40 protein-coding genes and 1 riboswitch (1 of these 41 running past the window's edge) are annotated in these 57,671 nt (G+C 71.1%); of the genes, 16 read left to right on the top strand and 24 right to left on the bottom strand.

The annotated features are described in order from the left end of the window. The 14 genes from galK to BLW47_RS23335 form a co-directional block, all read right to left on the bottom strand. Nucleotides 1-427: the start of a galactokinase gene (gene galK, locus BLW47_RS23400; RefSeq protein ID WP_091562434.1), read on the bottom strand. Its footprint begins 722 nt before the window's first position; only the first 427 of its 1,149 coding nucleotides appear in the window; its start codon is at nt 425-427; its stop codon lies beyond the left edge, outside the window. Then, a complete protein-coding gene (gene galT / locus BLW47_RS23395; protein ID WP_091562430.1) occupies nt 424-1,515 on the bottom strand; it encodes a galactose-1-phosphate uridylyltransferase in 1,092 nt (363 codons plus the stop codon). Before galT ends, galK begins: the two co-directional genes overlap by 4 nt. Then, nucleotides 1,512-2,228, bottom strand: a complete 717-nt coding sequence (locus tag BLW47_RS23390; RefSeq protein WP_091562467.1) for an SDR family oxidoreductase — start codon at nt 2,226-2,228, stop codon at nt 1,512-1,514. Before BLW47_RS23390 ends, galT begins: the two co-directional genes overlap by 4 nt. After that, nucleotides 2,225-3,319 carry a Gfo/Idh/MocA family protein gene (locus tag BLW47_RS23385; RefSeq protein WP_091562428.1) on the bottom strand — a complete coding sequence of 365 codons (1,095 nt, stop codon included), beginning with the start codon at nt 3,317-3,319 and terminating at the stop codon, nt 2,225-2,227. The genes BLW47_RS23390 and BLW47_RS23385 overlap by 4 nt, the downstream gene beginning before the upstream one ends. Before the next feature lie 48 nt (nt 3,320-3,367). After that, the gene (locus tag BLW47_RS23380; protein WP_091562424.1) at nt 3,368-4,372 is read right to left on the bottom strand and encodes an alcohol dehydrogenase catalytic domain-containing protein; all 1,005 of its coding nucleotides are present in this window, start codon (nt 4,370-4,372) and stop codon (nt 3,368-3,370) included. Between the two features lie 118 nt (nt 4,373-4,490). Next, nucleotides 4,491-5,576, bottom strand: a complete 1,086-nt coding sequence (locus tag BLW47_RS23375) for a nitrilase-related carbon-nitrogen hydrolase (protein ID WP_091562421.1) — start codon at nt 5,574-5,576, stop codon at nt 4,491-4,493. Between the two features lie 457 nt (nt 5,577-6,033). Next, on the bottom strand, nt 6,034-7,119 hold the full coding sequence (locus tag BLW47_RS23370; RefSeq protein ID WP_175543775.1) for a LacI family DNA-binding transcriptional regulator: 1,086 nt from the start codon (nt 7,117-7,119) through the stop codon (nt 6,034-6,036). 234 nt (nt 7,120-7,353) lie between these two features. Further along, entirely contained in the window at nt 7,354-8,055 is a 702-nt protein-coding gene (locus tag BLW47_RS23365) for a gluconate 2-dehydrogenase subunit 3 family protein (RefSeq protein ID WP_245737014.1), read from the bottom strand. A 19-nt stretch (nt 8,056-8,074) separates the two neighbouring features. Further along, nucleotides 8,075-9,760 carry a GMC family oxidoreductase gene (locus BLW47_RS23360; RefSeq protein ID WP_091562412.1) on the bottom strand — a complete coding sequence of 562 codons (1,686 nt, stop codon included), beginning with the start codon at nt 9,758-9,760 and terminating at the stop codon, nt 8,075-8,077. A 57-nt stretch (nt 9,761-9,817) separates the two neighbouring features. After that, nucleotides 9,818-10,894, bottom strand: a complete 1,077-nt coding sequence (locus tag BLW47_RS23355; protein ID WP_091562409.1) for an ABC transporter permease — start codon at nt 10,892-10,894, stop codon at nt 9,818-9,820. Nucleotides 10,895-10,944: 50 nt separating this feature from the next. After that, complete coding sequence (locus BLW47_RS23350; RefSeq protein WP_217634927.1) at nt 10,945-11,979, bottom strand: ABC transporter permease; 1,035 nt, start codon at nt 11,977-11,979, stop codon at nt 10,945-10,947. After that, entirely contained in the window at nt 11,976-13,514 is a 1,539-nt protein-coding gene (locus BLW47_RS23345; protein WP_217634926.1) for a sugar ABC transporter ATP-binding protein, read from the bottom strand. The genes BLW47_RS23350 and BLW47_RS23345 overlap by 4 nt, the downstream gene beginning before the upstream one ends. A 162-nt stretch (nt 13,515-13,676) precedes the next feature. After that, the gene (locus BLW47_RS23340) at nt 13,677-14,717 is read right to left on the bottom strand and encodes a substrate-binding domain-containing protein (RefSeq protein WP_091562402.1); all 1,041 of its coding nucleotides are present in this window, start codon (nt 14,715-14,717) and stop codon (nt 13,677-13,679) included. Nucleotides 14,718-15,409: 692 nt separating this feature from the next. Beyond that, entirely contained in the window at nt 15,410-16,273 is an 864-nt protein-coding gene (locus BLW47_RS23335; RefSeq protein WP_091562399.1) for a class II fructose-bisphosphate aldolase, read from the bottom strand. Between the two features lie 167 nt (nt 16,274-16,440). Between BLW47_RS23335 and BLW47_RS23330 the strand changes: the two genes are divergently transcribed. The 5 genes from BLW47_RS23330 (at nt 16,441) to BLW47_RS23310 (ending at nt 22,728) form a co-directional block, all read left to right on the top strand. After that, entirely contained in the window at nt 16,441-17,775 is a 1,335-nt protein-coding gene (locus BLW47_RS23330) for an FGGY-family carbohydrate kinase (protein WP_091562395.1), read from the top strand. Nucleotides 17,776-17,980: 205 nt separating this feature from the next. Beyond that, entirely contained in the window at nt 17,981-18,790 is an 810-nt protein-coding gene (locus BLW47_RS23325) for a DeoR/GlpR family DNA-binding transcription regulator (protein WP_245737012.1), read from the top strand. Beyond that, nucleotides 18,787-19,734: a 1-phosphofructokinase gene (gene pfkB, locus BLW47_RS23320; RefSeq protein ID WP_091562392.1), complete on the top strand. Its 948-nt coding sequence runs from the start codon at nt 18,787-18,789 to the stop codon at nt 19,732-19,734. The genes BLW47_RS23325 and pfkB overlap by 4 nt, the downstream gene beginning before the upstream one ends. Nucleotides 19,735-19,880: 146 nt before the next feature. After that, nucleotides 19,881-21,257 (top strand): transaminase, encoded by a 1,377-nt coding sequence (locus tag BLW47_RS23315; RefSeq protein ID WP_091562389.1) that lies wholly within the window; start codon nt 19,881-19,883, stop codon nt 21,255-21,257. A 31-nt stretch (nt 21,258-21,288) separates the two neighbouring features. After that, entirely contained in the window at nt 21,289-22,728 is a 1,440-nt protein-coding gene (locus BLW47_RS23310) for a nitroreductase family protein (RefSeq protein ID WP_091562385.1), read from the top strand. 109 nt (nt 22,729-22,837) lie between these two features. Here BLW47_RS23310 and BLW47_RS23305 read toward each other — a convergent pair whose 3' ends face one another. Beyond that, entirely contained in the window at nt 22,838-23,464 is a 627-nt protein-coding gene (locus BLW47_RS23305; protein WP_091562382.1) for a TetR/AcrR family transcriptional regulator, read from the bottom strand. Between the two features lie 111 nt (nt 23,465-23,575). Between BLW47_RS23305 and BLW47_RS23300 the strand changes: the two genes are divergently transcribed. From BLW47_RS23300 to BLW47_RS25440, 6 genes are all read left to right on the top strand, one after another. Then, on the top strand, nt 23,576-24,922 hold the full coding sequence (locus BLW47_RS23300) for a cytochrome P450 (RefSeq protein ID WP_091562379.1): 1,347 nt from the start codon (nt 23,576-23,578) through the stop codon (nt 24,920-24,922). Next, nucleotides 24,919-25,830: an alpha/beta fold hydrolase gene (locus tag BLW47_RS23295; protein ID WP_091562375.1), complete on the top strand. Its 912-nt coding sequence runs from the start codon at nt 24,919-24,921 to the stop codon at nt 25,828-25,830. The genes BLW47_RS23300 and BLW47_RS23295 overlap by 4 nt, the downstream gene beginning before the upstream one ends. Further along, a complete protein-coding gene (locus tag BLW47_RS23290) occupies nt 25,811-26,665 on the top strand; it encodes an SDR family NAD(P)-dependent oxidoreductase (RefSeq protein WP_091562372.1) in 855 nt (284 codons plus the stop codon). The genes BLW47_RS23295 and BLW47_RS23290 overlap by 20 nt, the downstream gene beginning before the upstream one ends. Further along, a complete protein-coding gene (locus tag BLW47_RS23285) occupies nt 26,662-28,140 on the top strand; it encodes a flavin-containing monooxygenase (protein ID WP_091562369.1) in 1,479 nt (492 codons plus the stop codon). The genes BLW47_RS23290 and BLW47_RS23285 overlap by 4 nt, the downstream gene beginning before the upstream one ends. A 111-nt stretch (nt 28,141-28,251) precedes the next feature. Next, nucleotides 28,252-30,513 (top strand): catalase, encoded by a 2,262-nt coding sequence (locus tag BLW47_RS23280; RefSeq protein WP_091562366.1) that lies wholly within the window; start codon nt 28,252-28,254, stop codon nt 30,511-30,513. Nucleotides 30,514-31,064: 551 nt separating this feature from the next. Further along, nucleotides 31,065-31,316: a LuxR C-terminal-related transcriptional regulator gene (locus BLW47_RS25440; RefSeq protein ID WP_217634925.1), complete on the top strand. Its 252-nt coding sequence runs from the start codon at nt 31,065-31,067 to the stop codon at nt 31,314-31,316. 83 nt (nt 31,317-31,399) lie between these two features. Here the strand turns inward: BLW47_RS25440 and BLW47_RS23270 are convergent, their stop codons facing one another. Continuing rightward, nucleotides 31,400-35,320 carry a ThuA domain-containing protein gene (locus tag BLW47_RS23270; protein WP_245737011.1) on the bottom strand — a complete coding sequence of 1,307 codons (3,921 nt, stop codon included), beginning with the start codon at nt 35,318-35,320 and terminating at the stop codon, nt 31,400-31,402. Between the two features lie 644 nt (nt 35,321-35,964). On the opposite strand from BLW47_RS23270, the gene BLW47_RS25275 reads away from it, so the two are divergent. Beyond that, the gene (locus BLW47_RS25275) at nt 35,965-36,132 is read left to right on the top strand and encodes a hypothetical protein (protein WP_175543774.1); all 168 of its coding nucleotides are present in this window, start codon (nt 35,965-35,967) and stop codon (nt 36,130-36,132) included. 319 nt (nt 36,133-36,451) lie between these two features. Then, nucleotides 36,452-36,592: riboswitch (cyclic di-AMP (ydaO/yuaA leader) on the top strand. Nucleotides 36,593-36,916: 324 nt separating this feature from the next. Further along, nucleotides 36,917-37,660: a C39 family peptidase gene (locus BLW47_RS23265; protein WP_175543773.1), complete on the top strand. Its 744-nt coding sequence runs from the start codon at nt 36,917-36,919 to the stop codon at nt 37,658-37,660. 149 nt (nt 37,661-37,809) lie between these two features. On the opposite strand, the gene BLW47_RS23260 is transcribed toward BLW47_RS23265, so the two are convergent. The 4 genes from BLW47_RS23260 to BLW47_RS23240 form a co-directional block, all read right to left on the bottom strand. After that, nucleotides 37,810-38,634, bottom strand: a complete 825-nt coding sequence (locus BLW47_RS23260) for a YihY/virulence factor BrkB family protein (protein WP_175543772.1) — start codon at nt 38,632-38,634, stop codon at nt 37,810-37,812. A gap of 280 nt (nt 38,635-38,914) precedes the next feature. After that, a complete protein-coding gene (locus tag BLW47_RS23250) occupies nt 38,915-40,591 on the bottom strand; it encodes a peroxidase family protein (protein ID WP_091562452.1) in 1,677 nt (558 codons plus the stop codon). Nucleotides 40,592-40,946: 355 nt separating this feature from the next. Beyond that, complete coding sequence (locus tag BLW47_RS23245; RefSeq protein ID WP_139307424.1) at nt 40,947-44,825, bottom strand: S8 family serine peptidase; 3,879 nt, start codon at nt 44,823-44,825, stop codon at nt 40,947-40,949. A gap of 166 nt (nt 44,826-44,991) precedes the next feature. Then, nucleotides 44,992-45,276: a DUF2277 domain-containing protein gene (locus BLW47_RS23240; RefSeq protein WP_091562349.1), complete on the bottom strand. Its 285-nt coding sequence runs from the start codon at nt 45,274-45,276 to the stop codon at nt 44,992-44,994. 267 nt (nt 45,277-45,543) lie between these two features. Between BLW47_RS23240 and BLW47_RS23235 the strand changes: the two genes are divergently transcribed. Beyond that, complete coding sequence (locus BLW47_RS23235; RefSeq protein ID WP_245737009.1) at nt 45,544-47,997, top strand: PA14 domain-containing protein; 2,454 nt, start codon at nt 45,544-45,546, stop codon at nt 47,995-47,997. Nucleotides 47,998-48,122: 125 nt separating this feature from the next. On the opposite strand, the gene BLW47_RS23230 is transcribed toward BLW47_RS23235, so the two are convergent. Next, nucleotides 48,123-49,595, bottom strand: coding sequence for an MDR family MFS transporter (locus tag BLW47_RS23230; protein WP_245737007.1), 1,473 nt, complete (start codon nt 49,593-49,595; stop codon nt 48,123-48,125). 320 nt (nt 49,596-49,915) lie between these two features. Here BLW47_RS23230 and BLW47_RS23225 point away from each other — a divergent pair, with 320 nt between their 5' ends. Continuing rightward, nucleotides 49,916-51,859 carry a glycoside hydrolase family 9 protein gene (locus tag BLW47_RS23225; RefSeq protein ID WP_175543771.1) on the top strand — a complete coding sequence of 648 codons (1,944 nt, stop codon included), beginning with the start codon at nt 49,916-49,918 and terminating at the stop codon, nt 51,857-51,859. Between the two features lie 10 nt (nt 51,860-51,869). Here BLW47_RS23225 and mmsB read toward each other — a convergent pair whose 3' ends face one another. The 3 genes from mmsB to chvE form a co-directional block, all read right to left on the bottom strand. Beyond that, entirely contained in the window at nt 51,870-53,120 is a 1,251-nt protein-coding gene (gene mmsB, locus BLW47_RS23220; RefSeq protein WP_091562339.1) for a multiple monosaccharide ABC transporter permease, read from the bottom strand. Next, nucleotides 53,117-54,655, bottom strand: a complete 1,539-nt coding sequence (gene mmsA / locus BLW47_RS23215; protein ID WP_091562336.1) for a multiple monosaccharide ABC transporter ATP-binding protein — start codon at nt 54,653-54,655, stop codon at nt 53,117-53,119. Before mmsA ends, mmsB begins: the two co-directional genes overlap by 4 nt. Before the next feature lie 102 nt (nt 54,656-54,757). After that, nucleotides 54,758-55,903 carry a multiple monosaccharide ABC transporter substrate-binding protein gene (chvE, locus tag BLW47_RS23210; protein ID WP_425435440.1) on the bottom strand — a complete coding sequence of 382 codons (1,146 nt, stop codon included), beginning with the start codon at nt 55,901-55,903 and terminating at the stop codon, nt 54,758-54,760. A 355-nt stretch (nt 55,904-56,258) separates the two neighbouring features. On the opposite strand from chvE, the gene BLW47_RS23205 reads away from it, so the two are divergent. Continuing rightward, nucleotides 56,259-57,440, top strand: a complete 1,182-nt coding sequence (locus tag BLW47_RS23205; protein WP_091562333.1) for an RNA ligase RtcB family protein — start codon at nt 56,259-56,261, stop codon at nt 57,438-57,440. Nucleotides 57,441-57,671: the final 231 nt, after the last annotated feature.

Genomic DNA, 57,671 nt, shown 5'->3' with positions numbered 1-57,671 from the left:
CCAGCTCGACCAGGGCGGCCAACACCGCGCACTCCAACGCCGCCGACGAGGACAGCCCGGCGCCCAGCGGCACGTCGGAGGTGAGCGCGATCCGGGCCGGCGGTGGCGTCACCCCCGCCTCGCGCAGCGCCCACAGCACCCCGACGACGTAGCCGGCCCAGCCGGTCACCCGGCCGGGCGTCAGGTCGTCGACGCCGATCACGACCGTCTCGTCGGCCTCTCGCGAATGGATCGTCCACCCGGGGCCGGCAGCGGGTGCGGCGGCCACGGCCGTGCGCAGCGGGACCGCGAACGGCAGCACGAAGCCGTCGTTGTAGTCGGTGTGCTCCCCGATCAGGTTCACCCGCCCCGGCGCGCTCCACACCCCGGCGGGCGCGGTCCCGTACCGCTCGGTGAACAGTGCGGCGGCCCGGTCGGCGACGCTCACAGCGCCACCTCGCGCAGCAGCGCCGCGGCCTGCTCGGGGCGCACGTCGTTGATGAACACCCCCATCGCGGCCTCCGAGCCGGCCAGGTACTTCAACTTGCCCGGCGCCCGCCGGGCGCTGAACAGCTGCAGATGCAGATAGGCAAGGTCGCGATCGACGCGCACGGGCGCCTGCTGCCACGCCGACACGTACGGCATCGCCACCCCGAACACCCCGTCGAGGCGGCGTAGCACCTCCAGGTAGACCGGCCCGAAGGCGGCACGCTCGGCGTCGGAGAGCGCCGCGAGATCCGGCACCTGCCGGTGCGGATACACGTGCACCTCGAACGGCCACCGCGCGAACGCCGGCACGAACGCCGTCCAGTGCTCGTTGGCGGCCACCACGCGCTCACCCGACTGCTCGGCGGCCAGCACCGCGGCGAACAGGTTGGCGCCGTCATGGCGCTCCGCGTGGGCGCGCGCCGAGGCCAGCATCCGCCGCGTGCGCGGCGTCACGAACGGGTAGGCGTAGATCTGCCCGTGCGGATGGTGCAGCGTCACACCGATCTCCACACCCCGGTTCTCGAAGCAGAACACCTGCTCCACCCCCGGCAGCGCGGACAGCTCGGCGGTCCGGTCCGCCCACGCCTCCACGACGGTCCGCACCCGCTCCGGGCTCAGCCGCGCGAACGACGAGTCGTGCGCCGACGTGAAGCACACCACCTCGCAGCGGCCGGTGCCGGGCCGCAGCGGGACCAGCTCCGACGGAGCCACCGAGGCCGGCGCCGCCCGATGGCTGAACGAGGGGAAACGGTTCTCGAAGACCACGACGTCGTAATCGGCGGCCGGGATCTCGCCACGGTGGTCGCCGGCGGCCGGGCAGAGCGGGCACTCGGTGGCCGGCGGCAGGTGGGTGCGGCCCTGCCGGTGCGCCGCGACCGCGACCCATTCGTCGAGCAGCGGGTCGTAGCGCAGCTCGGACGCGCCGGGCGGGGGTGGCAGCGCCCGATCGTCGGAGCCGCTGCGGTCGGCGCGGTCGGTCTCGTCGAAGTAGATCAGTTCCCGACCGTCGGCCAACGTGGTGACCGTCCGTGTGATGCGACCCGTCATCCCCACGACTGCTCCGTCATGGAGCGGAAGGCGACCTCGAGCATCCGGTAGCGGCGCGGTCGGGTCAGCGCGAAGAGCACCATCTCCGCGACGTCCTCGGACGTCATCATGTCGGCCAGCTCCGGCATGTCCGGAGTACGCAGCCCGCGGCCCATCCCGAAGTTGGTCGCGACCCCGCCGGGGCAGATGTTGGTGCAGCGGATGCCGAGGCCGCGCAGCTCGTGATCCAGTGACCGGGTGAAACCGACGGAGGCGAACTTGGTCGCCACGTACGCGGCCTCGTCGGGCAGCCCGCGCCGGCCGGCCTCGGACGCCACCGTGATGAGGTCGCCCGCACCGCGGGCCGTCAGGTGCGGCAACGCGGCGCGGACGGTGTGGAACAGGCCCCGGACGTTGACGTCGACCATCTCGTCGAGGTCGGCCAGCGGCGTCTCGGCGAACGGGCCCCACGACCCGACGCCGGCGTTCGCGACGACGATGTCCAGGCCACCGAAGCGCTCGACGGTCGCGGCGACCGCCGCCTCCACCTGCGCGGCGTCCCGTACGTCGCACGGCACGGTGATGCACTCGGGCAACCCTGGGTCCGGGGCGGAGCGCGAGGCGAGGCCGAGCTTGACGCCCGCCCCGGCGAGCGCGTGCGCGACCGCCTGGCCGATGCCGCTGCTGGCCCCGGTGACGAAGGCGACCTTTCCGGCGAGCACGTCCGTCGTCATCGGACGGCCCCCGCCCACGGCTCGACGTCCGTGGTGACCGGCGCCCCCGCCTCGGCGGCGGCGTGGATCGCCAGCGCCAGCAGGTGGTCCTGGCACGCGTCCGCCAACGGGTACGGCGGGGGCACCTCGCCGCGCCGCCACCGGCCGGTGTGCTCCAGGCAGGTGGCGATCGCGATCTCCTCGTCGGACAACCGGCTGCCGGGGTACGGGTTGCGGTAGAGCACCCGACCCGACCAGCTCAGCGTGTCGAGGTCGGCGCCTTCGAGGTTGCCGTCGAAGCCGGTGTGCCGGCGCACGATCGGGGCGCTGACCGGGGCGCCGTCCGCGGTGCTCCAGGTGACGTCGCTGTCCACGATCTCGCCGTGGCTGCCCCGCACGATGACGTGCCGGCGGCGCCACGGGTTGAACCACTGGGTCTCGGTGAAGTCGTACACCCCGGTGCGGCCGGCGATCTCCAGCAGCCCGATGGTGTGGTCGGCCGGGCGGACCTCCTGCGTCGCCGGCCACCCGCCCCGGTCCGGGCCGTCCAGCAGCGGGTTGACGGTCGAGACCGCGCTCACCCGGGCCGCCTGCGCGCCGACGCCGAGCAGGCAGCGCAGCAGCGCGGTGGCGTGGTAGTCGTGCGTCCAGGACACCTGCGCCGAGCTCACCTGCCCGAGCACGCCGTCGGCGATCAGCGTCCGCAGCGCGACGATGACCGGCAGGTAGGGGTGCTGCTCGGCGACCTGGACCAGGTCGCGGTCGCCGACGGCGGCCCAGAGCGCGCGCAGCCCGTCGGCGTCGGGCGCGGGCGGCGTCTCGGAGAGCACCGCCGTGTCGAGGTCGACCAGGGTGCGGACCACATCGGGGTTCGCCTCCCGCGGCACCGAGGTGACGACGACCTCGGGGGCCGCGGCGGCGACGAGCTCCTCGATCCGCCGGTACGTGGGAATGCCCCACTGTTGTTCCAGTCGGGCGCCGACGTCGGCGCGGCGGGTCACCGCGCCGACGCACTGGAAGCGCTCGGGTGCCTGGCGGGCCAGGCGGAGGTAGAAGTCAGCACGCCAACCGTGGCCGACGATGCCGTAGCGGATGGGACCTCCGGCGGACATGCTGACCTCTCCCCTCGCAGTCGATCGGATCCGTCGCAGTCGATCAGATCAGGGAACCAGGACGGCGCGCGCCCGCACCTTCCCGGCCTTCAGCAGCGCGAGCGCCTCGTTCGCCTCGGCGAGCGGGAAGTCGGCGTGGACCGAGCGGAGCTTGCCGGCGGCGGCGAGGTTGAGGACCTCGCGCATCTGCTGGCGGTTGCCGAGCACGGAGCCGACGACGGTGCGCTCGTCGCCGATGTCCAGCAGGCCGACGTTCTGGGCGACGCCCAGGACGATCCGGCCGCCGGGCTTGACGATCCGCATCGCCTCCGCCACCGAGGCGTCGGAGGGCGCGAAGACGATGGCCGCGTCCATGGCGTTGTCGGAGACGTTGCTGCCACCGGAGCCCTGGGGGTTGAAGGACTTGACCGCGCCGAGTTCCTCGGCCACCGCCTGGTGCTCGGCGCTGCGGGTGACGGCGTAGACGTCGGCGCCGGTGAGGGCGGCCATCTGGATGACCATGTGGCCCACGCCGCCGACGCCGAGGACGGCGACCTTCTGGCCGGGCGTCAGGTGAGCCTTGGAGACCGAGCCGTACGCGGTGATGCCGGGGCAGAACAGCGGCGCGGCCTCCTCGAAGGAGAGGTTGTCCGGCAGCGGGTAGGCGTACGCCGACTCGGCCAGCATGTACTCGGCGTAGCCGCCGTCCAGCGTCTCGCCGGTGATCTGCCGCTGGCGGCACAGCTGCTCGCGTCCGGAGAAGCAGTACTCGCAGACGCCGCAGGTCTTCCAGATCGGCTGCACGCCGACCCGGTCGCCGACGGCGAGGTGCGTGACGGCCGAGCCGACCGCCGAGACGGTGCCGACGACCTCGTGGCCCGGGATGATCGGGAACGAGGCGGGCGTGTTGGGCAGCCAGTCGCCCTCGACCATGTGCAGGTTGGAACGGCAGACACCGCAGGCGCCCACCTTGATGACGATCTGGGTCGCCGAGGGGGTGGGGTCGGCCACCTCGCGCAGCTGGAGCGGCTTGGTCTCGATCGGCCCGGCTTGTACGAGTAGCGCTGCCTTCATTACCTGCTTCTTCTTCCTGAACGGATGGTCATCGGGCGGGGCCCGAAGGATTGATCATGGGTGCCGACCCGGCCCTTGAGCGGACGCGCCGCCCAAGGGCCGGGGTTGGAGACAGACGTCAGGCCGACGGCGGGGTGATGATGCCCCGCTCGATGAGCTTGTCGATGTTGCCCCGGCGACGCACGTCCTCGCGGGCGAGCCAGCCCTCCTGCGGCAGCTCCTCGACGTACTGGTGCTTCTCGTAGATCGGCTGCTCGTAGATCGCCGCGTACTGCTCGGTGCGCAGGTCCTTGAACCAGTTCATGACACCGTTCTGCGCACGGGCCCGGCGCAGCGCCTCGATGTCGATGACGTAGCTGACGAACGAGTCACCCGGGAGCAGACCCTCCTGGCGAGCGACGACCTGGCCCTTGCTGTTCACGATCATCGACCGGCCGCCGAACAGGTCGAACATGGTCCCGTCGTCGTAGCACTGCGGGCCCAGGTTCGGCGAGATCACGTAGCACTGGTTGAACATGGCGTGAGCGCGGTTCTGCAGCTCCCACATGCCCTGCGCGACCTGCGGGTCGATCAGGGTGGCGCGGATGATGATCTCCGCGCCGTTCATCGCCAGGCCACGGGAGGTCTCCGGGTAGGCGCCCTCGTGGCAGATGATGTAGCCGATGTTGCCGATCTCGGTCTTGGCGACCGGGAAGATGGCGTCGAGGACGTTGCCGTTCCCCTTCTTGGCCACCCACTCGTCGTAGATGTCGTGCGGGTTGGTGGTGCCCAGCGCGCCACCCTCGTAGGCGTCGCTGGTGGACTTGGCCCGCTTGTAGATGACCTCACCCTCGGGGTTGATGATGAACGCCACGTTGAACAGGTGACCCGGGAAGTCCTCGTCGGTGACGAAGAGCAGCTCGGCCGCGATGTAGGTGTTCAGCTCGCGGGCCTTGGCCGCCAGGACGTCGGTCTCCGGGCCGGGGACGGTCGTGGCGAACGCCGCGTGCGCCTCCCGGTTGCCGGCCTTGAAGTCCTCCGGCATGCCCTGGATGGCCATCTCGGGCAGCACGACCAGCTTGACCGGCGCGCCCTCGGTGGCGGCGGTCCGGACCGCCATGTCCATGAAGTTGCAGATGCGCTTCGCGCTCTCGACCGCGTCCTCACGCTTCTTCATCGTGACTACGCGCGGGGAGATCGCCACCACGCCGTACGGGTCAACCACAGTCAGACTCCTTTTGACTCATGCGCTGGACGGGTGGCCGCCCGGCTGGTCGTTTTGCTGATGACCGGTGCCGCGATCGGAATGCGGTGCACAGGTCGGGGCCTAAGACGAGCTATCGGTGGCTCCCCTGGACGTCGTCGTCGGGTCCATCCGAGAACTAGGTAATCGATGTCACGACCGAGACAACCGTAAGCAGTCCCTTTGTGACTGTCAAGCGCGGAAACGGGGCCAGTTATGGCAATGAGTACGGAAAAAAGAGTATGTGATCCCGGTCGCAAAGCCCCACGCTCATGGGGGCTCCGCGATCGGTCACAAACGGACAGTCGCGCCGTCGTCAACCGTTTCCACAATGTGGTCGGCCGACGGGTGGGACGCTACGTGGTGGCGAATCTTCCTTCCTCTCCCATGCCGATCCGGACATGGCCCGGCTAGCGGCCACCGTCCACGTCCGGTGCGGTCAACGCCGCAAGTTGGGCACGCGCGGGGTCGCCGGCAACGCGAACGGATAGTCGGCGGGCGGAACCGTGTCCACCGGCGCCGGCTTGCCGGGCGCGACGATCTCCCCCGACCCACGGGGCACCAGACGCAGCGGAATCACCGTGTTCACCGGATCGCCGCAGGTCCCATCGAGCCGGTCGAAGAGCCGCTCCACGGCCAGCCGGCCGAGCAGCTCGGGCGAGTGCTCCAGCACGGTGATCGCCGGCGACAGGACGTCGGCCAGCGCGAAGTCCCCGAAGGACACCACCGCGATGTCGGTGCGGCCCCGGTCGTGCAACACCTTCACCACCCCCAGCGACGTCTCGGAACGGGCGCTGAAGATGGCGGTCGGCGGCTCGCGGAGATCGAGGAACTGGCTGGTGCGCGCCCGCGCGGCGGGGGCCTCGGCGCAGTCCGTGGCGACGATCTCGGGCCTCACCGGGAGCCCGACCTCGGTGAGCGCGTCCACGTAACCGGCGTACCGGTTGCGCGAGGTCTCTATCTCCAGATCGTCGCTGACGAACGCGATCCGCTCGTGGCCGTGGCGGATCAGGTGCCGCACCGCGGTGCGCGCGCCGCCGCGGTCGTCGAAGACCACGACGTCCGCCGGGAAGTTCTTCGGGTGCCGGTCGACGAAGACGACCGGCGTGCTGGTGGTCGCCAGGTACGACAGGTCGGCGGTGTGCGGCGTGACTATCAACCCGGCGACGCGTCGCTGCTGGAGGGTGTCGACGATCGTCGCCTCGCGGTTGGGCAGCCGCCGGTTGCTCGCGACGATCACGTTCAGGCCACGGCGGAGCGCGGCGAGCTCGATCTCGCTGATGACGGCGGCGAAGAACGGGTCGGCGATCGACTCGACGATGACGCCGATCGTGTCGTCCACGCCGCGCCGCAGCGACCGGGCGAGCAGGTCGACCCGGTAGCCCAGCCGCTCCACCGCCTCTTCGACGCGCTGGCGGGTCTCCACGGAGACCCGCGGATCCCCGTTGATCACGCGAGAGGCCGTCTTCGCGCTGGTGCCGGCGGCCAGGGCGACGTCGCTGAGCCGCACGACCTTCTTCGTCATGACGGCCCGTCGCATTCACGTCGCCGCGCCCACGTGGCCACGGCCCTCCCGTCGCCGGCAATAGCTCTGATCAACCGGCTCGCCGTCCTCTCATTGCCATGAGGCGGGTATGTGCTCCCTCCGAGCAGCCCCGGCCCGGTGCGGACGGAGATAATGCCCCTCACGAGGCCGCTGTCCAAAATCTTAGGGTGCCGCGGGCAGCCGCGGAACGCCGAACGACATCAGGCACCGACGTCACGCGGCACCGTCGCCCGTCTGCCGCAGGTGCGGGATGAGCTCCGCCCAGTCGTATTCCTGCAGGTAGTAATCCCGCACGCTGTACGTGCCGTCCATGGTGTCCTTCAGCGACGCCGGACCGGGGAATCCGATCACGTCCCAGCCCACCCGACCGCGGTTGCCGCCGTAGACCGGATCGCCGTAGAAACCCTGTCGGGTGTGCGCCACCAGGGCGTCGAAGAACGACAATCCGTCGTCGAAGGCGTACACCTGGATCGTCGGAGCCGCGGCGTCGGCCTCGCGCACCACCGGAACGGGCTTCGGCGCGCCGGAGATCCGCTCCAGGACGAAGTCCTGCTGCTCGTCGGTGAGCGACACGAAGTCGGCGCCGAAGCTCTGTCCGGCGATCGCGTCGAGTTCGCGCACGCCCCGCCGGTAGGTCTCCTGCAGGTCCGCGATCCGGGCCCGCCAGGCGTCGGCGAGCTTCCCGCTCATCCGGAGGAACCCGCTGCCGTCCGCGGCGGCGTACACGTGGTCGGTGCCCGACAGGAACCGGTCGATGAACCGGACGGCACACGCCTCGCGCGCCCCCGGATCGTGGTCCGTCGGGATGATCCGCGCGGTCGCCGCCTCGACCGTGTCCCATTCGTGATCGGTGAAGAAGAGCCGGTCCGTCGCGTCGGGATCCACGGGCGCGAGGACGACCGGCCACTCTGCCATCGATGTCATCGTCTCCTCCTCAGATCGCCGTCGTCGGCCGGTCCTGCGGCAACCGCTCCTCGCGGCCCTTAGCGTGCACCCGGGCGATGTAGTCGGCGCACCGCCACGCGTTCGCCATGATGGTCAGCGTCGGGTTGACCCCGGTGGCCGTCGGGAAGCTCGCGCCGTCGAGGACATAGAGGTTGTCCACGTCGTGCGCCTGGCACCACTCGTTGAGCACGCTCTTGGCCGGATCCGTGCCCATCCGCACCGTGCCGTGCTGGTGACAGGTGTTTCCGCTGGCACGGCCGCGCTCGAGGTACACCGGGATCGTCTTCCAGGCGCCGGCCGCCTCGAGGATCTCGACATTCTTGTCGACCTGCCACTTCGCCAGCGCGATGTCGTTGGGGTGCGCCTTGTGGGTGATCCGGGCCGCCGGCAGCCCCCACGCGTCCTTCACCTCGGGGTCGAGGTCCACCCGGTTCGTCTCGACCGGCATGTCGTGCAGGGTGTGGCCGATCTTCATCGCGTGGTTGTAGAAGTCGCGGTCCGCGTCCTTGGCGGCGCCGCCCCACGCCGGCCTGCCCGGGAAGTTCCAGTTGACCGGCTGGCCGACGTGCGATGCGCCGATCAGCGCGCCGCCGATGTGGCCACGGTCGTAGTCGGTCTCGTAGAACTGGAACGAGCCGCCGCTGATGTAGTTGCCGGGGAAGCCGTACAGCGGCTGCTCGTCGTCGAAGAGGCCGACGGCGAACAGGTACTCGTGGAAGGTGGCGTTGCGCCCGACCTGTCCGCTGGTGTTGGCGAGACCGTCGGGGAACTGCCGGGACTTCGACATGAGCATCAGACGCGCCGACTCGACCGCGCCGAGGCACAGCAGGACCAGCTTCGCCTCCTGCTCCACCTCCCGGCCGTCGGCGTCGATGTACACCACGCCACGGGCGCGACCGTCCGGCCCGACCGTCACCTCGCGCACGTAGCACTCCGACCGCAGGTCGAGGTTGCCGGTCGCGAGCGCCTCGGGCACGAACGTGTCCAGCGTCGACGAGCGCATCCCGCTCGGGTCGCCGTACCCGTTCCAGAAGCTCGTCCAGTTGGACGGGGTCCGTCCCCGGAAGGGCCTGGTGATCAGCGCCTGCGGGATCGGCATCGCGTTGATGCCCAACTTCTCGCAGGCCTCGTAGAAGCGCTTGGCGGCCCGGGTCGGCGGCGCGGGCGGCGTCGGGTACCGCGTGCTGCGGTGCGGCTCGTGCGCGTCCGCGCCGTCCAGGCCCGCGCAGCCGAAGGCCCACTCCACCTTCGACAGGTACGGTTCGAGGTCGTCGTAGGTGATCGGCCAGTCGGCGAGGCTGGCCCCCTCGATGTCGCCGTGCAGGGTGCGCATCCGGAAGTCCGACGGGCGGGGGCGCGGCAGCCAGCCCGCCCAGTGCACCGTCCCGCCGCCCACCATCTGCGGCACCATCGAGAACGGCGTCGGCACCGCGGTCTCGCTGTCGTCCATCCGCACCGTGCGGGGGTTGACGCGCGGATCCGACCACAGGTACGTGCGGTTGAGGAACTTGATCTCGTCGCCCGAGAAGTGCTCGCGCGGCCGCAGCCACGGCCCGCGCTCCAGGCCGACCACCGTCAGGCCCGCCTCGCACAGCACCTTCGCGGCGGTGGCCCCGGACGCGCCCATGCCGACGATGAGAACGTCGACCGGGTCCGGCTTCCTCGCGTACTCCATGCAGCTCACCCCTCAACCGCGGCGGGCCGGGGCTTCCACCCCGGCCCGCTGGCCATCTCACGCGCTCTGCTGAACCAACTTCCGGGAACTACGGGCCTGGTAGGCCTTGTCGAGGACGACCGCCACGACGAGGATCGTGCCCTTGACCAGGTACTGGTAGAACGAATCCACGTTCATCATGTCCAGACCCGTGTCGATCTCGCTGACCAGGATCGCCGCCAGCACGGTGCCGAGGATCGAGCCGCGGCCGCCGGCCAGGCTCGTGCCGCCGATGACGGCGACCATGATGACCTCGAGCTCGTACCCGGTCGCCGCCAGCGGTGACGCGGACGACAGCCGGCCGGTCAGGATCAGACCGCCGAGGCCGGCCAGCAGCCCGCTGAGCGCGAACACGATGATGATCGTCCGGCGGACGTTGATGCCCGCGAGCCGCGCGTTCTCGGCGTTGCCGCCGAGCACGAACAGGCTGCGGCCGAAGGTGGTCGCCTTGAGCACGAACGCGATCAGCGCGGCGAGCACGAGGAACAGCACCGTGATGGTCGGGATCGGCCCGACCATGCCGAGCCCGAACACGTCGAACAGCGGATCGGAGAACGTGACGCCCGCGGTGTTCGAGCTGCCGATGGCCCAGGCGATCACCAGGTAGGTGAGGCCGCGCGCCACGCTCATCATGCCCAGCGTGACCGCGAAGGGCGCGAGCTTGAGAAGCGAGATCAGCAGGCCGCTGAGGGCGCCGAGCGCCGCCGTGACCACCAGGGCGATCAGCATCGAGAGGGCGGCCGGGAGCTGCACCGGGTTGGCCGCGCCGAACGCGGTGCCGAGCAGCCCGGCGCCGATCGCCCCACCGAGCGCCATCATCGACCCGACCGACAGGTCGATGCCGCCGATGGAGCCGGTGCTGATGACGACGATCGTCAGGCCGAGGCCGACGATGCCGAACATCGACGCGCTGCGCAGCAGGTTCTCGATGCTGGCAACGGAGAGGAATTCCGGGGACTGGGTGGTGAACACGGCCGCCAGCAGGGCGATCAACACCACGAGCGCCAGTTGCTGGCCCTGGATGGGCAGGCGGCGGGTCCGGGACGCCTTCGCTTCGCGCTGGCGCCCTGGGTTCTGTGCTAGCAACGTCGACATCTACCTGTTCCTGCTCTCTGCGCGGGGGAACCGAAGCGAGCTGGCCGTGGTCATGTCCGCCTCCGGCGCCGCGCGATCCCGTCGAGGCTGATCGCGAGCAGCAGCACCAGTCCGGTGACGACGTACTGGATCTGCGTCGAGGCCCCGAACAGGTTGAGTGCGTTCTGGATCACGCCGACGATGAAGACACCGATGAGGCTGCCGATGACGGAGCCGCGGCCACCGGTGAGGCTGGTCCCACCGATCACGACCCCGGAGATCGCGATCAGCTCGAACCCCGTGCCGATGACGGTGTCGGCGCTGGCCTGCCGCGAGGTCAGGATGATCCCGGCCAGACCGGCGAGCAGGCCCAGCAGCGTGTAGACGAAGACCTTCGTCCGGTCGACCTTCAGGCCGGACAGCCGGGCCGCCTCCGGGTTGCCGCCGATGGCGTAGATGGCGCGGCCGACCGACATCCGCCGGGACAGCCACCAGAGCACGGCGACCGCGACCGCGAAGAACACGACCGGCGTCGGGACCCCGAACATCGCGCCCTGACCGAGGAATGCGTAGCCGTGCGGCATCGGGTCGAAGGTGATCGGGTACCCGCCGGTGTACAGGTACAGCAGGCCCTTCACGAAGATCATCGTGCCCAGGGTGGCCATGAACGGCTCGATCTTCGTCCTGGTGATGATCAGACCGTTGATGAGGCCGATCAGGGCGCCGACGGCGAGCCCGACGAGCACCGCGAGCGGCACCGGCAGTTTCACGCCGGAGACGAGCGCGTTGTCGCTCACGGACCCGGCGACCAGCGACGCGGTGACCGCCCCGACCAGGCCGACGGTGGAGCCGACCGACAGGTCGATGCCGCCGGTGATGATGACCAGGGTCATGCCCACGGCGATGATGCCCGTGATGGCCACGACCCGGGCGATGTCGAGGAAGTTGGAGAACGACAGGAACGCCGGCGAGACGGCGCCGAGGACGATCACGAGCAGCACCAGCACGATGCCGCTGGCGATGTTCTCGAGCTGAATGTTCAGTCGAGCCAGGCCACGCTTCGGCGCCTCGACGACCTGGCGGTCCAGCTGCGCGGTGGAGCTCACGCGTTCGACCCTTCTCTAGTTGGCTCAAGTCCCGCGACGGCCGGCTCGGGGCCGGAGGTGGTCGGCTCGAGACCGGAGGCGTACATCACGATCGCCTCCTCGCTGAAGTCCTTCCGGGCAAGCTCACCGGCGACCCGCCCCTCGTGCATGACGAGGATCCGGTCGCTCATGCCCATGACCTCGGGCAGATCGGACGAGATCATGATGATCGTGGCGCCCTGGCCGGCCAGGTCGTTGATCAGGCCGTGGATGGCGGCCCGCGCGCCGACGTCGACGCCGCGAGTGGGCTCGTCCACGATGAGGATCTTCGAACCGGCGAAGAGCCACTTCGCCAGCACCACCTTCTGCTGATTGCCGCCGCTCAGCCGCCCGGTCTCCTGCTCGGCGCGCGGCGGGTAGACCTGCAGGTCCTGGATGAGCCGTCGCGCCTCCTGCCGCTCGGCGCCCCGGTTGAGCTGGCCCAACCGGCTCACCTTCGACATGCAGGCGAGGCTGATGTTCTGCGCGTTGCTCATCGACAGGACCGCGCCCTGATGCTTGCGGTCCTCCGGCACCAGGCCGATGCCATGCCGGATGGCGGCGCCCGGCGAGTCGATGGTTACCTTCTCGCCCTCGACGAAGATTTCGCCGGAGGTGATCGGATCGGCGCCGAAGATCGCCCTGGCCAGCTCGGTGCGGCCGGAGCCGACCAGCCCGGCGAGGCCGAGGATCTCGCCGCGGTGGGCGGTGAGGCTGACGTTCTTGAGCTTCGGGGTCGAGAGATCCGACACCCGCAGCGTCTCGGGACCGCGCTCGTGCTCGGTCTTCGGGAAGAGCTCCGACAGCTCCCGACCCACCATCATCGTCGCCAGGGCGTGCGACCCGGTCGTCTTGGCGTCGACGGTGGTCACGATCTTCCCGTCGCGCAGGATCGTCGCCCGGTCGCAGATCTCACCGACCTCGTCGAGCCGGTGCGACACGTACAGCACGGAGACCCCGTCGGCCTTGAGCTGGCGCATCAGCGTGAAGAGGCGTTCGATCTCCGCCTCGGTCAGCGACGCAGTCGGCTCGTCCATGGTGATGATGCGGGCGTTCATCGACAGCGCCTTGGCGATCTCGACGAGCTCCTGTTCGGCGGTGCCGAGCCGGCCGACCATCGTCCGGGGATCGATCCTCACCCCGAGGCGCTCGAGGATCTCCCCCGCGCGCCGGTAACAGCTCGCCCAGTCGACCAGCCAGGGCATCCCTTTGCGCCGGGGCAGCCGGCCGATGAAGATGTTCTCCGCGACACTGAGGTACGGCAGCACGCTCAGTTCCTGGTGGATGAAGGCCAGGCCGGCCTCCTGCGCCTGCTTCGGGCCGGCGAACTCCACCGGCTGCCCGTCGATCAGGACCGAGCCGCCCTCTCTGCCGATGACGCCGTTGAGGACGTTCAGCAGCGTCGACTTACCGGCGCCGTTCTCGCCGAGCAGTCCCAGCACCTCGCCGCGCCCGACCTCGAGGTCGACGCCGTGGAGCACCTGGACGTTCCCGTACGACTTGGTTATGCCCTCCATGCGCAGGAGGGGCTGTGGAGTCGATGAAGCGACCATGGGCACGCTCCCTTTCTCGTGCTCCCGTTGGCGGTCGGTCGGTAAAGGGCCCTTTCCGCTCGCCGCCGACGACGGCGAGCGGAAAGGGCGGCCGCGGATCGCGATCCGCGATGCAGAACGGGTGGCTTACCAGCCGACGAACTGCGGGTCGTTCATGTTGCTGGGGTCGACGCCGAAGAAGTCCGGCTTGACCCAGACCATGCCCTCGTGCTCCTCGAGCGCGGCCTTGCGGCCCTCGTGCTCCTGGTTGGCGAAGTCCGGCTTCTCGCCCTTGAGTAGCTGGGTCATCAGGCGGGTGCCGATGACGCCCTCGTCCTGCGGGAAGAAGATGCCGTCGTAGTCGATCTCGCCCTTGCGCAGCATGTCGAGGGCGTTCTTGTCGCCGTCGCAGCTGACGATCTTCAGGTCGTCGCGGCGGCCGGCGTTCTTGATCGCCTGGATGCCACCGAAGAGCATCTCGTCCGCCATGTAGTAGATGGCGTCGAGCTGGCCCTTGGGGAAGCGCTGCAGGATCGCCTCGGTCACCTGCTGGCCACCGGAGCGGGTGAAGTTGCCGTCCGCCTTGTAGACGACCTCGATGCCCGGGTTCGCGGCGATCACCTTGTAGAACGCGCCACCCCGGTCGACCGTGGAGCCCGCGCCGGCGGTGCCCTCGACGACAGCGATCTTGCCCTTGCCGTTCAGCGCCTTGACGATCTGCTCGCCACCGACGGTGCCCGACTTGACCATGTCCCAGCTGACCAGGAAGTCCCACTTGATGCCGGAGCCCTTGGTCTCCATCCGCCGGTCGACGACCGCGAACGGCACCTTGGCCTGGTTGACCTTCTTGATGGCCGGGATCATCGGGTCCGACACCGCCGGGGTGAGGATGATGCCGTCGAGCTTCTGCGCCAGGAAGTTGTTGAGCTGCTGGGTCTGGACGGCCGGGTCGTTCTTGCCGTCGGCGAAGATGACCTCGACACCCAGCTTGGCGGCCTCTTCCTTGGCCCCCTTCATCATCAGCTGGTAGACGGGGTGGTCGAAGTAAGCCACCGACCAGCCGATCTTGTCACCCGAGCCGCTGCCCGACTTGGACCCGGAGGAGCATGCCCCGACGGCGGCCAGGACGGCCGCCGCGCCCAGGGACAACGACGCGCGCCGCGTCATCTTCGCGTCGAAAACTCGCATCTGGTTCGTCCTTTTCGCTAACAAATATGCGTGATGCAGGGATCGGCCTGTCGGCCGGTGATGCGTGCCGGGCGGGCGCCCCCGGAAACCGGGAGGCCGTCGGCGAAGGCCTGGCGAAGCCGTCACCGGGGTCGGCGTGCGAACACTCCGTCGCCGGTGTCGACGTGCTGTCTGCGGATGACCTACGCGGGACCACGGTCGGGAACCAGCAAGGTAATCGATGTCACGACCGTCAACGAGCTGGTCACGTGCCATTTACCGGCATGTCAACCCTCTTCCAAGATCGGGTCCTACCGTGGCCTCGTACGCCACGACATCCGCGAAGCGACACAGCGTCAGGGTCACCGACCGGGAAGATCATGACCTTCCCGTCCCGGTCACCAAACTGGCGCGCATCGACCGACGCGCGCCGCCCGGGACCGAGCGCAGGCGCGCGAGGTGCGCCCCTGCACCGAGCCCAGACATCGGGACGATTCGGGGGGCGGAGGCGGACCGCGGATCAGCGTGGTGTCCGTCTGTCCGGATCGGCTGGTCCGCCGCGTCCGGAGCCCTCCTGACTCATCGCCGTGAGGCACCAGGTAATCGATGTCACATGGTGGTTAGAAGGTAGACACGCGCCTGAAACATGTCAAGGGCCCGCGCGGACCGATCTCCGCGGGCGCGTCGTGGCTGCCCGACGGCGCCCGCACGGGTCAGGCGTCGGTCTCGGCGAGCGGGCCGTCCACCGTATTGAGCAGGCCCAACATCCGCTGCACCACTGCGGCGATCTCGGTGCGCGCCGGCGCGAGGTACTTGCGCGGGTCGACGAGCTTCGGGTCGGTCAGCGTCGCCCGGACGGCACCGGTGAACGCCACGTTCAGGATCGTGCCGATGTTCACCTTCACGATGCCGGCCGCCACGGCGCCGCGCAGCTCGGCGTCGGCCACCCCGGACGAGCCGTGCAGCACCAGCGGCACCGGGACCGCGTCCCGCAGCCGGGCGATGAGCTCGTGGTCGAGCCGGGCCGTGCGGGTCGTCATCGCGTGCGAGCTGCCGACCGCCACCGCGAGCGAGTCCACGCCGGTGGCGGCGACGAACGCCGCGGCCTCCCCCGGATCGGTCCGGACGCCCGGCGCGTGCGCGCCGTCCTTACCGCCCACCTTGCCCAGCTCGGCTTCCAGGTGCAGGCCGCGCTCGTGCGCCCACTCGGCGGCGGCCCGCGTGGCGGCGACGTTGTCCTCGTAGTCGAGGTGCGACGCGTCGAACATGACCGAGCTCATCCCGGCGTCGGCGGCCTGGTGCAGCAGCGCGGTGTCCTCGACGTGGTCGAGGTGGAGCGAGACCGGCACGGCGGCCTGGGCGGCGACCGCGGCCGCGGCGGCGGCGATCGGCGCGAGCCGGCCGCCGTGGAACTTCACCGCGTTCTCGCTGATCTGCAGGATCACCGGCGCGCCGGCCTGCTCCGCGCCGGCCACGATCCCCTCGGCGTGCTCGAGCGTGATGACGTTGAAGGCGCCCACGCCGATCCGCTGCGCGCGAGCGTCGTCGATGAGGGTCTGGGTGGTGACTAGCGGCATCTGCTGCCTCCGGGGTGACGACCGGACGGGGCCGGGGACGGCGGGGCGGGACGAAGATCCGTGGCCGACAACCCCGGCTCGTCGCGCTCTTGACAGAACTCCAACGAAACGCAACGCTAACCAGCGAAACGCAACGGCGCAATGCTTCACAAGTCGAGGAGTCGTCGATGATCCCGTTGCTCGTCGGCTTGGACGTCGGCACCACCAGCAGCAAGGCCGTGGTCTTCACCGCGGCCGGCCAGCCGGTCGCGCAGGGCCGTTCCGTCACGCCGTGGACCACCACGGCGCAGGGCGCCGAGATGGACCCCAACGCCGTGCTCGACTCCGCCCGCGAGGCGTTGGCGCTGGCACTGGCCGACGCGCCGGAGGGCGCGGTCGCGGCCGTCGGCGTCACCAGCATGGGCGAGTCCGGCGTGTTGCTGGACGGGCGGGGCGCGCCCCTGGGACCGGTCATCGCGTGGCACGACACCCGCGACGGCGCCGAGGTCGACGACCTGAAAGCCGCCATCGGGGACGACCGCTTCGCCCGGCACACCGGCCTGCCGCTGCGCGGACAGTGGTCGCTGACCAAGCACCGGTGGCTGCTCGCCCACCATCCGCAACTGCGCGCCGCCACCCGCCGGCTCAACATCGCCGAGTGGGTGGTCCGCGGCCTCGGCGGCGAGGAGGGAGCGGAGCAGTCGCTCGCCTCGCGCACCGGCTGGCTCGAGTTGAGCAGCCGCGGCTGGTGGCCGGAGGCGCTGGAGTGGTCGGGGGCGAGTGCGTCCCTGATGCCCGAGCTCGTGACCGCGGGCACCCCCTTGGGCCGGGTCACCGCGGAGGCCGGACTCCCCCGGCTGACCGGCGCGGTGCTCACCGTGGCCGGCCACGACCACCAGGCGGCGACCGTGGGTGTGGGTGCGGCGGGGCCCGGGGACGAGCTGGACTCGTGCGGCACCGCGGAGGCGCTGATCCGCACCGTCCCCATCGGACTGGACGGCGACGCCGTCGCGAAGCTGGCCGGCGCCGGGATCACCACCGGCTGGCACGTGCTGGCCGACCGGTGGTGCCTGCTGGGCGGGACCCAGGGCGGGTTGGCGCTGCAGCGGATCCTCGCGCTGCTCGGGCGGACGTCGCGGGAGCTGCCCGACCTCGACCGCGACGCGCTGGCCCGCAACACGCCGCCGCTGCGCGTCGACGGCGTGGACGATGAGGCGTTGACGGTGTCCGGGATCGGCAGCGGGCTCACCCCCGCCGACCTCTGGCGCGCGGCGCTGGAGGCGGTCACCGCCCAGGCCGGGTCCGTGCACTCGGCCATGTCGGCGGTCGTCGGCGACCACCAGTCGCTGGTCGTCACGGGCGGCTGGGCGCGCAGCCACGCGTTGCTCGAGGTGAAGCGTCGGGTCCTCGGCCCGTTGCGGCACTCCTCGGTGGACGAGGGCGGCGCCCGCGGTGCGGCGCTGTTCGCCGCCATGGCCGCCGGCCTGTACGCGACGCCGGCCGAGTTCCCCGTGGTGGACTGACGCCCCGCGGGCCCGGCGCGGCACGGCAGGGGGCGCCGGCGGCGGGGTCGATCCGAGATCATCACCTGTAACAGTGGCGCGGCGATGACGAAGGAGCAGATGGCATGAGTACGACGTGCGACCGCGGCCGCGGCGCGACCCGGCGTACCCGGACCGTTCGCGGCGCCCGTCCGGGCGCCTCCCGCCAGCCCGCGTGGAGCGCGTCGTGACCTCCCCGGTCGACCAGCCCGGCGACCCGGGTCAGGCCCGCCGGGCGCCGTACGCCGCGGAGCGCAAGCAGGCCATCATGACTGAGCTGCGCGCGGCGGGCCGCGTCGACGCGGCCGAGGTGGCGGCCCGGCTCAACGTCACCAAGGAGACCGTCCGCAAGGACCTGATCGGGCTGGAACGGCAGGGGCTGTTGCGGCGGGTCCACGGTGGGGCGGTCCCGGTCGGGCAGCTCTCCTTCGAGCCCGCCGTGGTCACCCGCACGTACTACAGCGAGGAGAAGACCCGGATCGCGACCGCGGCGCTGGCGCACCTGCCCGCCGCCGGCGCGGTCCTGATCGACGCCGGGTCGACCACGGCGCGGCTGGCGGAGCTGTTCCCGGCCGACCGGGAGCTGACCGTCTACACCAACACCCTGCCGATCGCGCTCGCCCTGGTCGACCACCCCATGCTCACCGTCGTGACCCTCGGCGGCCGGGTGCGGCCGCTGACCCTGGCCGAGGTCGACGACTGGGCGGTCCGCGCGCTGGCCGAGATCAACGTCGACGTCGCGTTCCTCGGCGCCAACGCCATCTCCGTGGAGCGCGGGCTGACCACACCGGATCCGGCCGAGGCCGCCGTCAAGCGGCTCATGCTCGGCAGCGCCCGCCGGCGCATCCTGCTCGCCGACCACAGCAAGGTCGGCGGCGTGAGCCTCTGCAAACACGCCGACCTGTCCGACATCGACCTGCTCATCACCGACACGGGCCTGCCCGATGCCGACCTGAAAGCGCTCCGGGCCGCCGGCCTGGAGGTGGAGCTGACATGATCATTACTCTCACGCCCAATCCCAGCGTCGACCGGACCGTCTTCATCGACGAGCTTCCGCGCGGCACCGTCATCCGCAGCAGCCGCAGCCGCAGCGAACCCAGCGGCAAGGGCGTCAACGTCGCGCTCGCGCTGCGCGCCCACCACCACGACGTGGTCGCCGTGCTGCCGGTCGGCGGCTCGGTCGGCACGCAGCTCGTGGAGATGCTGCGGGACGCCGACGTCGCCCACCTCACCGTGCCGATCGCCGGCGACGTGCGCAGCAACATCAGCCTGGTCGAGCCGGACGGCACCGTCACGAAGGTGAACGAGCGCGGGCCGGAACTCGACGGCGCGGAGGTCGAGGCCCTGATCACCGCGGCGCTCAAGGACACCCACGACGTGACGTGGCTGGCCGGCTGCGGCAGTCTCCCGGCCGGCGTGCCCACCGATCTCTATGCCCGGCTCACCGCCGAGGCGCGGCGCCACGGCATCCGGATCGCCATCGACAGCTCCGGACCCGCCCTGCGGGCCGCCCTCGCCGCCGGTCCCGACCTCGTCAAGCCGAACGTGCACGAGCTGGCCGAGGTCGTCGGCCACGACCTGCAGACCGTCGGCGACGTCGTCGACGCCGCGGAACGACTCCGCGAGCAGGGCGCCCGCACGGTGCTGGCCAGCCTTGGCGCGGACGGCGCGGTGCTGGTCGACGACCGGGGCGCACTGCACGCCGAGGCCCCGGTGGCGAACGTGGTCAGTGCCGTCGGCGCGGGCGACGCGCTGCTGGCCGGCTTCCTGTCCGCCGGCGGCACCGGCCACGAGGCGTTGCGGGCCGCGCTGACCTGGGCGGCCGCGGCCGTCCAGCACGAGGGAACCCTCTTCTCCGGCGCCGACCCCGAGTGCACGGTCACGTTCCACGCCGAGATCGCGCGTGAGCGTCGACTCGTCGAGCCGGTGACGCGGGCGTGACGGCGTAACGCGGCGGCACGGGCTCCGTTCGGGCCCGAGCGTCGCCGTTTCGCGCCGTCGCGATCGCTCATCCGGCGCGGCTGTGCGTCACGAAATCAGTCGCCATGCCGGTGACACGGCGCACAGGTCGTTGGTACGGTCGCCCGATGCCGACGGATTCCGTAGCCGAGCGCATCGACCGCGCCCGCCTCGACACCCTGCTGGACCGGGAGCGCTCCGCGTTCGTCGACCGTCATCCCCGGTCGGCAGCCGCCCACGCCCGCGCCGACCACCTGTTCGGCCGGGTGCCGATGACGTGGATGAACAAGAGCGCTGCCGGCTTCCCCGTGTACGTGGACCGGGCACGCGGCGCGCGGCTGACCGACATCGACGGCCACGAGTACCGCGACTTCTGTCTGGGCGACACCGGCGCGATGGCCGGGCACTCCCCCGCCCCGGTGGTCGAAGCGGTCACCCGCCGCCTGGCCGAGCTGGGCGGGGCGAGCACCATGCTGCCCACCGAGGACGCCGCGGTCGTCGGCGCCGAACTGGCGCGGCGCTTCGGGCTGCCGTACTGGAGCCTCTCGCTGACCGCCACCGACGCGAACCGCTGGGCGATCCGGCTGTTGCGCGCCGTCACGGGTCGTCCCCGCATCCTGGTGAACAGCTACTGCTACCACGGCTCCGTGGACGAGTCACTCATCGTCGTCGGGCCCGACGGGCGACCGCACAGCCGGGAGGGCAACGTCGGTGCCCCCTGCGACGTGACCCTGACCAGCCGGGTCGCCGAGTTCAACGACCTCGACGGGCTGTCGCGGGAACTGGCGCACGGCGACGTCGCCGCGGTGCTGATGGAGCCCGCGCTGACGAACATCGGCATCGTCCTGCCCGAGCCGGGCTACCTCGACGGGGTCCGCGCGCTCACCCGGCAGCACGGCGCTTATCTCGTTCACGACGAGACGCACACTTTCTCGGCGGGCCCCGGCGGCGCGACCGAGGCATGGGGCCTGGACCCGGACGTGGTCACGATCGGCAAGGCCATCGGCGGCGGTGTCCCGATCGGCGCGTACGGCCTCTCGGCCGAGCTCGCCGCCGCGTTGACCGGCCGCACCGACCTGGACCTGGTCGACATGGGCGGCGTCGGGGGGACCCTGGCCGGAAATCCCGTGTCGGTCGCCGCCGCCCGGGCCACCCTGCTGCAGGTGCTCACCGACGACGCGTTCGCCGGCATGATCGAGGTGGCGACCGCCTTCGCCGACGGCGTCCGCGCCATCATCGACGGTCACGCGCTGCCCTGGTCGGTGAGCCAACTCGGGGCGCGGGTGGAGTACCGCTTCGCCGCCCCGGCGCCCCGCACCGGCACCGCCTCGGCCGCCTGCGCCGACCCCCAGCTGGAGGACTACCTGCACGTCTACCTGCTCAACCGCGGCATTCTGCTGACCCCGTTCCACAACATGGCGCTGATGTGCCCGCAGACCACCGTCGACGACGTCGTCCGGCACCACGAGGTCTTCGCCGGCGCGCTCGACGAGCTGCTGGGCTGAAGACCGGCTCGCGCGCTGGCAGGATGGGCGCATGGATCTCGATGCCGGCGCCGGACTGCTGCACCGACTGACGTCGTACGTGCCGACGCGGGACTGGGACGTGCCGACGGACGATCCTCGGGTCCGGCACGACCTCGTTCCGAACGATCCCGCGACGCTGCCACCACCGATGAAGGCGTACCCGGACGGGCTCGATCTCCTCGCCCTGCCGCGCGACCTGCCCGACCCGGGCGTCCCCGCGACGGCCGTGCTGGCCGGCGTCGCCTCGCCGACGCAGCCCATGGACGCGGCGCAGCTCGGCCGCGTGCTCTTCCTCGGCGCCGGCGTCGTCCGCACCGCCGAGCGCAACGGGCGCCCGATCCTGTACCGCGCCTCCGGATCCGCCGGCGCCCGCTTCCCGCTGGAGGTCTACGCCAGCACCCGGGGCGTCGCGGGCGTCCCGGACGGGGTGCACTGGTACGACGCGGCCCGGCACGCGCTGGTCCGCGTCGGCCCCGCCGCCACCGGGACGGTCACGACGATCGTGGTGACCGGGGTGCCGTGGCGCACGGGCTGGCGCTATGCCGAGCGCGGGTGGCGGCATCTCTACTGGGACGCCGGGACGCTGCTGTCTCAACTGTCGGCGGCGGCCGCCAGCGCCGGGCTCGCGCCGCGGCTGCGCTCGCGCTTCCCCGACGCCGCGCTTCGGGAGCTGGTCGGCGCGGACGGGGTGCACGAGCACCCGCTGGCCCTGCTCTCGCTCGGCGACGGAGAACCGGCGATCAGACCCACCGGGGCGGCGGTGCCGGGAGAGCTGCCACCGGTCGAGCTACCACTGTGTACGGTCGCGCAGCGCGCGGGCGACCGTGACGCGCTCGGGGGGCCGTGGCCGCACGCGGCTCCGCTGTCGGAGTTCCCGCCGTCGGATCCGCTCGACGAGGTCGTGCGGCGCCGCGGTTCGCAGCGGCGGATGGACCGGTCACGGACGCTGCCGCGCGCCCTGCTGGAGTGGCCTCTGGCCGCGGCGCTGCGCGGGGTGGACGTGCCGCACTGGGTCGCCGTCCACGGCGTCGACGGCGTGCCGCCCGGGCTCTACCGATGGCCGGACCTGTCGACGCCGCTGCGGACGGGAAACCTGCGCGGCGAGCTGCTGTCGGTCTGTCTCAACCAGTCGCTCGCGGGCGACGCGGCGTACGTCGTCATCGCGGCCACGCCGCTGTCCACGCTCGACGACCGCGGCTATCGCGACGCGCAGCTCGCGGCCGGGCTGGTCGAGGGCCGGCTGCACCTGGCGGCGTACGCGCTGGGGGCGAGCGCCTCGGGGATGACGTTCATCGACTCGGCTGTGCCCGGTCTGCTGGGCACCTCCGGTGACCTCGCGACGTTGCTCTTCACCTGCGTCGGCGTCCCGGAATACGCGGCGCGCGCCGGCGGCGGGCCCGGCGCCCCCGTCGCGATCCGTCCGGTCGTGCCCCGCCACGGGGGCGCGTGACGAAGGGTCGCGCCCCGCCACGGGGGCGCGTGACGAAGGGTCGCGCCCCGCCACGGGGGCGCGTGACGAGGGGTCGCGCCCCGCCACGGGGCGCGTGACGAGGGGTCGGTTACGCGCCGGGGCCGAGCAGGGCGATCGAGGCCCGCACCGCGACCTCGGTGACGTCGTCGACCCGGCCGCCGTCCTCGACGGTCGCCGCGATCAGCTCGCGCAGCCCGCCGAGCAGCATGATCGCGAGCTGCCGGGACACCGGCGCGGCGCGGACGGAGCGCCACTGCTCGGTGTCGCAGAGCTTCTGGATCATCACGATGAACGACTCCATCGTGTCGCGCTGCAGCCGGCGCGCGGGCGCGCCGAGCGCCGGCACGTCCCGGATCCAGCTCACCGTGATGGCGGGCGCGGATTCGGCGGAGGCGATCCACGCCTCGATCGCCTGGCGCACCTGGGTCGCCCAGGGCGCGCGCGCATCGACGGCGGCGGAGATCTCACGGATCATCTTCGCGTTCGCGGCGGTGAGCAGCGCGACGAAGCACGCCTCCTTGTCGGAGAAGTGCGCGTAGAAGGTGCGGCGTGAGGTACGCGCGCGGCGCACGATGTCGGCGACCGTGGTGGTCCGGTAGCCGACCTCCGCGATCGACACGGCGAGGCCGTCGAGCAGCCGCTGGCGGAAGGCGGCGGTGTCGTCGGGCCCACCCGCGGTCGGCTCCGCCGGGCGCGGTAGTCGTGCGGTCGTCACCGTGGTCACGGTATACCCCTCGCTGGCAGTGAAGCCCTTGAATGGGGCGGTACACGAGCGTACCGTCCGGGTGGTACGTTCACGTACCACGCCCGGAAGGTGCGTCCCCCCATGACCACTGCGACACTTCCGCCCGGCCCCTCCAGCCCACGCTTCATGCAGGTCGCGTACGCGCTGACCATGCCGCGACGGGGAATGCCCCGGCTCCGCGACCGCTACGGTGACGCGTTCACCGTCGACATGCCGATCTTCGGTCGCACCGTGGTCATCAGCGCGCCGGCCGAGATCAAGCAGCTTTTCCAGGCCCGTTCCGACCTCGCCGACAACCTGGACCAGAACCTCGGGCAGGTCCTCGGCCGAGGCTCGCTGTTCGCGCTCACCGGCGACGAGCACCGCCGCCGGCGCAAGCTGCTCGTCCCGCCGTTCCACGGCCGCCGGCTGGCCGCGTACGAGGCGGTCGTCGAGGAGGAGACGGTGCGTGAGCTGGCCTCCTGGCCGGAAGGGCGGCCGTTCCCGACGCTGCCGTCGATGATGCGCATCACCCTCAACGTCATCCTGCGGGCGGTGTTCGGCGCCGAGGGCGCCGAGTTCGCCCGGCTCCGCGAGCTGCTTCCGGCGATGATCACCCTCGGTTCGCGGCTGGCCGTGGTGCCCGTACCGGCCGTCGACTGGGGACGGTGGAGCCCGTGGGGGCGGTTCTGGGCGATGCGCCGGGAGTACGACGCGGTCGTCGAACGACTGATCACCACGGCGGAGCGCGACGACCGGCTCGACGAGCGCGACGACATCCTGGCGATGCTGATGCAGAGCCGCTACCACGACGGCTCGCCGATGAGCCGGAGCGAGATCGCCGACGAGCTGCTCACCCTGCTCGCCGCCGGGCACGAGACGACGGCCACCACGCTGGCCTGGGCGGTGGAGCGGATCCGCCGTCACCCCACGGTCCTGCGCGACCTGGTGACGGAGGTGGACGCGGGCGGCAGGACGTTGCGCGAGGCGACGATCGTCGAGGTGCAGCGGACGCGCCCCGTCATCGACCTGGTGGGACGGCAGGTGAAGGCCGAGACCTTCCAGCTGGGCCGGTGGACGATCCCGCAGGGGTACGCGGTACTGGTCAGCATCGCCCTGATCCACGACGACGAGGCGTTGTTCCCCGACGCCCGGGCGTTCGACCCGTCCCGCTTCGTCGACGCCAAACCCGACCTGTACCAGTGGATCCCGTTCGGCGGCGGCACCCGGCGCTGCGTCGGGGCCGCCTTCGCCACCATGGAGATGGACGTCGTGCTGCGCACCCTTCTGCGTGAGTTCACGGTGGAGCCGACCACCGAACCCGACGAGCGCTGGCGCTCCCGCGGCATCGCCAACGCCCCGGCCGGGGGTGGCCGGGTGATCGTGCGTCGGCGCACCGACCGCCCCGTCGCCGCCGCGAGCGGCGAGCGCAGCGAGGTGGCCCGATGACCGAGCAGGTGGCCGACGTCGGGCGCGGCATCTCGATCGCGTACGAGCAGTTCGGCGACGCCGGCGCCGAACCGCTCGTCCTGATCGCGGGCCTGGGCCAGCAGCTGCACAGCTGGCCGACCGAGTTCTGCGCGCGGCTCGCGGCCCGGGGCTACCGGGTGACCCGCTTCGACAACCGTGACGCCGGCGCGTCGACGCACCACCGGTACCGTCCGGCCGGTCTGGCGGCGATGATGCGGCGGCGCTGGCCCGCCGAGCAGTACGACCTCGCGGACCTCGCCACCGACACCGTGGGCCTGCTCGACGCGCTGCGACACGATCGTGTCCACCTCGTCGGCGTCTCCATGGGCGGCATGATCGCGCAGACCGTCACGGCGCTGTACCCGGAGCGGGTGCGCACGCTCACCTCCATCATGTCGACGACCGGGGCGCGCCGCATCGGACGGCCCGCGCTCTCGACGTGGCGGTTGATGGCCGCCCGCCCGGCGAGGAGCCGGCAGGAGGCGGTCGACCGGACGGTGCGGATGTTCCGGCACATCGGCTCGCACGGCTTCCCGTTCGACGAGGCGTGGGTGAGCGAGCAGGCCGGCCTGGCGTGGGACCGCGATCCCTCCCCGGCGGGGACCGCACGCCAGCTGGCCGCGATCTTCCGCTCCGGCGACCGTACGCCGCAGGTACGCACGATCACCGCCCCGACGCTGGTGATCCACGGGGACCGCGACCGCATGGTGCATCCGACGGGCGGCGCCGCCACGGCGGCGGCCATCGCGGGCGCCCGCCTGGAGAGCATCCCGGGCATGGGCCATGATCTGCCGAGCGGGGCCTGGCCGGTCCTGCTCGACCTCATCGACGACCACGCCCGGCGGTCCGTACCCACGAGGAGCAGCGATGTCCAGACCGGCTCCTAGGATCACCGGCCGGCCGGTGGTCATCACCGGCGCCGCGTCGGGCATCGGCCGCAGCCTCGCGCAGCGGCTGTCCGGGCTGGGCTCCCCGGTGGCGATCGCCGATGTGGATGCCGACGGGCTGGCCGGGACCGCGGCGTCGCTGCGCGGGCCGGTGCTCAGCCGGGTGCTGGACGTGCGCGACGCGGCCGATCAGCACCGGTTCGCCGACGAGGTGCGCGAGTGGCTGCCCGGTCCGCTGGCGGCGGTGTTCAACAACGCCGGCGTCGCGGTGAGCTCGACCGTCCTGGACGCGGTGCCCGAGGACGACGACTGGCTGCACGACATCAACTTCCACGGCGTGATCAACGGGAACCGGGCGTTCCTGCCGATCCTCGTCGCGCAGGACGACGGCGTCATCGTGAACACCTCCAGCGTGTACGGGCTGCTGGGCGTGCCCTACCAGAGCGCCTACTGCGCGGCGAAGTTCGCCGTGCGCGGCTTCACCGAGGCGCTGCGCCAGGAGTTGCGCGGCACGGGCGTGCGGGCCGTCACCGTGCATCCGGGCGGCATCACCACCAACATCGCCCGCAACGCCCGGATCCGCACCGATCCCGAGGGGCGGGGACGGACCAAGGAGCAGATGGCCGCGCAGTTCGAGGCCGCCACCCTGACCTCGCCGGAGAAGGCCGCGGCGATCATCCACCGCGGCGTGGAGCGCGGCAGGGCGCGGATCCTGGTCGGCCCGGACGCGTACCTGTTCGACGCGCTCGCCCGGATCGCGCCGACCCACTACTACGCCGTGATCTCGCGCCTGATGGCGCGCGCCGGCGCACGGCAGAAGGAGCCGGTCCGATGACCACGACCGGGCACGTCGACGTGCTGATCGTCGGCGCCGGACTGTCCGGCATCGGCGCCGCGCACCACATCCAGTCGGCCTTCCCCGAACGCAGCTACACGATCCTGGAGGCGCGGGACGCCATCGGCGGGACGTGGGACCTGTTCCGGTATCCGGGTGTGCGGTCGGACTCCGACATGCACACCCTCGGGTACCGGTTCCGCCCCTGGACGCAGGCGAAGGCCATCGCCGACGGGCCGTCGATCCTGCGCTACATTCAGGACACCGCGGCCGAGGCCGGCATCGAGCGGCACATCCGGTTCGGGCACCGGGTGGTGCGGGCGGCCTGGTCCAGCGAGGAGGCCCGCTGGACAGTGGACGCCGTCCACGACGGCGCACCGGTCCGGCTGACCGCCCATTTCCTCTACGTCTGCAGCGGCTACTACCGCTACGACGCCGGCCACGCGCCGGACTTCCCCGGCGCCGACCGCTTCCGCGGGACGATCGTCCACCCGCAGCACTGGCCGGCCGAGCTCGACCACACCGACAAGCGGGTCGTGGTGATCGGCAGCGGCGCGACCGCGGTGACGCTCGTGCCGGCGATGGCCGACCGGGCCGCCCACGTGACGATGCTGCAGCGCTCCCCCACCTACATCGCGTCGCTGCCGGCCGAGGACCCGATCGCGAACCGGTTGCGACGGCTGCTCGGACCGCGGCGGGCGTACGCCGTCACGCGGTGGAAGAACGTCGCGTTCGGCACGCTCTTCTACCAGCTCAGCCGGCGCCGCCCGAACGTCGTGAAGTCGATGCTCCGCAAGGCGGCCGCCCGGGCGCTGCCCCCCGGCTACGACATCGACACCCACTTCGCGCCCTCCTACCAGCCGTGGGACCAGCGATTGTGCGTCGCCCCCGACGGCGACCTGTTCCGGGCGATCCGGCACGGCCGGGCGTCGGTGGTGACCGACCGCATCGCCGAGTTCACCGAGACCGGCCTTCGGCTGGAGTCCGGCGTCGAGCTCGACGCCGACATCGTCGTCACCGCCACCGGCCTGCGGTTGCTGGCGTTGGGTGGCATCCAGCTCACCGTCGACGGACGGGACGTCAAGCTGCCGGAGACGATGGCGTACAAGGGGATGATGCTCAGCGGCGTGCCGAACTTCGCCTTCACCATCGGCTACACGAACGCGTCCTGGACGCTCAAGGCCGACCTGGTCGGAGGGTACGTCGTCCGGCTGCTGCGTCACCTGGACGCGCACGGCTACGACCAGTGCGTCCCCACCAACACCGACCCGAACGTGTCGGAGCGGCCGCTGCTGGACTTCCAGGCCGGCTACGTGCTGCGCGCCATCGACGAGTTCCCGAAGGCCGGCTCGCGGGCCCCGTGGCGACTCGGCATGAGCTACGCCCACGACGTGTTGACGCTGCGGTACGGCCGGATCGACGACGGCGTCCTGCGCTGCCGGCGCCGGACCGGGGACCTCGCCCACTCGCCGTGATCGCCGCGAAATCGGCCGGGACCGGTCGGCGGGCCTGCGGATCGGTTTTGCGTCGCGGGGGCCTGGGTAGGGCGAACACCTCGCGCACGCTCCACGGAGGGACACGCCCAGATGGATGCCAGCAAGCCCGCCAAAGCAGTCAAGGACGTCGTCGAAGCCGCCGCTGAGAAGGTCGTCGACGTCCTGACTCCGGACGTTCCCGGCGCGCCGGGCAGCGCTCCTCCGTCGGTCGAGGAGCCGACGACGCCGCACGATCCGTTGCCGCCGAAGAAGGAGCAGGGCACGCCCGAGACCCGTACGCCGACCGGCGCGGAGACCGGCGCCCCGGCCACCGCCAACGGCCAGCAGGGCGCGTACCTCACGACGTCGCAGGGCGCGCGGCTGCGCGACACCGACCACTCGCTGAAGGCCGGCCCGCGCGGGCCGGTCCTGCTGCAGGACCACCACCTGCGCGAGAAGATCACGCACTTCGACCACGAGCGCATCCCCGAGCGCGTCGTGCACGCGCGGGGCACGGGAGCGCACGGCGTGTTCGAGGCGTACGGCACCGCGGAGACCGTGACGAAGGCGGGCTTCCTCAGGAAGGGAACCAAGACCGACGTCTTCGTCCGGTTCTCCACCGTCCTCGGCTCGCGCGGGTCGGCCGACACCGTCCGGGACACCCGCGGTTTCGCGACGAAGTTCTACACCGACGAGGGCACGTTCGACCTGGTCGGTAACAACATCCCGGTCTTCTTCATCCAGGACGCCATCAAGTTCCCCGACGTCATCCACGCCGGCAAGCCACATCCGGACCGCGAGATCCCCCAGGCCCAGAGCGCGCACGACACGTTCTGGGACTTCGTCTCCCTGCACACCGAGGCGCAGCACCACACGATGTGGAACATGTCCGACCGGGGCATCCCGCGCTCGTACCGCACGATGGAAGGCTTCGGCGTCCACACGTTTCGGCTGGTCAACGAGGCCGGGGAGACGGCGCTGGCCAAGTTCCACTGGAAGCCGAAGCTCGGCGTGCACTCCCTGACCTGGGAAGAGGCGCAGATGATCAGCGGCATGGATCCGGACTTCCACCGCCGCGATCTGTACGACGCGATCGAGGCCGGCGCGTTCCCGGAGTGGGAACTGGGCATCCAGGTCTTCCCGGACACCCCGGAGGAGACCTTCGAGGGTATCGACCTGCTCGATCCGACGAAGATCGTCCCGGAGGAGCTCGCGCCGGTGCAGCCGGTCGGGAAGCTGACGCTGAACCGGACCCCCACGAACTTCTTCGCCGAGGTCGAGCAGGTCGCCTTCCACCCCGGCCACCTGCCGCCGGGCATCGACGTCACGAACGACCCGTTGCTGCAGGGCCGGCTCTTCTCCTACGTCGACACCCAGCTCACCCGGCTAGGCGGCCCGAACTTCTCGCAGATCCCGATCAACCGCCCGCACGCCCCGGTCAACGACATGTTCCGGGACGGCTTCCACCAGCAGGCCGTGCACGCCGGGGTCGCGCCGTACAAGCCCAACTCGCTCGACGGCGGCAACCCGTTCGTCGCGGGTGACGACGAGCACGCGTTCGTCGACGTGCCCGTCACCGTGACCGAGTCGGGCAAGGTCCGCGCGAACCCCGTCTCGTTCGACGACCACTTCAGCCAGGCCCGCCTCTTCTGGCTGAGCATGTCGCCGGTGGAGAAGGAGCACATCATCCGCGCGTACACCTTCGAGCTCGGGAAGTGCTACCACCAGGCGATCAAGGAACGACAGCTGCAGTGCCTCGCCAACATCGACCCGGTGCTCTGCGCCGAGGTCGCCACCGGGCTGGGCCTGCCCGCGCCGGAGCCAACCGTGCCGATCGCCGACGCCGCGCCCAGCCCCGCGCTGTCGCAGCTGGGCCGGGAGTGGCCGGGTGACGGCCGGACCGTGGGCATCGTCATCGACGACGACGTCGACGTCGCGGATGTCGGCGCGCTGCGCCAGGCGGTGTTCGCCGCCGGCATGGTGCCGTTGCTGATCGCCCCGCACGGCGGCATGGTCGGAGATCTGCCGGTGCAACGGACCTTCGCCACCGGGCGGTCCGTCGAGTTCGACGTGGTGCTGCTGGCCGCGGCGCCGGCCCCCGCCCCGGACGCCGTGCCCGCGCGCGACGCCAAGGCCGGCGCGTCCGACTCGGCAACGGTGGACCCGCGGGTGCTGCTTCTCGTCGAGGAGGCGTGGCGGCACGCCAAGGCGATCGGGGCGTGGGGCGCCGGCGTCACCGTGCTGGATGGGGCCGGGGTCGCCGGCACGCCGGGCGTTGTCGCGGGCGACTCGGCCACCGACGTCTTCGCCGCCGTGCAGCAGTTGATGGCCGCGCACCGGGTCTGGGAGCGGTTCCCCGCCACCGTCGCCTGACGCGTCCGACCGACCAGGGGCCGCCCTCCGTGCCATCGGAGGGCGGCCCCTGACGCTGTTCCGATGTCGCCCACGGCGACCGTCGGACCAGAGGGCCGGCCGGACGGGTCGACGCGCGCCGGTCCGGTGCCCGTGACGCCGCGAATCATCGCCGTCACCAGCCGCGACTCACCCGCCAGGTGTCGGGGTCTTGTGACGCGGATCGGAGGTCCCTAGTATCGACGAAAGTTCTCTCAATCGCAGCGAAAGTCTCCCGGGGCACGTCGAAAGTTTCAGAAATGGCCGCGGAAGTCCCACGGAGAAGCGCGAAAGGGTGGCGGGACATGGCACTTCCCCCCGGGACGACGTCCACGGTTCAGCCGTTACCGCGCCGCGCCGGAGGTCCACCGCCACCACCGCCCCGAGGAGAAGTGATGCGATCAGAGCCATCTTCCAAGGGCACAAGAGATCTCCAGACTTCGTTGGCCGCGACGCGCCCCTGGCCGGCAACGCGGTCGCCGCAGCCGGCGCCGACGTCGGCGTCGCACTGCGACCGCCCGACGCTGCCGCGGGTGGGCGACCCGGGGCACGGCGCCGGCCCCGTGCCGCCGCCCCGCCGGGAGACCGACGGGATCCGTCTCGACGCCGAGGACCTGCGCCTGCTGGCGCTGCTGGGCGAGGGCATGCCGGTCAGCTCCGTGGCCCGCCGGGTCTCGATGTCGGACCGGACCGTCCGCCGGCGTATCCGCGCCATCTGCGAACAGCTCGGCGTGAAGGCCACCGTGCAGGCGATCGTCTGGGCGGCCCGGCGCGGCCTGGTGTAACCGCTTTCTCGCCCCGCCCGGGGCGTACGAGCACCAGCAACGTGCCGGGCACGGAGGCGAACCTCCGCACCCGGCACCGATCGCTACAGCTCCCGCACCCGGACGTTGCGGAACTCCGTCACGTCGTTGTTGCCGTGGTTCTGCAATCCGACGAAACCGCGGAGGAACTGCCGCAGATCCGTCGACGGGTCGCCGGCGCGCGAGGACTGCTTGCCCGGCGTGTTGTCGAACTCGTTGATCACCACACCGTTGCGGATGATCGTGTAGTGCTGCCCCACGACTCGGACCTCGTAGTCGTTCCACTGGCCCTTCGGGGTCGCGCCGGCCCTCTCCATCGGGTTCGGCGCGAAGTTGTAGATCGAACCGGTCTTCTGCGGCTCACCGGTCTCCCCGTCGTAGAGCTGGATCTCGTGCCCGCAGTAGATCGCCACCCAGGCCGGCGACGTCCGGGCCGATCCCAGCGTGTCGCACCGTCCGGCGGGACGCTGCGCCAGCGGGGTCCGCGGATCGGGGAACCGCACGAACACCCCGCTGTTGGCCCGGAACGGGTCCGGCGAGACATCCCGGAACTGCAGCCGCAGCGAGTAGTCGCCGAACTGCTTCTCCGAGTACCACAGCATGCCCAGACCACCGATGGTGCGCATCGAACCGTCCGGCTGCAGATCGAAGCGTCCGCTCGGGGCCTGGGTCCACTTCACGAACGACTGCGCGCTTCCGTCGAAGAGGGGCTTGTACCCGGCCGTCTTGCCGATCGTGGACTGGTTCGCGGCGCGACGCAGCGTGCCCGCCTCGTCCTGCGTGATCACCTTGTCCTGACGGAGCTGGTAGAGCAGCGCGTTGACGTGGCTCATGAACGCCTCGTGCGTCGACCACGTGCCCTCGTCGTCGATCAGGTCGTTGATCGTGCAGCCCCCACCGACCGGGTGGCTGGCCACGCCCGTGTCCGTGTCGAGCAGGTGCACGGTCGGCCGGGCGTCCGGCGCGGCGCAACCCGCGAGGACCTGGAACTTCCCGGTCGCCGTCTCACCGTCGGCGTAGGTCACCTTGACCGTGGCCTGGTAGGTGCCGTACGCCGCATAGGTGTGCGTCGGGTTGGCCGCCCGCGACTTGTTGCCGTCGCCGAAGTCCCACTCCCACGCCACACCACCGATCCGCGCGTTGGAGAAGCTGACCGTCTTCGGCTGGCTCTGCACCACGGGCCGCGCGCTGGCCGCGCTCGGGTTCGGCGTCGCCGGACCACCGGCGTAGCTGATGCGGATCAGCTTCTGGTTCGCGTGCAGGCTGAAGAAGCCACCCGCGTAGTCGACCATGTACAGCGCGCCGTCCGGGCCGAACTTCGCGTCCATCCAGCTCTGCAGCGCCGTGTCGCCGGTGCCGCCACGGATGATGTGCCGCAGGTCCTCGCCGAAGACCGGCGGGCCCTGCTGCGGCACGGTCTTCGGGTCGACCGTGACCGCCACCCGGTTGTTGGCGTTGGACTGGTCACCGATGAACCACTTGTTGTCCCAGTACGCCGGCCAGGCGACCCCGCTGTTGGTGTCGACCTCCGACCGGTGGTACGTCGGACCGTCCATGATGGCCTGCCCGCCGCCCTTGAGGTACGGCTGGGTGTAGGTCGACTCGCTCTGGACGTAGGTCGGCAGGCCGCTGCCGTCGGTCCGCTCCGGGAAGACCGGGCCACCGCCCTGCGGCGAGTACCAGATCATGTTGTTGCGGGCCGGCGGGATGTTCACCAGACCGGTGTTGCGCGGCGAGGTGTTCTTCAGGTTGTCGCAGTCGTACCAGCCGGTCAGGACGGTGGCGTCCGTGTCGCTCCGGTCGCGGTACGGCTGCTTGTTGCCCATGCAGTACGGCCAGCCCTGGTTACCCGCGGAGGTGATGATCGTGGCGGTCTCGTACTTCGCCGGGCCCAGCTCCGGGCTCGGCGCCCCGGCGTCCGGACCCACCCACGCGGCGGTCAGCCAGTCGTTCTTCTTGTCGTACGCGATCCGGGCGATGTTGCGGACACCCATCACGTAGATCTCGGGGCGGGCCTTGCCGCCGCCCTCCTCGTTGCCCGTGAACAGGTTGCCCTCGGGAATCGTGTACGTCCCGTCCGGCTCCGGGTGGATCCGGAGGATCTTGCCGTTCAGATCGTTGGTGTTGCCGGAGGTCCGACGGGCGTCCTGGAACGACAGGCCCTGGTAGTCCGCGGTCCAGTTGTTACCGGAGTATCCGCTCGAGCCCTGGGACGAGTTGCTGTCTCCGGTGCCGATGTAGAGGTTGCCGTCGTTGTCGAACGCCATGCCACCGCCGGCGTGGCAGCAGCTGTGGATCTGCGTCGTCCAGTGCAGCAGGTCCTTACGGGTGCTCTGGTCGATCGACTGCTGCGCGAAGTCGTACGTGAACCGCGAGATCGTCCGCTGACCGGTCCGCTTCTCCCGGTCGATCGACTCGTGCGGCATCCAGTAGGCGTACATCCACCCGTTCTGCGCGAACTTGGGGTCCAGCGTGAGGCCGACCAGGCCCTCCTCGTTCTTGACCAGCTCGTCACCGCTGCCGCGGTTGCCCATCACCTTGAGGGTGGTCAGCAGCTTGACCTGCTTGGTCTTCGGGTCCCACTGGTGGATCGTGCCGCAGCCGAGACCCACGTTGGGGTCGCTCCAGTCGCGGACCGGGCCGGTCGCGCAGGCGGCCTTGCCGATGTAGAAGACCGTGCCGTTCGGCGCGATCGTCAGGCCGTGCGGCTCACCGATCTGGTCCAGCTGGCCCGCCTGGTTCCGGGCGGTCAGCCGCTCGATCTTGTAGTTCGACCCGATCGTCGCCTGGCAGTCTCCGCGCACCATGCCGGTCGTCCACTGGATGGCGCCGAGCAGGTGGCCGAGGAACCGCGTGTCGCCGGTGTAGCTCTCCTCCGTGCGGCCCATGCCGGTGTAGAAGGACCGGCCGCCGTCGTAGTCGCGACACCACGAGATCGGGTGGAACGCGCCGTTGCCGGCCTGGCCCGCGTTGTACGTGTGCTCCCCGACCTGGGCGACCGTGTGGACCGAGCCGATCGGGTTCGGGTCCCAGTTGAGCCACTTGTCGGTCCGGGTCCACTTCAGCGGCAGGCCCTTGTTGGCCGGGTGCTGCCGGTCCGTGACCTCGACCACCGCCTGCTGCACCGTGTCCTCCACGGGCGGACCGGTGTCGGGGCCGAAGAGCCGCAGCTCGGCCAGCTGGATCAGCGGCTCACCGCTGTTCGCGGTGATGTTCAGCCGGTAGTGCTGGTACGCCGCGCTGTTGGTGATCTGGAACATCCGGGTCTGGAAGCGCTGCGGGAAGGTCTGGCCGCTCTGGCTGTCCAGGTCGACCCAGTTCTGGCCGTCGGAGGAGCCCTGCAGCTTCCAGTCCTTCGGGTCCCGCCCGGTGAAGTCGTTTGCCGAGGTCAACGCATACCGGCTGACCGTGACCGGCTTCTCCAGCTTCGCGGCGACCCAGCCGGTGGGCGTGAACGCCAGCCACTTGGTGTTGTTGTTCCCGTCGAACAACCGCTCCTTGGACTCGTTGGGCGGGTTCTCCCCGCTCGCCGTGATCTCGATGGCCTTCTCGGCCGGGGGCAGGCCGGTGGCCGGGCGGGTACCGATCAGCCCGGTGAACCACGAGGAATCGGCCTGCGCGCGGGCGGCGTCGTGCACGCCGACAAACCCACCGCCGGTCTTGATGTAGGCCTGGAAGGCCTTCTCCTGGTCGGTGTCGAGCGTGACGCCCTTGGCCGACAGCAGCACCACGCCGCGGTATCGCGACAGCTTGTTCACGGTGAACACGGCCGGGTCCTGCGACACCTCGACGGCGAACCCGTTCTGCTGGCCCAGGTTCTCGATCGCCGCCGCGGCCTTGGTGACCGGGTCGTCCTGCTGGGCCGCGGGGCCGTGGAACACCAGCACCTTCACCGGGTTCTTCGACTCTTGCGGCGTCGGCTCCGGCGCCGCGAACGCGGGCATGGCCGCCATGCCGAGCACCAGGGTGGCGCTGGACGCGAACACGAGGCCGCGCCGCGCACCAGCCCTGGACCGGCGCCACGAGGTGGGTCCGGCGGGCGGCGTGGGTGCTGGCGGGGTGATGGAGTCGGAAGGGGGACGTCCGACCCATCGGGATAACCGGAAATGGCGTTGCTGAGCCATCTCGACTCCTCCACAGGTTGAGGTGCGCGCGACAACGCGCCCCCGATTGACTCATCCGGCTCTCGCACCGCCGGGATACGCCGGGTCCCGAAGGTGCGGTGACAGTGGCCGGGTGAAGAAACCGTGACGTCGGTACGTGAGTGGCCGATCGCTGCGGTGCCAGGTGACGCGATTCTGCTGCGGCACCAGGCCTACGGAGACGCCCGCATGCAGCACTCCCGTCTGTTGACCAGGTTTCACACTGATTGCGAACGTTACTTACCGCTCGGGGTGGCACCGATACTTTGCGCCGATCATGGCCGAACCCGGCCAGATGTCCGCATCGCGGCTTGACAGCCGACCTCGCGCGCCCCCACACCCCGGACGGCGACCCAGGCGGCCCCCGCCGGGCCGGGTGACCGGCTGCCAGGTACCGATCCGCATCGCCGCCCGCCCGGCGGGGTTTGCCCGCGGATGAGCCCGGGTACCAAGCGCACGCACCGGGGGACCCACGACGAGACGAGTTAATGATCATTACCGACGCATTCGCCATCACCGGCCGGCCACGCGATCAACTCGCCGTCGAGCTCGCCGAGCTGCACGCCCGCGCGCAACGCGCGGGGACCGAGCTGGACGACATCAGGGCGCGGCTCGCCGAATTGGAGCGGCAGATCCGCCGGCACACCGGGCGCTAGCGGGACTCCCTCCGCTATTGATCATTCCTCTCGGCCAATCCGCACGGACTGCCCGAAACCGCGCCGCGACGGCGTCGTCCGTCGAAATCGCGCCAATGATCATCTCTTTGCGCGTCGACCACGGCCGCAATTTTGGAACCCCGATCCGCCGACCGTCACGTTCGGCCTGACCTGCGCCGTTACGACGCCACCTCACCGGCCTGGGGCGAACGCGAGTGCCATAGATCGCAGCCCGCCGCCAGGGGCTTGGCACAGCCGGAACCCGGCCAGTACGGTCAGCACGTCCGATCCGGTCATTTGCTCATCGTTCGATGACGCCGTATCGGATCCGCTGAGTCGTGTTTTCACGAGCCGGGGACCCATTGCAATTGGGGTGAATCCGCGGGCCACCGCCTGCGGTAGGGCGACCTTTCCCGCCCGAATCCGTCAGCTAACCCGGTAGGCGGTATCGGAAGGAGACATGTGCTCGTGCAGCCCCGTATGCGCCATCGCAGAGCCCCCAATCACCGGCACGTCGCCGTCCGCCACGCGGACCGCTCGGGTGCCGTCACCGGCTGACCCCGGATCGCCCCAGAACGCCAGCAGCTCGGCGCGACGTGCGCGTACCGCTGTCGGTGCCGCCTCTTCCGCGATCACGCGGAGGGCACCGGAGCGCGACGCGCCTGTCAACGATCGCGCCGGTCCCCCCTGCGCGTCCGGCATCGTCGCCTCAACGCAGATCCGGCTGGCATTCGCCGAATTGATTGGGACGCCGACAACAGTCGGCACAACGATGGAGCTCTCAGTGGAAAACCGACGTATCCCCAACCCGTTCCGCCGCCTCACCGGCCGGGCCCGGGCCACCGCCATGGCGGCGGCCGGCGTTCTCGCGGTCACCGCGACCAGTGCCAGCCTGCTGACGTTTGCCCCGGCCCCCGCCGACGTAAACGTCGGGAACAGGGCGGGTATCGCCCAGATGGCGTTCACCATGGACAACCATGACAGGGATGGGGCGTACCCGAAGCCCCCGGCGGACGCGCCGAAGGAGAAGTCGCTGGGGTACGACTTCCAGTACCAGCCGAACTTCTACTACTGCGGTCCGGCCTCCACCCGCATCGCCCTCAGCGCCCAGGGCCACACGCCCTCGCAGGACGACGTGGCCAACCAGCTCGGCACCACGCTCGCCGGCACCAACTCCTCCTTCGAGATCATGCGGGTGCTGAACAAGGTGATCGGCAAGGACGTCTACCAGGTCCGGGAGATCTCCGGCCCGGGCGCGTCGCCGCGGCAGATGGACCAGCTGCAGGCGGACGTAGTCGACTCGATCAGCAACGGCCGGGTGGTCGTGGCCAACATCGTGGGCGGGGCGACGGACAACGCCGGCTTCTGGCGCAGCTTCCCCGGCGGTCACTACGTGACCGTCGTCGGCTACAGCGACGAGGGCCGGCAGGTGCAGGTCGCCGACCCGTCCGGCGTCGGTCCCAACACGTACTGGATGAGCACCATCACCATGGCGAACTGGATGGCCGGGCGCGGCTACTCGCACTGACGGCTCAGCCGGTGGCGCCGCCGGCACCCGACGATCAACGGTCCCGTCACGTCAAGGGCCAGCCCTCGCGGGCTGGCCCTTGACGTGTCATCCCACCCGGCGCGACGGCTCGATCCGGGCCGCACGCACGCCTGCAGCCGATGCGACCGTCAGGACGCCGGCCGCTGCGGGTGACCCTCCGCGTCATCGCCGACCGCCACGACCGCGGCGGCCAGGAAGACCATCCGGTGGATCAGGTAGAGGTAGAGGAGCAGCCCGACGGCCCCCGAGACCACGTTGTACGCCGGGGCGTGCGCGACGTTCAGCACCACCCTGTTGCCGACGATGTTGAGCAGCGTGATGCCCAGCGCCACGACCAGCACGGGCCAGCGCAGCCGCCGGAAGGGAATCCGCACGCGGGGCAGCCCGACGAGCAGCGCCGCCGCCAACACCAGGTTCACCAGCAGGCCCACCGGCCAGGTGAGGATCTGCAGCACCACTCCCCCGCCGAACCCCAGCGACACCAGCCGCAGGAGGCCGGCGGAAATTCCGACGGACACCACGAAGAGAACCATGTATACGACGAGGACGACCAGGTCCAGCAGCAGGCGGGGCAGAGGCCTGCCGGGCTCCTGCGGGAGATCGTGAATCAGCCGTTGTGAGGACCGGAGCGCCCGCACCCAGATGATCCCGGTGAAGACCAACCCGAACAGCGCGACCACCCCGGTGGTCCGGCTGCTGGCGGCGACCTCCTCGATCTCGACGAACGGCACGTAGTACCGGCGGATGATCTTCAGCACGGGGTCGGCGACCGAGGGATCCAACCGAAACGCGACGCGCAGCAGCGAGTAGCCCGCGAGGAGCAGGGTGAACACCGCGAAGAAGCCGTAGTACGTGGTCGCGGCGGCGAGCCGCTCCCCGTGCAGGTCCCGGTACCGCTGGTGGGCGCGCCACAACCGGTCGACCGCCGTCCAGCGCGCCCGGGCGCTGCTCATTGCCCGCTCCAGAGCCTGCCGCACGCGGACGACTGCCGTCATAGGGCCCATCGTTCTCCAGCCGCCCGCCCCGTCATGCCGGAACCGCAGCCACTCGGGACGAACCGCTCAAAGTCCTCGACGACCCGGAGCACGAGGCGGCGCCCGACCTGCTCCGGCGGGCGGTGCTGCAGCGCTAGCCGGACCGGCTGCACGCAGCCGAGGGTCGGCACCGCGTCGCGGCGCTCCACGCCGGGGCGGACGGTGCGTGCCCCGGCATGGACGGCCGCGCCGGTCGTGGCTAGCCGAGTGGGTTGAGCAGCTCGGCTTTGCCTTCGAAGGCGAACAACAGCAGATCCACCATCCGGAAGGTCGTGCGGTCCGGCCCCAGCGTGGGGCGCCAGGCGGGCTCACGCAGGATCGACGTACGGCTGCCCTGCATGGCCCGATGGAACACCTCGGCGACGATGCGCCCACCGACGCCGTCGAGCCGGCCCTGGTTGAACTCCGCCTCGCGCAGGATGTAGAACCACAGCGGCGTGTTCGTCGTCAGCGCGTCCCGCTGTTCCGGCGGCAGGTCGTCGAGCACGGCGCCGCCGCTGCCGGCGAGGATCTCGTCCGGCTTGAGCGGCGGCACCTCCAGCAGCTCTGCCATCTGCTGGCCGCTCGCGAGCCGGACCATGAACGCGCGGGTGAGGTTGCGGAAAGCCAGGTTCCGTTCGATCGCCGGCGGTGTGCCGCTACGGTCACCGAACGAGCCCAGCGGCAGGTTCCGCAGCGGGTCGACCAGCAGCGTGTCGATGCGGGTGGCGATGTTGAGGCCAGGTCCCTCGGCCGGCTTGACGACCAGGTCCTCCCGTCCGGCCTCGCGGAAGTCGTACAGCCGGCGGAAGTCGGCGATCCAGTTGGTGGGCAGCCGTTCGTTGGAGCCGGACTCGGGGTCGTCGAGCTCCCCGTTGATGTCGAGGTTTCCGCTCGTGCCGGAGAAGCGGAACAGCAGGTCGAGCCGGCCGGGCGGGAGCCCGAAGGCGGACTGGGTGTTGAAGATGCGGTTCCACTCGTATTGGGGGCGGACCATGCTGTGTCCGAGCCGGTAGGCGGCCACCGAGAACTCGATGGGCATCGTGGGACGATCGCCCGGCTTAAGCCACCGGTGCCGACGCCGCCGGTCCGAACCCGCCGGCACCTCGAAGAACCGCCGGCCGTTGGTGAACACGTCGTCGATGATCGCCGGGGACACGATGCGGGGCAGGAAATCGGTCCACAGCATCCACTGGTAATGCTTGACCACCACGTCCCGGGCCGCGCGGAACAGCTGGGGCCCGGACAGTCCACCGGACATCAACTCGTCGACGACGCGGTTGTGGAAGCGGATGAACGCCAGGTGGGTCTGCGCCACCGCGAGGTTCTCGTCGTTGCGCGGATCGGGGATGAGCGCGGCCTGCCGGGCCGCCTTGGTCGAGCCGTGCCCCGATCGCGGCAGGTCGAACCCTTCGAGGTCGTGCTGCGTGGGCTCGTCGGGTCCCGACGCCACCGTCGTACCGGTCTGCAGATGCACACCGTCGGCGGCGTAGAAACGGGCGTCGTCACGGTGGAGGGGACCCCGCCCGTACAGCGAATCCAGGTCCAGCGCCGGTGAGCGCCCCTGCAGCAACTCGTCCACGGTCACGTCCGAGCCGAACGCCGCCGCGGTGGCGTCCATCGTCAGGTCGTGGTCGACGAACTGCCCCAGGTACGTGAAGCCGGCCGGGATCACCGGGTCGGCGGAGTCCGGCGAGGTGCCGCTCACCATCGCCTGCGCCAACGCCGCCCGCAGGCTCTCATCGAGCGCGACGCCGCGGGGACCCAGCCGCGAGAACCGGAACTTCCGCAGCTCGGCCGTGGTGGAGGGGCGTTGGGTGGCGGGCTGGTGCTCGTCGTCGAACGAGAGCACCCCCTCCCCCACCACGAAATAGTCCTCCCGCATGTGCCGTTTCATCAGTCGTACCTCCCTCGTGATGACCGGCATCCGGTAATGCGGTCCACAATGGAAGGACGGGCGACGGCGCTCACCGACGCGCTCAGCGACCCCCACGTGTGGCCGCACCACCGTCAACCCGGCCGGGCGATCTCCGGCCGGTGTTGTTCGGGGTGTGCCGGTCGCGGCGACTTCGCCCCAACGATCGCACCGCCCCCGCGCCGCGGACGAGTGAATGTCCTCGATACGACGCAAGTCGGAGCAGTCATCGGCACAGAACGTCGCCCGATCGCGGCGTCGGCGCGCGGGGCCGCGACGCCGCCGGGCTCGGCCGCCAGGGTGATGGCGGCCGAGCCCGGCGCGGGAAACCGCGGGGTCAGGTGACCTTGACGCTGCGCGGCACGCTCGCCGCGCCCACGTGGTCCGCGTCGGCCGGCTTGTACACCCGGTATTGGTACGTGCCGCGCGTGGTCGGCTCGACGGTGAACGAGTAGCTGCTCGTCGAGGAGAGGCTGCGGCTCGTGACGTTCCGCCACGACCCGCCCACCAGACGCTGCAGGTAGACGGTCTGCCGGGCGTGGCTGGGCGACACCTTGCCGGAGAGCACGAGGCTGCCGCCGAGCCGGAACGAACTCTTCGACGCCGCCGCCGTCACCGTGCTGGCCACGTTCACCGCCCGCAGGCTGCTGCCGGCGCCGACGCGGTCGCCCGGACCGGCGTACACCCACTGGTACTCGAAGTTGCGGCTCGGCCTGTGGCTGAACGCGACCGCCCCGGTGCCGCTGCTGGTGACCGTGCCCAGCACCGCGAATGCCGTCGTGCCCCGCGCCCGGCCGTACAGCTGCACCGGCTGTCCGGCCAGCGGCGCGCCGGTGTCCCGCTGGGTGAGCACCCCGGTCAGGGTCACCGCGCCGCCGTACGTCACCATGCTGACGCGGCTGGTGATCGTGACGGCGGTGCCCCCCAGCTGCGTCGTGGCGACCGGGCTGTACGCGCCGGAGCGGTCCCGGACCCACACCGCGAAGCTGTAGGTCCCGCCGCCGACCAGGCCCCTGACGACGGCGGCCGTGCCGACGCCCGCGTACCCGGCGTTGCCCGCGGTGACCGAGGTCGGGGCCGTGGCGCCGGCGCTCCACCGCACGATCACCTGGTCCAGGTCGGTGATGTCCGGCAGCGTCCAGCCCAGCGTCGCCGCCTGGTACGCCCCCGTCGCCGTCAGCGTGTCGACCGCCGCGGGCGCGAGGTCGACCGTTCGGAAGGTGGTGCTGAACGGCGCCGTCTGCGCCGTGCCGGAACTGTCCTTCAGCCCACCGACGACGATCCGGTACGGCGTGTTGTCCTGCAATGCCGTGTCGGGGGTCAGCGTGACGGTCGAGCCGGTCAGCGACGAGGTCGCCGGCACGGCGGCACCGGTGCGGCCGTTGACCAGCCGGACCGTCGAGGGGGTCACCGTGGCGGGGTCGATCTCGCGGGCGAACGTCACCGTCGGTTGCACGTCGAGCGGCGCGCCGACGGCGAAGTCGGCCGGCGCGACGTCCCGGACCCATTGCTGTTCCCCGACCGGGCTCACGCCCGCGCCGTTGTGGAGCACCACCAGGCCGCTGTTGTCGTCGGCGATGACCACGTCGGCCCGCTCGTCACCGTTGATGTCGCCGAGTGCCATACCCTGCGCGTTGTAGTGCGAGGCGTACGGGATCGCGGAGCCGACCGGCGGGCCCAACGAACCGTCCGACAGTTGTGGAAGGACGCTGAGCGTCGCCCAGCCGCCGTGCGCGGTCACCACGTCGGCTCGACCGTCGGCGTTCACGTCCGCCGCCTCGATCGGCCCGGGGGCGTCCGCCACGGGCAGGAGCTGGGCCGGGTCCAATCCGCCGGTCGCGTTCTGCCGCAACACCGCGACGTTCGCACTCGGCCGGGTACCGCCGAGGCTCGCGACCACGTCCACCCTGCCGTCGCCGCTGACGTCTGCGACCTCGATGCCCCTGGTCCCCTCGGTGGATCCTGTGGGGTGCTCGGTGCGGTCCCACCCGGTGTCGGTGCGGTGGTAGACCCGAACGGTCGCGCCGGAAGCGGCGACCACGTCGGTGCGACCGTCGCCGTCGACGTCGCCGACCTCAACCTCGGGCGTACCGTCCGTCGTCACCGACGAGCTCGTGAAGGTCCCGTCCGGCTGCTGGGTCAGCAGGAGGATCCCCGCCTCGCCGCGGACGACCAGGTCCGTGTCGCCGTCGCCGTCCATGTCGGCGGCGACGACGCCCCCGCTGCCGGTAGTGTCGGGCAGCGTCCCCGTGGACTCCAGCGTGCCCTCGCCGGTCTGCCGGAAGAGCTCCACCCCCGCCTTGGTGGCCAGCGCGACGTCCTGCCTGTCGTCGCCGTTCACATCCAGGACGGCGAGGCCGGCGCCCCCGGCGTCGGCGCCCTGCAACCGCGTTGCGTATCGGACCGGCGCACCGAGCGCGCCGTCCGGCCGCTGCGGGAAGACGAAGAGCGTGTAGTCGTTGGCCTCGTCAGAGTCGAAGCCGGTGGCCATGATCGCGTCCGGGCGGCCGTCCCCGGTGACGTCACCGATGGCGACCGTCTCCGGCCACGAGCCGACCCGCGTCGATTGGGGCGGGGCGAACTGTGGGGCGGGAACCGTCTTGACGGAGACGGTGTACGGCCGGGTGTCGGCGGCGCCGTTGTAGTTGCGCACGGAGACGTAATGAACGCCGGCGGCGATCGTGGCCGAGAGCTTCTCGGTCTCGCCCGGCCCGGTCGCGTCGGCCTCGCCGATCAGCCGCAGGTCCGGGTCATAGAGCGCGAGCACCGGGTCGACGTTCTGCGCCCGCGCGCCGTCGTACGCCGCGGGCGTGACCGTCACCTCGACCACCTGGTTCCCGTCCGAGGCGTAGCGGTACCAGTCCACGTCGCCCTCCGCGGCGATCGTGCCGGTGGCGCGGGCGGCCAGCGCGGTGGCGCGGGCCGGCACGTCGTTCGGCTCGTTCGCGCCGAGCGCCGGCGCCGGGAACTCCGCGCCCCACGTGCCGCCGACCGCGGCGAAGGCGTCGAGGACCCCGTGGCCGTAGTACGGGTCGATGCCGCGCGGCCCGGCGTCCCTGGCGGTCGACTGGATCCGGGCGAGGACCTGGGCGGGCGTCAGGCTCGGGTAGGCCGCCCGGACCAGCGCGACCGTGCCGGAGACCAGCGGCGCCGAGAAGGAGGTGCCGTCGGCGACGTAGTACTCCCTCCCCAGCCCGGTCGAGACGATGCCGGCGCCGGGGGCGGCGACGTCGATCCAGTCGCCGTACGAGCTGAAGTCGGTGAGCCGGCCGGCGGCGTCGGTCGCGCCGACCGAGATGACCTCGGGGTACGCGGCGGGGTACTGCGCACTCCCGTCGCCGTCGTTGCCGGCGGCGGCCACCACCACCGCGCCCTTGGCCGTGGCGTAGCGGATCGCGTCCTGCAGCACCGCGTTGTCGTCCGGACCGCCCAGCGACATATTGATGATCTTCGCGCCGTGGTCGGCGGCCCAGGTCACGCCCGCGGCGATGTGCGAGTCGTAACCGGACCCGTCGGCGGCGAGCACCTTGACGGGCATGATCCGGGCGGTCCAGGCGGCGCCGGCCACCCCGATGCCGTTGTTGGTGTTGGCCGCCGCGACACCGGCCGCCATCGTGCCGTGGCCGTTGTCATCGGTCGGCAACCGGCTCGGGTTGATCGCGTTGTACCCGGCCACCGTCCGGCCCGCCAGGTCGGGGTGCGCGGTGTTCACACCGGTGTCGAGCACGGCGATGACCTGGCTCGTGGAGCCCTTGGCCCGGTCCCAGGCCTGCGGCAGCCGGACGGTGTTGAGGTAGGACTGGTCACCCGAGGCGTACGCCGGGTCCTTCGGCGCGACCGTGGCGCTGCGCTTGTGGTCGAGGCTGACGGCGGCCACCGCGGGGTCTTTCTGCAGGCTGCGCAGCAGGTCGATCGCCGAGCCCTCGGCGCGCACCTTGACGAACCGGGTGCCCGCGACGCTCGCGAGGCTGCGGGCGCCGCGCCGGGACAGGGCCCGGTCGTTCGCCGACCGCGCGGCGTCGGACTTGAACCGGACCAGGACGGCGTGCGGGTCGAAGTCGCGTGCCCCGGCGTCGGGCGACCGCTGCGGCCGCGGCAGCCGGGTAGCGGCGAACTCGTGATCGGATGATGGCGTGGCGTGGGCGAGGTACGTCGGGACGAACGCCCCGGTGACCGCCAGCGCGAGCGCAACCACCGCCGGACGGCGACGTGGCACGAAAACCCCCGTGGAGCGCGGAGTTGAGGACCGCGCGGTCAGGATACGGATCTTGTAGGTGAACGCAGTGTGACAGAGCGGTAGACGCAGCGCCAGCACCGAAAGGTCACGCCCACCCGCTCGATGGACCCGCCGGCCCGGACGTTCGGGCCGGCGACGGCGGCGCTCAGTGCGTGCCGGGCCGCGGCCCGTACCGCTCGGCCGCGCGCGCCCGGGCCTTCGCGGCCTCGACCTCGCGATCGCGCGCCGGGCCCCTGGTCACGAGGCCGTCGAGCAACACCCGGGTGGCCGCGGTGACCGCCCGCACCGCCTCGTCGAACACCTCCTGGTTGGCCGCGGACGGACGGGTCGTGCCGCTGACCTTGCGCACGTACTGCAGGGCGGCGGCCTCGATCTCGTCCCCGGTCGCCGGCGGCTCGAAGTTGTGGAGGACGCGGATGTTTCGGCACATGCCTCCACCATGCCAGCTCGGCACCGACGAATGGGAAGCCCGGGCAGCTGTCGATGGTGTCGCCGGAGCTGCGCCCCGTGCGTCGGTCATCGAGGGATGTAGACGTGGCGATGGATTTCGCCTAGTGTTTCGACCCATCAATCCGGTATTCAGGTGGGTCGATCGTCGGCGTCGATGACCCCCTGCGGATCGAGCCCCCGGCTGTCGCCAACCCCGACCATCCCGAGGGGTCAGCCGCCATCATTTCCACGTTCTTCTGGAGGAACGATGGGCATCCGGCTGCTACGCCGATTCCGCAGTCCCGTCCGGGCCGCCGCGGCACTCGTGCTCGCGGGCGGCCTCTGGGCCGTCCCCGCCCCCGCCGGCGCCGGCACCGCCGCCGCCGAACAGGAGCCGGGCGTCACCCTGCGCGTCTTCGACGTGCAGGTGCCGCTCAACGAGCTCTGCACGCTGAAGCCGGGCCAGACTCCCAACGTCGACAAGCTGATGCCGACCATCAACTGGACGTCGGCCGCCGACTTCGGCTTCGAGGACCACTTCGTCGCCCAGGCGCTCGGAAACCTCAACATCTCCCAGTCCGGCTCGTACGCCTTCCGGCTGACCAGCGACGACGGCTCGAGGCTGACGATCGACAACTCCGTGGTGATCAACCACGACGGCCTGCACGGGCCGACCCCGAAGGAGGGCACGGCGACGCTCGCCGCCGGCCTGCACCCGCTGCGCATCGACCACTTCGAGCGCACCGGCGGGCAGCAGATCACGCTGGAGTGGAAGACGCCGGGGTCGAGTTCGTTCACGGTCGTGCCGAACTCGGCGCTGAGCACCGACGCCGGCGTGGTCCGGGTGACGGCGCCGGGCCGCAAGGAGTGCGAGGGGGTCACCGACTCCCCCGGCGACGGCCTGCCGCTGACCGGCGTGCATCCCGGCTTCACGCTGACCAACCTGCGCCCCGCCGGCTTCCAGCCGAAGGTGACCGGCATGGACTGGCTCGCCGACGGACGCCTGGTCATCTCGACCTGGGGCGGGAACGACCAGTCCGGGACGTCGCAGGCCGGCGAGGTGTACATCCTGACCAACACGGGCGGCGCGACCGGGCCCGGCAGCGTGACCACCAAGAAGATCGCCGGCAACCTCAAGGAACCGATGGGCCTGAAGGTGGTCGACGGGGTGGTCCACGTGTCGGAGAAGCAGCGGCTGACGAGGCTGGTCGACACCAACGGCGACGAGGTGGCCGACCGGTACGACACTGTCGCCACCTGGCCGTACGGCGGCAACTTCCACGAGTTCGCGTTCGGCCTGCTCTACCAGGCGCCGTACTTCTACGTGAACCTGTCCGTGTCGATCAACTACGGCGGCGCGACCACCAATCCGCAGCCGGCCCCGAACCGGGGCACCACGATCAGGGTGCACAGGGACACGGGCGCGGTCTCCTACGTGGCCGGCGGGCTGCGCACCCCGCACGGCATCGGTTGGGGTCCCGAGGACGGCATCTTCGTCACCGACAACCAGGGCGGCTGGCTGCCCTCGTCGAAGCTGCTGCACATCAAGCAGGACCGGTTCTTCAACCACTACATGAACCCGGCCGGGCCCTTCGATGCCAAGCCGGTGACCCCGCCGGTGCTCTGGATGCCACAGAACGAGATCGCCAACTCCCCCAGCGCGCCGCTGCTGATGCCCACCGGGGTGTACGCCGGCCAGTTGCTGATCGGCGACGTCACCTACGGCGGACTCCAGCGCGCCTTCCTGGAGAAGGTCAACGGCGAGTACCAGGGGGCGCTGTTCCGGCTCACCCAGGGGCTGGAGGCGGGAGTCTCGGAGGTGCACCTCGGTCCCGACGGCGCCATCTACCTCGGCGGGCTGGGCGCCGACGGCAACTGGGGGCAGGAGGGCAAGCTGCGGTACGGCCTGCAGAAGCTGAGCCCGAACGGGACCGCCGTCTTCGACATCCGCGCGATGCGCGCCACCGCCACCGGCTTCGACCTGGAATACACGCAGCCGTTGTCGAACCAGACCGCGGCGGACCTGGCGGCGCGCTACAAGGTCAGGCAGTGGCGGTACGTCCCCACCGCCGACTACGGCGGACCGAAGGTCGACGAGGAGACGCTCACGGTCACGTCGGCCGTTCTGTCGGCCGACCGCAAGACCGTCAGCCTCGCGGTGGCCGGCCGCAAGGCCGGGCACGTGGTGCACGTCCGCTCGCCGCGGCCGTTCAGCTCCGAGACCGGCCAGTCACTGTGGAGCACGGAGGCCTGGTACACGCTCAACGCCATCCCCGGCACCCCGCCGCCCGGCGCCGGCAACCTGGCGTTGAACAGGCCCGCCGTCGCCGACAGCTCCTGCGACACCAGCGAGGGCCCCGCCAAGGCCGTCAACGGCAGCGTCTCCGGCGGCAACTCCGACAAGTGGTGCTCGAAGGGCGCCACGAAATATCTCCAGATCGACCTCGGTGCGAACCACAACGTGAACAGGTTCGTGGTGAAGCACGCGGGGGCCGGCGGCGAGAGCACCGATTGGAACACCCGGGACTTCACCATCGCGACCAGCGTCGACGGCACGACCTGGAGCACCCGCGCGACGGTCACCGGCAACACCGCGAGCACCACGACGCACACCATCGCCGCCGTCGCCGCCCGGCACGTCCGGCTGAACATCACGGCCCCGACCAGCACCACCGACCCGGCCGCTCGCATCTACGAGTTCGAGGTGTACGGCGCGGGCTGACCCGGCACGCGGGCGTCGGGGGTCGCGGGCGGCGCCCCGGACCCTCGACGCCGGCGGCGACGCTACGGTTCCCGGCGCGGCGGCGGGCGCCTCCGCCCAGTCGGACGAGCGGGCAACGGCGCCGGCTACACGTCGTCGAACCGGAGCGGTTCGGCACGGCGCGGCATCAACAGCAGCGCACCGACACCGAGCACGGCGACCACGACCAACGCGAGGAAGACGTGGTGCGTGGCGTCGTACAGCGCATGGCGCAGGTAGTCGGCGACCGCCGGCTCCGCGCCCCCGGCGTCCCCTCCCACCAGCAGGTTGCTGGTGTCCGCGCTGTCGGGCATCCGCCCGGCGAGCCCGGCCGGTGGGTCGGCGAACCGGGCGGCGAGGGTCGCGTTGGCGATCGCGCCGAAGACCGCGGCCCCGACGGCGCTGCCGAGCGAACGGCTGAACATGTTCGTCCCGGTGACCACGCCCCGGCGTTCCCAGCCGACCACCGACTGCACGGCGACCAGCGTCGGGCTGGCGGTGAGGCCCATCCCGACACCGACGACGAAGGCGGCCGCCGCGACCGCCGGCACCGGCGAGTCCGCCGTCAACAGCGAGATCAGCACGGCGCCGCCGACGACGAACACGCTGCCGATCAGCGCGGTGTCCCGGAAGCCGATCCGCAGGTAGACCCGGCCGGACAGGGTGGCCGCGATCGGCCAGCCGACGGTGAGCGCGGCCAGCGCGAACCCGGCGACCAGCGCGCTCGTGCCGAGCACGCCCTCGGCGTACGTCGGCAGGTAGGAGGTCAGCCCGATGGTCAGGGCGCCGACGACGAATGATGCGAGGTTGCCGCCGGCGAGGATGCGGCGCCTGAACACCCACAGCGGCAGCACCGGTTCGGCGGCGCGGCGTTCCACGAAGACGAACGCGACGAGCAGGGCGGCGCCGACGGCGAAGATCACCAGGCTCCGGGCCGACGCCCATCCCCAGGCCACTCCGCCTTCGAGGAGCCCCAGAATGACCAGCGACAGCCCGCCGGTGAGCAGGGCGGCGCCGGCGTAGTCCACCCGGTGCGACCGGCGGGTCACCCGCTCGGTGAACCGGCGGGCCAGCACCCAGGCCGCGACCGCCCCGAGCGGCAGGTTGATGAAGAAGATCCACCGCCAGGACACGTACTCGGAGAAGACCCCGCCGAGGGCGGGGCCGAGCACGGCGGAGATCCCCCAGACGCTCGCCAGGTAGCCCTGCACCCGGGCCCGTTCCTCGACGGTGTAGAGGTCGCCGACCATCGTCATGCTGATCGGCTGGACCGCGCCGGCGCCGATGCCCTGGATAGCGCGCGCGATGATCAGCACCGGCATGCTCCAGGCAACGCCGCACAGGACGGACCCGAGCAGGAACAACGCGATACCGAAGAACATCACGGGCTTGCGGCCCAGCGAGTCGGCGAACTTACCGTAGAGCGGCACGGTGACCGCCTGGGTGAGCAGGTAGATCGAGAACAGCCACGGGAACTGGGAGAAGCCACCCAGGTCGCGCACGATGGACGGCACCGCGGTGGCGATGATCGTGGCGTCCAGCGCGACCAGTCCGGTGCTGAGCATGATCGCGGCGAGCACGGGCCCACGGTCGGATCGGAAGCCGACCCCCGTACGCGCGTCGCCTTCCCCCGCGGTCGCGCGGGGACGGGCTGCCGGTGTCGTGGCCATGCGGGCCCCTTCCTCCGCTGGGCGGGTGAACCGCCGGGACCAACTAGATCGCACCGCAAGGGATTCCCGGGGCGGGCCGCGACACGATGAGACCCACGTCACGGGCGGAATGTCCGCCTGGCGGGGACGGGCGGTCGAGCCACGCCGGAATCGAGCGCCGGTGATGCCGATCGCGACACGTGACACACAGGAAGTCCCCGTGACCGCGGGCGATGCTGGAGACTCGGAACGTGACGGCTCTCTTCCGGCGGACCGGCCGGGCATCACGGACGATGGTGCTGCCGGCGCTGATCGCGCTGACCGCGGTGGTGGCCTGCACCGTGACGCGCGCGAAGCGTGTCGGCGACGATCCGCTCCCGGAACCGAAGGCGGACGCGGTGCTCCGCGTCGATCAGGTCGGGTACGCCCCGGACGAGACGAAGACGGCAATGCTGCTCGCGCCCCGCGACGCCGCCGGCGCGGTCGCCACCGTGGTGAACGACGTCGGCACGAAGATCTTCACCGCCCGGGTCGGCCCCGGTCGGGGCGCATGGAACGGACGATTTCCGAATGTGCACCCGATCGACCTGAGCGCGCTGACCGCACCGGGCCGTTACCGCATCCGCGTCCAGCAACCCGTCACCGCCGAATCGCCGGCATTCCGGATCGGGCCGGCCCCATCGCTGTTCGGCCCGCTGCTGGCGGACTCCGTCCAGTACTTTCAGGCGCATCGCGACGGTGCCGACCAGGTGCCCGGCCCGTGGCAGCGGGTGCCGGCGCACCTGGAGGATCGGCGGGCCACCGTCTATGACAACCCGCGGTACGACGAGGACAGCCAGATGACCGGGCCGATGCGTCGCATCGCAGGACCGGTCGACGTCGAGGGCGGCTGGTACGACGCGGGCGACTTCCTCAAGTTCACCCACACGACCGCGTACGCGCTGATCGCGATGCTGCTGGTCGCGCGCGACGGCCCCGCACCGGCGGGGCTGGCCGAGGAGGCGCGGCACGGGATCGAATGGTTGGACAAGATGTGGGACGAGCGGACCCGCACGCTCTACATCCAGGTCGGCATCGGCAGCGGCACGGGCGAGCACGGATTCCTCGGCGACCACGACACGTGGCGGCTGCCGCAGGTCGACGACACCCTCGCGGTCGAACCGGGCGACGGCCGCTACTTCCAGCGGTACCGGCCGGTGTTCCGCGCCGCCGACCCGGGTGACCGGCTCAGCCCCAACCTGGCCGGCCGGGTCGCCGCCGCGTTCGCGCTCGCCGCCCAGGTGGCAGCGTCGACGGACCCGGACCGGGCCCGTCGCCACCTGAACGCCGCGGCCGAGGTCTTCGCCCTCGCCGAGACCTCCGACGTCGGCGAGCTGGTCACCACGCAACCCCGCAGCTTCTATCCCGAGAACAGCTGGGCGGACGACCTGGCCGCCGGCGGCGCCGAGCTCGCGCTCGCCGCCCACCTCCTTGGCGACCAGCGGGCCACGACGTGGGCACGGCAGGCGACCCACTGGGCCCGGGTGAACGCCGACGATCGCAGCACGGCGGCGTTGACCGTCTACGACCTCAGCGCCATCGCCGACGCCGAGCTGACCCGCGTGCTCAGCACGATGGCCGTACCCGGAGCCGAGATCGGCACCGACCGGCTACGACGCGATCTGCGTGCCCGACTCGACGCCGGCGTCAAGGCCGCGGGCCGCGACCCGATGGGGGCCGCGGCCGGTATCGCCGGGCCGGATTACGCGGCGCGCCAACTCGGGTACGCCGCCACCGCAGCCCTCTACCGCACCATCTCCGGTGACGACCGCTACGCCGCGTTCGGCACGGCGCAGCGCGCGGTGGCGCTGGGAGCGAACGGCTGGGGCAGCTCATTCATCGTCGGCGCGGGTACCACCTACCCCCGCTGCCTGCACGACCAGATCTCCAGCCTCAGTGCCCCCGGTGCGGGGCGCGAGGCGTCGCCCATGGTCGGGGCGGTGGTCAACGGCCCCCACGCCGCGGCACGGTTCGCCGAGCTACCGATGGATGTCGCCGACAGCCCCTGCTCCAGCGACGCGTTCCGGAATTACGACCGTCCTGACGCCCGGTACACCGACGACGTGGGTAGCTTTGCCAGCAGCGAACCGGCGATCGACTTCACCGCCACCGGCCTGCTGGCGCTGGCCCTCACCGCGCGCGGTGACGATCCATGACGCGACGGCGTCAGCGGTTCGCGCCGGCACGCCGCTTGTTGTACACGTCGAACGCCACGGCGACGAGCAGGACCAGCCCCTTCACCACGGACTGCACCGACTGGTCGACGCCCATGAGCTGCATGCCGTTGCTCATCACCGCCATGATGAGGCCGCCGACCATCGCACCCACCACGGTGCCGACGCCACCGGTGACCGCCGCGCCGCCGATGAACGCCGCCGCGATCGCGTCGAGTTCGAACATGTTGCCGGCCGCTGGCTGCGCGCCGTTCGACCGGGACGAGTAGATGACGCCCGCCACGGCCGCCAGGAAGCCCATGTTGACGAAGACCCAGAAGTTGACGACGCGCACCTTCACCCCGGACAGCATCGCCGCCGGCAGGTTGCCGCCGATCGCGTACACCTGGCGCCCGAAGACGGTGCGCCGGGTGAGCAGGCCGTAGCCGAGCACGAGGACCGCGAGGATGATCAGCACGATCGGCAGGCCGCGGGCGTGCGCCAGTTGCCAGGCGAAGTACATGACGACGGCGCCCACCAGCGCCACCCGCGCGACGAACAGCGGGAACGACTCGACGGGCTGCCGGTAGCGGATGCGCGCCACGCGGATGCGGAAGCCGGTCACCGCGTAGGCCGCCACCGCGACGGCCCCGATGAGCAGGGTGAAGGCGTCGTAGCCCTCGCCGCCGATCAGTCCGTTGAGGAAACCGTTCGCGATCCGCTGGTACTCCGCCGGGAACGGCGACAGCGAGATGTTGTCGAGCACCCGCAGGGTCAGGCCGCGGAACAGCAGCATGCCGGCCAGGGTCACGATGAAGGCCGGTATGCCGGCGTACGCCACCCAGAACCCGTGCCAGGCGCCGACCGCGAGCCCGACGGCCAGCGCGGCCAGCACGCCGATCCACCACGGTTGATCCTGCTGGATGACGAGCACGGCCGAGACCGCGCCGGTGAGCGCGACCACCGATCCCACCGACAGGTCGATGTGACCCCCGATGATCACGATGACCATGCCGATCGCGAGCACGAGGATGTACGAGTACTGCAGGACGATGTTGGTGATGTTGCCCGGGCTCAACGAGACACCGTCGGTCAGCGCCGCGAAGAACGCGACGATGACGACCAGGGCGACGAAGATGCCGCTCTGCCGCAGGTTGTTCATGATCAACGTACGCGGGTCGCTGCTCCCGGCATGCAGGGCGTCGGCCGGCACGCTCCCGGACGGCGTGCGCTCGGGAGCCGAGGGGGGTCTGGTGCTGGTCATCGGGCGGTCTCCCTGTCCTTCGCCATGAGCGCCATGAGCTTCTCCTGGGTGGCCTCCCCCACCGGCAGCTCGCCGGTGATCCGGCCGCCCGACAGCGTGTAGATGCGATCGCACATGCCGAGCAGCTCGGGCAGCTCGGACGAGATGAGGACGATCGCCTTGCCCTCGGCCACGAGCCGGTTGACGATCGTGTAGATCTCGTACTTCGCCCCGACGTCGATGCCGCGGGTCGGCTCGTCCAGGATCAGGACGTCCGGGTCGGTGAACAGCCACTTCGACAGGACGACCTTCTGCTGGTTGCCGCCCGAGAGCTTGCCGACGACGGCCATCACGCTCGGCGCCCTGATGTCCAGGTCCCGGCGGCTCGCCTCCGCGACCTTGATCTCCTCGTTGCCGTGCACCCAGCCGAGCCGGGCGAGCTTGCGCAGCCCGGCCGCCGAGATGTTGCGGCGGACGTCGTCGATGAGGTTGAGGCCGAAGCGCTTGCGGTCCTCCGTCGCGTACGCGATGCCGTGGGAGATCGCCTCCGCGACCGTGCGCGCCCGAATCTCCCGGCCGCGCAGGTACAGCCGACCCGTGATGTCCCGCCCGTACGACCGCCCGAACACGCTCATGGCGAGCTCGGTCCGCCCGGCGCCCATCAGCCCGGCGATCCCGACGACCTCGCCGGCACGCACATGCAGGCTCGCGCGGTCGACCACCGTACGGTCCCGGTTGGGGTGGCGCACCGTCCAATCCTCGATCCGCAACACCTCCTCGCCCGGCGACGGGAGCCGGGAGGGATAGAAGCTGTCCAGATCGCGGCCGACCATGCCGCGGATGATCCGCTCCTGGGTCACCTCACCCGAGCCCGTGTCGAGCCGCTCGACGGTGCGCCCGTCGCGCAGCACGGTGATCGAGTCGGCGATCGCGGTGATCTCGTTGAGCTTGTGCGAGATCAGAATGCAGGTGATCCCCTGCTCCCGGAGCCGTCGCAGCAGCTCGAGCAGGTGCGCCGAGTCGACGTCGTTGAGCGCGGCGGTCGGCTCGTCGAGGATGAGCAGCCGCACCCTCTTGGACAGCGCCTTGGCGATCTCCACCAACTGCTGCTTGCCGACGCCGAGTTGGACGATCGGCGTGACGGGGTTCTCGCGCAGCCCGACGGATTCCAGCAGCGTCGCGGCCTCGGCGTTGGTGCGGTTCCAGTCGATCAGGCCGCCGGCGCCGCGGCGTTCGTTGCCGAGGAAGATGTTCTCGGCGATCGACAGCTGCGGCACCAGCGCGAGTTCCTGGTGGATGATGACGACGCCGCGCGCCTCGCTGTCACGGATGCCGCGGAAGTGCACGGGCTCGCCGTCGAAGACGATCTCACCCCCGTAGGAGCCGGCCGGATACACGCCCGACAGCACCTTCATCAGGGTGGACTTGCCGGCGCCGTTCTCGCCGCAGATGGCGTGGATCTGGCCCCGGGCGACCGCCAGCGAGACGTCGCTGAGCGCCGCCACCCCGGGGAAGGTCTTGGTGATGGAACGCATCTCGAGGATGTTGTCGGCCATGCTCACCGTCCTGGGCGTCTCCGTCGTCGTATCCCGGTACCGGGTGGGTGTGCCGGGGCGCGGGGCCCGGCGGTGCGCCGACCGCCGGGCCATGGCGCGGCGTCAGTCCTTCGCCCGCCCGGCGGCGACTTCCTCGGCGGTCCAGTAGCCCGAGTCGATGAGCGCGGACCTGATGTCGTCCCGATAGACGGTCTGGACCGGCAGGAGGTACGACGGAACGACCTTCACCCCGTTGTTGTACGTGGCGGTGTCGTTGGCCTGCGGCTGCTTGTCCTGCAGGAACGCCTCGGCGGCGATCACCGCCTGCTCGGCCAGCAGGCGGGTGTCCTTGAAGATCGTGGAGTGCTGGACGCCGTCGTTGATCAGCTTTACCGAGGCGATCTCGGCGTCCTGACCCGTCACCACCGGCATCTTGACCGCCGACCGACCGTAGCCGGCGTTCTGCAGCGCCGTGATGATCCCGCGCGACAGGCCGTCGTACGGCGACAGCACGCCGTTCACCCGCGAGCCGTCGTTGTAGCTCGACGTCAGCAGGTCCTCCATCCGCTTCTGCGCGGTCTCCTGCTGCCACCGCAGGATCGCCACCTGCTCGATCTTCGTCTGGCCGGACTTTACCTTCAGCGTGCTGGCGTCGATGAACGGCTTGAGCGTGTCCAGGGCGCCGCGGAAGAAGAAGTGCGCGTTGTTGTCGTCGAGCGAGCCGGCGAAGAGCTCGATGTTGAACGGACCGGTCGCCGTCCCCTTCGACCCGTCCCGGTTCTGCAGGCCGAGACCGACCAGCAGCGCGGTGGCCTGGGCGACGCCGACCTTGTAGTTGTCGAAGCTGACGTAGAAGTCGACGTTCGGGCTGTCGCGGATCAGCCGGTCGTACGCGATGACGGGGATCTTCGCGTCGGCCGCCGCCTGCAGCTGCCCGCTCAGCGCCGTGCCGTCGATCGCCGCGATGATCAGCACGTCCGCGCCCCGCGTGATCATCTGGTCGACCTGCTGCGACTGGGTGGGGATGTCGTCGCCGGCGTACTGCAGGTCAACCTTGTACCCCTTCGCCTCCAACTTCTGCTTGACCGAGTTGCCGTCCGCGATCCACCGCTCCGAGGTCTGCGTCGGCATCGACACGCCGATGGTCAGATCCGCGGGCTTGTCCCCGTCCGCACCACGGCCGCCACCTGCGCCCTCGCCGCTGCAGGCCGCCATGCTCAGCGCCAGCACGGCGCCGCCGAGAGCGACCAGGAATCTTCTGCTGCTCACAGGCTTCCCCCATCTCGAACTCACACGCCGTCGGCCGGCTGCACGGGTCGCACCTGCGGCTCAGTGTTAGCGCTCACATAGGCAGAATCAACACCGCGCGGGCAATCGATCGGTCACGATCTCGTAACAGGAACCGGCTCCGATCAACCTGGTGGCGTGTTCGCGCCGGCGCTGCCGGGACGGCCCGCCCGCCGTCCTCCGTGCCCAATTCGCTTGCCGCGTGCGGCGGTGCTCCGGCAAGGTGACGACCATGACGTTCTGACGGACCGGCCCGATGACTGGTGAAGCCGTGCGGCGTGGAACCGCCGCATTGCCGTCCGCCCGTACCCCCTTTTCATCCACAGAGAGAGCGTCCGTGTCTCGGCACCACTCCCGGCAGCAGCCCCTGCCACAGTCCACATTGGCCACCGTCGCCGTGTTCGCCTCGCCCACGAGCTGGATCGAGTCCGATGCCGTCGCGCAGTGCCACCAGGTGGCGGCCCTCGACGGCATGATCCACGTCGCTGCCATGCCGGATCTCCACCCCGGCAAGGGCGCCCCGATCGGGGCCGCCATGGCCTCGACCGTGTTGTACCCGTTCCTGGTGGGCTCCGACATCGGGTGCGGTATCGCCGTGTTCCCCATCGGACTCAAGCGCGCCGAACCCGCGAAGCTCGCCGCACGCTTCCCCGACCTCGACCGCGCGCTCCATCCCGAGCAGGACAGCGACGACCCGGCCTGGGCGGTCGTGGACGGCGACATTCCGGCCGGTCACGTCGACGGGCTCGGCACGGTCGGTCGGGGCAACCACTTCGTGGAGCTGGCGCGGATCGGGACCGTTTTCGCGCCGGACCACGCCAGCCGTCTCGGGCTCGCCGCCGGCGACCTCGTTCTCATCGTGCACAGCGGCTCACGCGGTCTCGGCGAGCAGATCCTGCGGGCACACACCGAGCTCCACGGCGCGGGCCCGGCTCCCGATCCCGCCGCCTACCTGGCGATGCACGACGACGCCGTACGCTGGGGATCGCTCAACCGGCGGCTGATGGCTGCCCGGGTCGCCCACGCCCTCGGGGCCGAGCCCACCGCGCCGATCGTCGACGAATGCCACAACCTGGTAGAGCTGCGCGACGGCGTCTACCTGCACCGCAAGGGAGCAGCGCCGGGTCACGGCCGCGACGTGCTCATCGCCGGCACCCGAGGCACCCCCTCCTACCTTGTCGCCGCCCACGCCGGCCCGGACGCCAACCATTCCGTGGCGCACGGCGCGGGCCGCAAGATGTCGCGCGCCGACGCCCTGCGCCGCGGGCGGGCCAAGCACACGGTCGAGGAGTTGCGTCGCACAGCGGTCGGATCGCTGGTGGTGTGCGGCGAACGCCAGCTGCTGTTCGAGGAGGCGCCGACCGCCTACAAGCGAATCGAGCAGGTCATCGCGGACCTCGTGGACCACGGCCTGGCCACGCCCGTGGCCACCACGATCCCCCTGGTCACCTACAAGACCCCCGACCGCGGGTCCACGCGCCAACGAACCCGCCGCGACCACCGCCGCAAGCGGCGGTGAGCGGGCATCCGCTCATGACAGCCGGGCCCGGCCACACCCGAATTGTGCGGTAACCGATGCCCGGCCGGCGGATATGCCGGTGGGCGCCTTCCCGGTCGGGAAGGCGCCCACGTGGCGTGTGTCTGTGCTGTTGTTCAGCGGTGTCAGTGCTGGGCGGCCAGGCCGGCATACGGGCCGACACCGTAGGTGCCCTGCACGATCTCAGCGGCCATCTTCTCCCACTGCGCGTAG

This window comes from Micromonospora pattaloongensis (assembly GCF_900107255.1).
GTDB classification, from domain to species: domain Bacteria; phylum Actinomycetota; class Actinomycetes; order Mycobacteriales; family Micromonosporaceae; genus Micromonospora_I; species Micromonospora_I pattaloongensis.
The sequence above is the reverse complement of the archived record's forward strand: the minus strand, read 5'-3'. Positions and strand labels throughout refer to the sequence as shown.

Excerpts from the sequence above, each read along its gene's own strand:
- BLW47_RS23300 (WP_091562379.1), top strand. The coding sequence starts at position 23,576 with ATGACCACTGCGACACTTCCGCCCGGCCCCTCCAGCCCACGCTTCATG.
- BLW47_RS23310 (WP_091562385.1), top strand. The coding sequence starts at position 21,289 with ATGGATCTCGATGCCGGCGCCGGACTGCTGCACCGACTGACGTCGTAC.
- BLW47_RS25275 (WP_175543774.1), top strand. The coding sequence starts at position 35,965 with ATGATCATTACCGACGCATTCGCCATCACCGGCCGGCCACGCGATCAA.
- galT (WP_091562430.1), bottom strand. The coding sequence starts at position 1,515 with ATGACGGGTCGCATCACACGGACGGTCACCACGTTGGCCGACGGTCGG.
- BLW47_RS23345 (WP_217634926.1), bottom strand. The coding sequence starts at position 13,514 with ATGGAGGGCATAACCAAGTCGTACGGGAACGTCCAGGTGCTCCACGGC.
- BLW47_RS23370 (WP_175543775.1), bottom strand. The coding sequence starts at position 7,119 with ATGACGAAGAAGGTCGTGCGGCTCAGCGACGTCGCCCTGGCCGCCGGC.
- BLW47_RS23290 (WP_091562372.1), top strand. The coding sequence starts at position 25,811 with ATGTCCAGACCGGCTCCTAGGATCACCGGCCGGCCGGTGGTCATCACC.
- BLW47_RS23385 (WP_091562428.1), bottom strand. The coding sequence starts at position 3,319 with ATGTCCGCCGGAGGTCCCATCCGCTACGGCATCGTCGGCCACGGTTGG.
- BLW47_RS23280 (WP_091562366.1), top strand. The coding sequence starts at position 28,252 with ATGGATGCCAGCAAGCCCGCCAAAGCAGTCAAGGACGTCGTCGAAGCC.
- BLW47_RS23355 (WP_091562409.1), bottom strand. The coding sequence starts at position 10,894 with ATGTCGACGTTGCTAGCACAGAACCCAGGGCGCCAGCGCGAAGCGAAG.
- BLW47_RS23260 (WP_175543772.1), bottom strand. The coding sequence starts at position 38,634 with ATGAGCAGCGCCCGGGCGCGCTGGACGGCGGTCGACCGGTTGTGGCGC.
- BLW47_RS23285 (WP_091562369.1), top strand. The coding sequence starts at position 26,662 with ATGACCACGACCGGGCACGTCGACGTGCTGATCGTCGGCGCCGGACTG.
- BLW47_RS23250 (WP_091562452.1), bottom strand. The coding sequence starts at position 40,591 with ATGAAACGGCACATGCGGGAGGACTATTTCGTGGTGGGGGAGGGGGTG.
- BLW47_RS23295 (WP_091562375.1), top strand. The coding sequence starts at position 24,919 with ATGACCGAGCAGGTGGCCGACGTCGGGCGCGGCATCTCGATCGCGTAC.
- BLW47_RS23315 (WP_091562389.1), top strand. The coding sequence starts at position 19,881 with ATGCCGACGGATTCCGTAGCCGAGCGCATCGACCGCGCCCGCCTCGAC.
- BLW47_RS23360 (WP_091562412.1), bottom strand. The coding sequence starts at position 9,760 with ATGGAGTACGCGAGGAAGCCGGACCCGGTCGACGTTCTCATCGTCGGC.
- BLW47_RS23330 (WP_091562395.1), top strand. The coding sequence starts at position 16,441 with ATGATCCCGTTGCTCGTCGGCTTGGACGTCGGCACCACCAGCAGCAAG.
- mmsA (WP_091562336.1), bottom strand. The coding sequence starts at position 54,655 with ATGGCCGACAACATCCTCGAGATGCGTTCCATCACCAAGACCTTCCCC.
- BLW47_RS23340 (WP_091562402.1), bottom strand. The coding sequence starts at position 14,717 with ATGCGAGTTTTCGACGCGAAGATGACGCGGCGCGCGTCGTTGTCCCTG.
- BLW47_RS23235 (WP_245737009.1), top strand. The coding sequence starts at position 45,544 with ATGGGCATCCGGCTGCTACGCCGATTCCGCAGTCCCGTCCGGGCCGCC.
- BLW47_RS23335 (WP_091562399.1), bottom strand. The coding sequence starts at position 16,273 with ATGCCGCTAGTCACCACCCAGACCCTCATCGACGACGCTCGCGCGCAG.
- mmsB (WP_091562339.1), bottom strand. The coding sequence starts at position 53,120 with ATGACCAGCACCAGACCCCCCTCGGCTCCCGAGCGCACGCCGTCCGGG.
- BLW47_RS23240 (WP_091562349.1), bottom strand. The coding sequence starts at position 45,276 with ATGTGCCGAAACATCCGCGTCCTCCACAACTTCGAGCCGCCGGCGACC.
- BLW47_RS23380 (WP_091562424.1), bottom strand. The coding sequence starts at position 4,372 with ATGAAGGCAGCGCTACTCGTACAAGCCGGGCCGATCGAGACCAAGCCG.
- pfkB (WP_091562392.1), top strand. The coding sequence starts at position 18,787 with ATGATCATTACTCTCACGCCCAATCCCAGCGTCGACCGGACCGTCTTC.
- BLW47_RS23365 (WP_245737014.1), bottom strand. The coding sequence starts at position 8,055 with ATGGCAGAGTGGCCGGTCGTCCTCGCGCCCGTGGATCCCGACGCGACG.
- BLW47_RS23390 (WP_091562467.1), bottom strand. The coding sequence starts at position 2,228 with ATGACGACGGACGTGCTCGCCGGAAAGGTCGCCTTCGTCACCGGGGCC.